Genomic DNA, 45,772 nt, shown 5'->3' with positions numbered 1-45,772 from the left:
TATCTCTGCAAGTGCTCACACAGATTGCTTGAATAAATTGTTAAAGAGCATACTGAGCGGCTGTTGCCGTGTCAGTGAGGTCGCATTATAGAGATATGGATCACATTGGCAAGCGCTAATTTAAAAAAAGATAAAAAACAAATGAAAAGATTAAAAAGCGAACAATGACGTCATATACCAAACAAATACTCAAAAACAGATTCGTGGATCTACTTTTTCATTACCAAAATTCATATGAAGTTAAAACATAATACTAATTTATTGAAATGATCTTAGGCGGACATGCAGATATTTAGTTTATCGGTATATTAAGGATATTAATTGAGTATAACAAAGAGAAAAATAATTTAGATAAGCGAGCTGAATATAGAAGAGATAGTTTATACAAGAAAAAATTATGAGTTAGAAACGAAAAAAGCCAGAGCGTGAGCCCTGGCTTCTAATACTATTTAAACTATTCTTCGTCAGCAGCTTCAACAACTGGACGATCTACTAGTTCGATGTAAGCCATAGGAGCTTTATCGCCAGTACGTAGACCACATTTTAAGATTCGAGTATAACCGCCTGAGCGGTTAGCGAAACGTGGGCCTAATTCTTTAAATAGTTTACCTACAACTTCATCGCTGCGGGTACGTGCAAATGCTAGACGACGGTTAGCTACGCTATCCGTTTTAGCAAGTGTAATTAGAGGCTCAACTACACGACGTAATTCTTTAGCTTTAGGCAGAGTCGTTTTAATGATCTCGTGGCTAACTAAAGAACATGCCATATTACGGAACATAGCCTGACGGTGGCTGCTGTTACGATTTAGTTGACGACCACTCTTACGATGGCGCATGAACTTATCCTTCTTACAAAAATCTTTTGACTAGTGTTTACTATTCGTCAGCAATACTTGCTGGCGGCCAGTTTTCTAAGCGCATGCCTAGAGAAAGACCACGTGAAGCTAGAACATCTTTAATTTCAGTTAAAGATTTCTTACCAAGGTTAGGCGTTTTAAGTAACTCAACCTCAGTACGCTGAACAAGATCACCAATATAGTGAATTGCTTCTGCTTTTAGGCAGTTAGCTGAACGAACAGTAAGTTCTAAATCATCAACAGGACGTAGCAGTATCGGATCGAACTCTGGTTTCTCTTCTTTCTGCTCTGGTTCCGTTACATCACGAAGATCAACGAAAGCATCAAGCTGTTCAGCCAGAATTGTAGCAGCACGACGAATAGCTTCTTCAGGATCTAATGTTCCATCAGTTTCCATATCGATTACTAACTTATCAAGGTTAGTACGTTGCTCTACACGAGCAGATTCAACATTGTAAGCTATACGGCTTACAGGGCTGAATGCTGCATCAACAAGCAAACGACCGATAGGACGCTCTTCATCATCAGCGTGTACACGTGTAGAAGCAGGTACGTAACCACGCCCTTTTGCAACACGAATACGCATGCTGATATCTGCTTGACCGGTTAAATTACAAATCACGTGTTCTGGATTAATAATCTCAACATCACCATCATGGGTGATGTCACCTGCCAATACAGGACCTGTACCTGACTTAGTTAAAGTTAGTAACGCTTCGTCTTTGCCTTCAAGTTTGATTGCAAGACCTTTCAAGTTAAGAAGAATTTCAAGAACATCTTCTTGAACGCCTTCTTTACTGCTGTACTCATGGAGTACGCCGTCGATCTCAACTTCTGTTACAGCACAACCTGGCATAGAAGAAAGTAGAATTCGACGTAAAGCATTACCTAGAGTGTGGCCAAAGCCACGCTCTAACGGTTCAAGTGTTACCTTGGCACGTGTTGAGCTAATTTGCTCAATATCAACAAGTCTTGGTCTTAGAAATTCTGTTACAGAACCCTGCATGTATGTCCTCTCTTATGAAGTTAACCTTACTTAGAGTAAAGTTCAACAATAAGCTGTTCGTTGATGTCTGCAGACAGATCAGAACGCTCAGGAACACGTTTGTAAACGCCTTCAAGTGTCTTACTGTCAACTTCAACCCAAGATGCTTTCTCACGCTGCTCTGAAATTTCAAGAGCTGAAGCGATACGAGCTTGCTTCTTAGCCTTCTCGCGAATGCTAACTGTATCGTTAGCTTTCACTTTGTAAGAAGGGATATTTACAACTTTACCGTTTACAACGATTGCTTTGTGGCTTACTAACTGGCGCGATTCCGCACGAGTAGAACCAAAGCCCATACGATAAACAACGTTATCTAGACGGCCTTCTAATAAAGCAAGTAGGTTTTCACCAGTATTACCTTTTAGACGAGCAGCTTCTTTATATAAGTTACGGAATTGCTTTTCAAGTACACCGTACATACGACGAACTTTTTGCTTTTCACGTAGTTGTAAACCGTAGTCAGATAGACGAGGTTTACGAGCACCATGTACACCAGGTGCGTTATCAATTTTACACTTAGATTCGATCGCACGTACGCCACTTTTCAAGAAAAGATCTGTACCTTCACGACGACTAAGCTTGAGCTTTGGGCCCAAATATCTAGCCATGTTCTTTCTCCAATATTCCTAAAAGCGTTATACGCGACGCTTTTTAGGTGGACGACAACCATTGTGAGGGATTGGTGTAACATCAGTGATGTTAGTAATTTTAAAACCAATCGCATTCAATGCACGAATAGAAGATTCACGACCAGGACCAGGGCCCTTAACCATAACTTCTAAGTTTTTCACACCGTACTCTTTAGCCATTTCACCAGCACGCTCAGCAGCAACCTGCGCAGCGAATGGAGTTGACTTACGAGAACCACGGAAGCCTGAGCCGCCTGCAGTTGCCCAAGATAAAGCATTACCTTGGCGATCTGTGATTGTCACAATAGTATTATTGAAAGAAGCATGAACGTGTGCAATACCGTCAGCAACTTGCTTTTTAACGCGCTTACGAGCGCGAGTTGGGGTTTTAGCCATTACTCGTCAGCTCCTATTTCTTGATAGCTTTACGCGGACCTTTACGGGTGCGCGCATTTGTTTTAGTGCGTTGACCACGTAGAGGTAAGCTGCGACGATGACGAATACCACGGTAACAACCGAGGTCCATCAGACGCTTGATATTCATACTTACTTCACGACGTAGGTCACCTTCTACAGTGTATTTACCTACTTCTTCGCGAAGAAGTTCTAGTTGAGCTTCTTCTAGCTCTCTGATCTTAGCTGTTTCAGCGATACCAGTTGCAGCACAGATTGCTTTCGCACGTGTTGCACCAATACCGAAAACACCAGTCAGGGCAATGACTGTATGCTTTTGATCAGGAATGTTAATGCCGGCTATACGGGCCACTATACCACTCCACTTAAGGGTTGAAAAAAAATGTTTTGCTCTCTTCGAAAAGCCCGTAAGGATACTCAGAAGAGAGATATATTGCAATAGAAACTTGGGAATAGATTAATAAATCTAGCCCAAGTATCTACTACTGTCTAACCTTGGCGTTGTTTATGCTTTGGTTCAACACAGATTATACGAATTACACCGTGACGTTTGATCACTTTGCAATTACGACAAATCTTTTTAACAGATGCACGAACTTTCATTTCTTACTCCGTAACTGTTATAGGACATGCTCAAACTAATTTAGCGACCGTAGCCTTTTAAATTAGCTTTCTTAAGAACATCACCATATTGATGAGACATCATATGAGTCTGAACTTGAGCCATAAAGTCCATGATTACCACAACCATAATAAGTAATGACGTACCACCGAAGTAGAACTGCACACCCATAGCTTGTGTCATGAACAATGGTACTAGACAAATGAATGTAATGTACAAAGAACCCGCTAGAGTTAATCGTGACATTACTTTGTCTATATACCTTGAAGTTTGTTCGCCTGGTCTAATACCTGGGATGAACGCCCCGCTCTTCTTCAAGTTATCTGCCGTTTCACGTGGGTTAAATACCAACGCTGTATAGAAGAAACAGAAGAAGATAATTGCTGCTGCATAAAGCATTACATACAAAGGTTGTCCTGGCTGTAGAGCCAAGGAAATGTCAGTAAGGAAAGATAAACTTTCATTCTGACCGAACCATTGTGCAAGCGTTCCAGGAAACAAAATTATACTCGAAGCAAAAATAGCTGGAATAACACCGGCCATATTAAGCTTTAACGGTAAATGCGTGCTTTGAGCTGCAAAAACACGTCGTCCTTGTTGGCGTTTTGCGTAGTTTACCACAATTCTACGCTGACCGCGCTCTACAAATACAACAAAGTATGTAACAGCAAAAACAACACCAGCTAACACTAACAATAACAGGCCGTGAAGGTTACCATCGATAACCTGTTCAACCGTTTGTCCGATAGCTGGCGGCATACCAGCAACAATACCTGCAAAAATTAATATTGAGATACCATTACCAATACCGCGTTCGGTAATTTGTTCACCTAACCACATTAAGAACATAGTACCAGTTACTAAACTCACTACCGCAGTAAAGTAAAAACTTAACCCTGGATTATGGACGAGTCCATCAACCATGTTAGGTAAGCCTTTAGCAATACCAATAGCTTGGAAAGTACCTAAGAACAATGTTCCGTAACGGGTATACTGGCTAATTTTGCGTCGTCCTGCATCACCGTCTTTTTTCAATTCGGCAAGTGTAGGATTAACAACAGTTAATAACTGTATGATAATAGAGGCCGAAATATACGGCATAATACCCAACGCAAAAATAGACGCACGCTCAAGCGCACCACCAGAGAACATGTTAAACATTTCTAAGATGGTACCCTTTTGCGAGTCAAAAAGCGTAGCAAGTACAGAGGCATCAATACCAGGGATCGGAACAAAAGATCCTGCGCGAAATACAATAATTGCACCTAACACGAACCATAAACGACTTTTCAGTTCTGATAAGCCACCTTGAGATTTATTCGTTTCCAATCCTGGTTTTTTAGCCATTTGTACTATCCTTCGATTTGACCGCCTGCAGCAACAATCGCTTCAACAGCACCTTTCGTAGCTTTAATGCCACGAATAGTAACTGGTCGAGTGATTTCACCAGATAAAACAACTTTAACAAACAGGATGTTTTTTGTAACAAGACCTGCTGCTTTAAGTGTGTTTAAATCAACAACATCACCTTCAACTTTAGCGATTTCATTTAAACGTACTTCAGCTGTTACTAGCTGCTTACGTGAAGTGAAACCGAATTTAGGTAGACGTTGTTTCAAAGGCATTTGACCGCCTTCAAAACCAGGTCGAATACCGCCGCCTGAGCGCGATTTTTGACCTTTGTGACCACGGCCACAAGTTTTACCAGTACCAGAACCGATACCGCGACCTACACGTTTAGCGTTTGGCTTAGAACCAGCAGCTGGAGATAGAGTATTTAAAAACATTACGCTTCCTCCACTTTAATCATGTAAGCTACTTTGTTAATCATACCACGTACGCAAGCTGTATCTTCTAGCTCAACAGTGTGGTTGATTTTACGAAGGCCTAAACCAACAAGTGTTGCACGATGTTTAGGTAAACGACCGATTGCACTTTTAGTTTGAGTTACTTTAATTTTAGCCATGGTTTAATTACCCCAGAATTTCTTTAACAGGTAGACCACGTTTAGCTGCGATTTGTTCTGGTGATGACATACCAGTAAGCGCGCCAATTGTAGCTCGTACAACGTTAATTGGGTTAGTAGAACCGTAACATTTAGAAAGTACGTCATGGATACCTACAACTTCTAGTACTGCACGCATTGCACCGCCGGCAATGATACCTGTACCAGCTGATGCTGGACGCATGAATACTTTAGAACCAGAATGACGACCCTTAATTGGATGTTGAAGAGTCACACCATTTAGTTCAATGCTTACGATATTGCGTTTCGCTTTTTCCATTGCTTTTTGAATAGCAGCTGGAACTTCACGTGCTTTACCATAACCAAAACCAACGCGACCGTTACCGTCACCCACTACTGTAAGCGCAGTGAAACTGAAGATACGACCACCTTTAACAACTTTTGAAACACGGTTAACTGCAATTAATTTCTCTTGCAGATCACCTGTTTGGTTTTCAACTTTAGACATTTCCTACTCCTGACTAGAACTGAAGGCCAGCTTCACGAGCGGCATCAGCTAATGCTGCAACACGACCGTGATATTGGAAACCTGAACGATCGAAAGCAATTTTAGTAACGCCTTTTTCGATAGCTCGCTCAGCAACCAATTTACCGATTACTTTAGCTGCTTCAACGTTACCGCCATAGCTGATCATTTCACGAACTGCTTTTTCTGTCGTTGCAGCAGAAACCAATACTTCCGCATTCGGTGTAATAACCTGTGCATAAGTATGGCTTGGAGTGCGGTTAATCACTAAACGTGTAGCACCCAATTCTTGCATTTTCTTACGTGCGCGAGTTGCGCGACGAAGACGTGCAGATTTCTTATCCATAGTATTACCCTACTTTTTCTTGGCTTCTTTACGACGCACAACTTCATCAGAATAACGAACACCTTTACCTTTATAAGGTTCAGGCGGACGGAAAGCTCTGATATCAGCTGCAACTTGACCAACATTTTGTTTGTCAGCGCCAGTAATAACAATTTCAGTTTGGCTTGGGCAAACTGCAGTTATACCTTCTGGAAGGTTATAAGCTACAGGATGTGAGAAACCTAATGTTAGATTCACAACAGAACCTTTAACATTTGCACGGTAACCAACACCATTTAGTTGAAGAGTTTTAGTAAAACCTTCAGCTACACCTTTAACCATGTTATTAACGTTTGCACGAGCTGTACCAGCTTGAGCCCAAGCATCTTTTACGCCTTCAACAGGACCAAAAGATACTTTTTCATCAGCTATTGCAAGAACAACAGATGAGTTAATAACAGAAATTAAAGTGCCTTTAGCGCCTTTAACAGTGATTTCCTGACCATTTAGAGAGATCTCTACGCCTGCAGGGATGGCAACGGGTGCTTTAGCAACACGAGACATATATAAACCCCTTAAGAAACGTAGCAGATGATCTCGCCACCGATGCCAGCTTTGCGAGCTGCACGGTCAGACATCATGCCTTTAGAAGTAGAAACGATAGCAACACCTAAGCCACCCATCACTTTAGGAAGATCATTACTTCCTTTGTAGATGCGTAGACCTGGGCGACTAACGCGCTCAATTTTTTCAATTACGTTTTTGCCTTCGAAATACTTCAAAGTCACTTCAAGTTCAGCTTTCACTTCACCTGAAACAGCGTAACTATTAATGTAACCTTCTTCTTTAAGCACAGCTGCTAGTGCAACTTTTTGCTTAGAACAAGGCATTTTAACTGCAACCTTAGAGGCTGACTGACCGTTACGGATGCGTGTTAGCATATCCGCAATAGGATCTTGCATGCTCATTTTCGTATACTCCCGAAATTAGTGATTTACCAACTAGCCTTTTTAAGACCTGGAACTTCACCACGCATCATGTGCTCACGTAGTTTAATACGGCTTAAGCCGAATTTACGTAGGTAGCCATGAGGGCGGCCAGTGATGTTACAGCGATTACGCTGACGACATGCACTAGAATCACGAGGTAACGATTGCAATTTAAGAACTGCATCCCAACGATCTTCGTCTGAAGTATTTACACCAGAGATGATTGCTTTAATTTCAGCACGTTTCTCAGCGTATTTTTTTACTAGCTTCGCGCGTTTTACGTCGCGCGCTTTCATTGATTGCTTAGCCATGACCCTACCTTACTTACGGAATGGGAAATTAAAGGCAGCCAGCAGAGCGTGACCTTCTTCATCAGATTTCGCAGTAGTAGTGATAGTTATATCCATACCACGAATTTTATCGATTTTATCGTAATCGATTTCTGGGAAGATGATTTGCTCGCGAACACCCATACTATAGTTACCACGACCATCGAACGATTTAGGGTTCAGGCCACGGAAATCGCGGATACGTGGAATTGAGATACCGATTAGGCGCTCCAAGAATTCCCACATACGCTCACCACGTAGGGTAACTTTACAACCAATAGGATATCCTTCACGGATTTTAAAGCCAGCAACGGATTTACGAGCTTTAGTAATCAATGGTTTTTGACCAGAAATTGCAGCCATATCAGCAGCAGCATGTTCTAATACTTTTTTATCATTGATTGCTTCGCCCACACCCATATTAAGGGTGATCTTTTCAATCCGAGGGACTTGCATGATAGATTTATAGCCGAACTTAGTTTTAAGTTCAGGCGCTATCGTTTCTTTAAAGTGTTCATGCAGTTTCGCCACAGTTAACTCCAATTAAACAAGTTCATTATTAGATTTGAAGAAACGAACTTTTTTGCCGTCTTCAAATCGGAAACCGACACGGTCAGCCTTGCTAGTTGCAGGGTTGAATAGTGCCACGTTTGATGCGTCTAAAGCTGCTTCTTTCTCAATAATACCGCCAGCTACACCCAGTTGTGGGTTTGGCTTTTGGTGTTTTTTGATAAGATTAACGCCTTCAACGAATATTTTACCGTCTGCTCTTACTTCAGTAACTTTGCCTTGTTTACCAGCATCTTTACCTGCAACAACGATAACTTCATCATTTTTTAAAATTTTAGCTGCCATTTTTCGTTCCTTTATAGTACTTCTGGTGCCAGAGATACGATTTTCATGAACTGTTCAGTTCGTAGTTCACGTGTAACTGGGCCAAAGATACGAGTACCGATCGGCGCGCCGTTAGCATTAAGCATAACAGCTGCATTACGGTCGAAACGGATAGTTGCACCGTCTGAACGACGGATTGCTGACCTAGTACGCACAACCACTGCGTTTAGAACATCACCTTTTTTTACTTTACCACGAGGAATTGCTTCCTTCACAGTAACTTTGATGATGTCACCAACACGCGCATAGCGGCGGTGCGAACCACCTAGGACCTTGATACACTGAACGCGACGTGCGCCTGAGTTATCGGCTACGTCCAACGTAGACTGCATTTGGATCATTATTAGTGCTCCGCAATAATTTCATCTAACCCAACATGGATTAAATGAGTCCGCTCTCTTTCAAGAGGTGGCGCATTATAACACCACGGCTTTGAAAAAAGCAACGGGAATCGACTAAAAAACAAACGACCCCTATATAGGGGCCGTTATCATAAGAAGAACAGTATAAACTTAAAATTAAGCTTTTACTAATACTTCTACTAATGCCCAAGTTTTAAGCTTAGACACTGGACGAGTTTCACGAATAGTTACAACATCATTTAGTTGACATTCGTTATTCTCATCATGTGCGTGTAGTTTAGTAGTACGCTTGATGAACTTACCGTATAACGGGTGTTTCACTTTACGTTCTACTGCAACAACGATAGTTTTATCGCCTTTGTTGCTAACAACACGACCCTGTACAGTACGAATAGTGCTCATATTATACACCCGCCTTTTCGTTCAGGATGGTCTTAACACGCGCGATATCGCGACGTACATTTTTGATTAAATGCGTTTGTGCTAGTTGGCCAGTACTTAACTGCATACGTAAGTTAAATTGCTCACGTAGTAGGTTAAGTAACTCAGCGTTTAGCTCTTCAACATTTTTTTGTTTAAGTTCGCTAGCGTTCATTACATTACCGTCTTAGTTACGAAAGTTGTAGAAATTGGAAGTTTCGCATCAGCAAGTTTGAATGCTTCACGAGCCAATTCTTCAGGAACTCCAGCCATTTCATAAAGGATTTTGCCAGGTTGTACTTGGCAAACCCAATACTCAACGCTACCTTTACCTTTACCTTGACGTACTTCAAGCGGCTTTTGTGTAATAGGCTTGTCTGGGAACACGCGGATCCAGATTTGACCTTGACGCTTAACGTGACGAGTCATAGCACGACGAGCTGCTTCGATTTGACGAGCAGTAAGTCGACCACGACCAGTAGCTTTAAGACCGAATTCGCCGAAAGTTACGTTTCCGCCTTTTGCAAGACCGCGGTTACGGCCTTTGTGCATTTTGCGGAACTTCATGCGTTTTGGTTGCAACATATCAGAGTCTCCTATTTAGCAGCTTTAGGGCCACGACTGCGACGTTTAGGCTTCGAAGGTGCTTCAACTTCTTGAGTAAGTGGTAACTTACCTAGAACTTCACCTTTAAAGATCCAAACTTTCACACCAATGATGCCGTAAGTTGTAAGAGCTTCTGCAGTCGAGTAATCGATATCAGCACGGAAAGTATGTAGAGGCACACGACCTTCACGATACCATTCAGCACGAGCGATTTCAGCGCCGCCTAAACGACCGCTTACTTGAACTTTAATACCCTTAGCACCTAAACGCATTGCATTTTGTACTGCACGCTTCATAGCGCGACGGAACATAACACGACGTTCAAGTTGAGAAGCGATACCTTCAGCTACTAATTTAGCATCTAGTTCAGGCTTACGGATTTCTGCGATATTGATTTGTGCAGAAGTACCAGTCATCTTAGCGATAGCATTACGTAGTTTTTCTACGTCTTCGCCTTTCTTACCGATAACAACACCAGGACGAGCTGTGTGAATAGTCACACGGATGCTTTTCGCTGGACGTTCGATAACGATACGTGAAACAGATGCATTTTTCAGTTTTTTAGTTAAAAACTGACGTACTTCGAAATCACCGTACAAATTGTCGGCGAAGTCTTTAGTATTCGCAAACCAAGTAGAGTTAAACTGCTTGGTGATACCTAGGCGAATACCATTTGGATGAACTTTCTGACCCATTGTTTTCTCCTAGTCTCTTAGCGTGTTGCTACAACAATTGTGATGTGGCTAGTACGCTTCAAGATGCGATCTGCACGACCTTTAGCACGTGGCATGATACGCTTCATAGTAGGACCGGCGTCAACAAACGCTGTCGTTACTACTAACTCATCAATATCCGCACCTTCGTTGTGTTCAGCGTTTGCGATAGCTGACTCAAGAACTTTTTTAACTTGTACAGCAGCTTTTTTAGTGCTGAAAGTTAAAACTTCAAGAGCCTTGTCCACTGGTAAACCACGAATAAGGTCAATGACCAAACGTGCTTTCTGTGGCGAGCCTGAGGCGAAACGGTGTTTAGCTAATGCTTCCATCTAATTTCTCCTAACGCTTTTTAGCTTTCTTATCTGCAGCATGGCCGCGATAAGTACGAGTCGGTGCGAATTCGCCTAACTTATGACCAATCATTTCGTCTGTAACGAAAACTGGTACATGTTGACGACCATTATGGACAGCGATGGTCAGACCAATCATACTTGGAATGATCATAGAACGACGGGACCAAGTCTTAACTGGTTTTTTTTCCCCGCTTTCCACCGCTTTCTCTACCTTCTTCAGCAAGTGTAGGTCTATGAAAGGACCCTTCTTGAGAGAACGTGGCATGGTGATACCTCTATAAAATTACTTGTTGCGACGACGTACGATAAGTTTATCAGTACGCTTGTTCTTACGAGTTTTGTAACCCTTAGTTGGCACACCCCAAGGTGAAACCGGATGACGGCCACCAGAAGTACGACCTTCACCACCACCGTGCGGGTGATCAACTGGGTTCATTACAACACCACGTACTGTTGGGCGAACACCGCGCCAGCGGCTAGCACCTGCTTTACCAAGTTGGCGAAGCATGTGTTCAGCGTTACCAACTTCACCAATCGTTGCACGACAATCTACTAATACTTTACGCATTTCGCCAGAGCGAAGACGTAGAGTAACGTATGAGTTGTCACGTGCAATGATTTGTACGTATGTACCAGCAGAACGTGCAATTTGAGCACCTTTACCTGGCTTCATTTCCACAGCGTGTACAGTTGTACCTACTGGGATGTTACGCATTGGTAATGTGTTACCAGCTTTAATAGCCGCATCAACACCAGAAACTATAATATCACCAGCTTGCATACCTTTAGCAGCTAGAACGTAACGACGTTCACCATCTGCGTAAAGTGCAAGTGCAATGTTAGCTGAACGGTTTGGATCATATTCCAGACGCTCAACTTTTGCAGGGATACCATCTTTATCATTACGTTTTAAGTCAATGATACGGTAATGTTGCTTATGACCGCCGCCGTGATGACGAACAGTAATACGACCGTTATTATTACGGCCACCCGTTTTAGATTTTTTCTCTAAAAGTGGAGCATGTGGTTTGCCTTTATGCAAATCCGGGTTCACTACCTTAACAAGGTGGCGACGACCTGGAGAAGTAGGCTTACACTTAACAATAGCCATTATTCAGAATCCCCTTGATTATTCAGCACTGCCGAAATCGATGTCAGCGCCGTCAGCTAGAGTAACGTAAGCTTTTTTGATGTCTGAACGACGGCCAACACGAGCGCCAGTGCGCTTAGTTTTGCCTTTCAGTACCAATGTGCTTACATTTTTAACTTCAACTTCAAAAAGTTTTGCAACAGCTGCTTTAATTTCAGCTTTAGTTGCATCTAATGCAACTTTGAAAACGATTGTGTTGTTGTTTTCAGCAGACATAGTGCTCTTTTCAGAGATATGTGGCGCCAGGATAACTTTCAATAAACGTTCTTCACTGATCATTTTAAGTTCTCCTCAATCTGCTTAACTGCTGCAGCAGTCATAACAACTTTGTTGAACGCGATTAAGCTAACTGGATCAATACCAGCAACATCACGAACATCAACTTTGTAAAGGTTACGAGCAGCTAAGAATAAGTTCTCATCAACTTCAGTACCTACGATTAGAACGTCGTTCAGATCGAAGTCTTTTAGTTTAGCAACTAATTCTTTAGTCTTAGGTGTTTCAACAGCGAACTGCTCAACAACAATAAGACGCTCTTGACGTACCAATTCAGAAAGGATGCTTTTGATCGCACCACGGTACATCTTAGTGTTAACTTTTTGGCTGTGGTCCTGTGGACGCGCAGCAAAAGTTACACCACCTTTACGCCAGATCGGGCTGCTTGCAGTACCTGCACGAGCACGACCAGTACCTTTTTGACGCCATGGTTTCTTACCACCACCTGCAACGTCAGAACGGTTTTTCTGTGCACGAGTACCTTGACGCGCGCCAGCAGCATACGCTGTAACTACCTGGTGAACCAGAGCTTCATTAAACTCACGTCCGAAGGTAGTTTCTGAAACTTCAAGAGCACCTTGTGCGTCTTTCAATATCAATTCCATTACTAATATCCTTGGATTAAGCTTTAACAGCTGGTTTGATAATTACGTTGCCGTTGATCGCACCTGGAATAGCACCTTTAACAAGTACTAGGTTACGTTCACTATCAACACGTACCACATCAAGAGACAAGATCGTTACACGTTCTGCTCCCATGTGACCTGCCATTTTCTTGCCTTTAAATACGCGACCTGGAGTTTGGCATTGGCCAATTGAACCCGGTGCACGGTGAGCAAGAGAGTTACCGTGAGTAGCATCTTGCATAGCAAAGTTCCAACGTTTAATAACGCCTGCGAAACCTTTACCTTTAGATGTACCAGTAACGTCTACTTTAGCCGTTTCAGCAAATATGTCTACAGTTAGCTCAGCGCCAACTTCAACAGATTCGCCTTCGCCTGTTCCCAGACGGAATTCCCAAAGGCCACGACCAGCTTCAACTTTAGCTTTAGCGAAATGACCCGCTTCTGGCTTGTTTACTCTGCTAGCTTTTTTCGTGCCAGTGGTCACTTGAAGTGCGCGGTAACCGTCAATTTCAAGTGTTTTAACTTGAGTAACACGGTTAGGCTCACATTCAATAACGGATACTGGGATAGAAACGCCATCTTCAGTGAAGATACGTGTCATACCAACTTTACGTCCGATTAGACCAATCATTATAATAACCTCAATATAAATCGTTGTTTTAGAACTTACTAGCCAAGGCTGATTTGAACATCAACACCAGCAGCTAGATCTAAACGCATAAGAGCGTCAACGGTTTTTTCTGTTGGCTCAACGATGTCAACCAGGCGCTTGTGCGTACGAATTTCGTACTGGTCACGCGCATCTTTGTTAACGTGCGGAGAAGTAAGCACTGTGAAACGCTCTTTACGCGTAGGTAGTGGAATAGGTCCACGTACTTGTGCGCCAGTGCGTTTCGCAGTTTCAACGATTTCCGCTGTAGACTGATCGATAAGACGATGATCGAACGCTTTTAAGCGGATACGGATTCTTTGGTTCTGCATTAGACCAGAGCTCCAATAAAGTTAAACACACACAAAAATTCGACATCCCACATCTAAATAAATAGATTGCGAGAGCGATATCTTTAACTCGGTGACTCCCCTATCGGGAATCTTATGACTGACCACTAATACTTTAACTCAAGGTTAAAATAATAACATAATGGTTCAGCTTCTTGCCTAAGCAAGTGGGACGTATTATACATGACCTCTTGCCTTTAGCAAGAAAAAGATCGACATAAAGAATTTAATCCGCACATCGATATTATTAAGTCATAAAGCACTAAATCATTTTAAAAACGTTCAGTGCAATTAATCGTCACCTTAATTTGTGACGCTACTATATAGCTAGTCATGATTAAGTTCAAGTTTCTTAAGCGACATTATTCAAGCCAAAAAAAAGCACCCATGCTTGGGTGCTTTATATCAGTCATCTAAAATAACATTAACACGCGCGTTTTTCTGCTGTTAAGTTTATTGTTTGGTTACCACATTGAGTTTAAATTCTAATGCGACTTCATCACACGCATGCTGGCGTGGGCACATATCACAATCTTTCAATACTTTTTCTGGCAGCATTGATTTACTGGTTGACCGAAAGCCCAGCTTCATAAAGAACTCAGGCACACGGGTTAATACAAACACTTTTTGGATCGCCATCTGTTCGGCTTTACGTAACATGTATTCGACAACCGCTTTACCCTGCCCACCACCTTGATAACCAGGTTCAATACCCAGTGAACGGATCTCAGCAAGTCCGGTATCGTAAACATAGATAGACGCACAGCCGGTCACTTGATTATGTTTCTCTGTCACCGCAAAGGTACCGACTGCTTTAACCAGATCAGAACGACTACGTGGTAAGTTCTCACCAATATTGGCCCAGTAATTTACCATACGTTCAATATCATCAAGATCAGTCAAACGTGCAGATCGAATACTAATACCAGACGTATCACGCTCTTCTAAACGTTTTTCAGCATTCGTTAAAGCGAACTCAACCTGCACGGGAGACACCCCACCCAGCGCTTTACGTTTTGCTAATGTTTCATCAAGTGATAAATGATGATAAACATCGTCTTCAATCAGTACATCAAACTCTTTAAATTCAGCTAAGGTTAATGCTTCTAGCGGCACCCCTTTGGCAATTGCAGCAACAACGGCTTCACCAACAATATGGTGTGAATCACGGAAGGGTACGCCTTTCGCAACAAGATAATCAGCCAGTTCTGTCGCATTCGAATAACCACCTAATGCTGCTTCTTTGGTTCTAGCTTCATTGATCTTCATTCCAACCAATGACATCGCGGCCATCTCTAGGCAGTCACTCCAAGTATCAAGCGCATCAAATAAGCCTTCTTTATCTTCTTGCATATCTTTGTTGTATGCCAGCGGCAGCGCTTTCAGCGTCATTAACATGGCACTTAGTGAGCCAAATACCCGGCCGGTTTTACCTCGGATAAGTTCTAATGCATCCGGATTTTTCTTTTGCGGCATCAGAGATGAACCGGAGGTCACTGCATCAGCCAACTCAATGAAGTTAGATTCACCCGAGTTATAGAAAATTAAATCTTCTGCTAAACGGGATAAATGGATCATTGACATACTTGCCGTACACATCAACTCCATCACATGGTCACGATCCGATACTGAATCTAAGCTATTTAGTGTCGCACTGCCAAAACCCAATGAATGGGCTAATTCCGTTCTATCCATCGGATAGGCAGTCCCGGCAAGCGCACCAGAACCAAGTGGACAAGTATCAAGGCGTTTTAAACAATCAGTTAAACGACTATAGTCACGCTCCAGCATTTCAACATAGGCTAAACACCAATGGGAGAATGTCACTGGTTGTGCACGCTGTAAATGGGTGTAACCCGGTAATACTGTATGTTGATGTTCACGTGCAAGTGATACCAGTTGCTGCTGCGTTTTATCCAGTTGCATCAACAATTGATCACCTTGCTGTTTACACCACAGCTTTAGATCAGTGGCAACTTGATCATTACGACTACGGCCAGTATGTAGCTTTTTACCCAGATCGCCCACTTTAGCAATTAACTGCGTTTCCACCCAGCTGTGAATGTCTTCAGCATCACTTTGCAAAATTTGCTCTGGGTTTTCTAATACCGCCAATTTAAGATCGTTTAACGCGGCTTCAATAGTGAGTTGCTCATCTTGGGTTAAGATACCGACACCAACCAAAGCTTTTGACCATGCCACTGAACCTGTAATGTCTTGCTCAGCTAAACGGTAGTCAAACCGCAGTGAATCATTGAAACTTTTAAATCTTGCATCAGCTGCTTGACTGAATCTACCGCCCCATAGTGCCATGGTTACATCCTTATTCTTTCTTATATCTGTATATTAGAAGTTGTATATTCGAAGAGGAGGATGCGTTAACATCCTCAAATAGTGTTACTTAGTTGCTAAAGCTTTAATACGGCTAGACAACGAATATAAGCGGATGAAACCTTCCGCATGGCTTTGGTCATACACATTATCATCACCAAATGTGGCAAACTCTTCACTGTAAAGGCTGTTTGGTGATTGCTTCTGTACTGCTTGTACTGAGCCTTTATACATTTTAACAATCACTTCACCGTTCATGTCTTCTGCGAGAGTCCCTGCCGCAGCAAGTAATGACGCACAAAGTGGGGTGAACCAACGACCGTCATAAACGAGGTGCGAGAACTCAGCCGCAACCGTTTGTTTCCACTTACGGGTGGTTTTATCTAATACTAACTCTTCGATGCCACGCAACGCTTCAACCATGACTGTACCACCCGGAGTTTCATAACAACCACGTGATTTCATGCCCACTAAACGGTTTTCGACGATATCAACACGACCGATACCATGAGCAGCGGCTTTTCCATTGAGATACATCAGTGCTTGGTACGGTGACATTACTTCACCATTAACCGCCGTGATCTCACCTTTAACAACCGTTATTGTCACGAATTCAGGTTCGTTCGGTGCATCAATCGGATCAACAGTCATGGTCCAAACTTGTTTTGTTGGTTGGTTCCACGGGTCTTCTAACTCGCCACCTTCATGCGAAATGTGCCAAGCATTGGCATCACGGCTATAAATTTTAGTCGCAGATGCTGCTGTTGGAATATCACGTTCAGCTAAGTATTCAAGTAGCGATTCACGGCTAGTTAAGTCCCAGATACGCCAAGGTGCAATCACAGTTAGTTCTGGTGCCAGTGCAGCAAAGCATGATTCAAAACGAATTTGATCATTACCTTTACCTGTACAACCATGACAAAGCGCATCAGCACCGACTTTACGGGCAATTTCAACTTGTGCTTTAGCAATAATTGGACGTGCCATTGACGTACCTAACAGATAAGTACCTTCGTAAACAGCACCGGTTTTAAGCGTCGGGTAGATATAGTTAGCGACTAATTCGTCCTTTAGATCAACTACGTAGCACTCAGATGCACCCGAAGCCAATGCTTTCGCTTCAATACCATCAAGTTCTTCAGCGCCCTGACCGACATCAGCAACAAACGCGATAATCTCACAATTGTCATAGTTCTCTTGTAACCAAGGTAAGATCACTGAAGTATCTAAACCACCAGAATATGCTACTACTACTTTCTTAACTGTTTGTGTCATTTTCATTTTCCTTAATATGTTACTTCAGCAATGTCAGTAAAACTGCATTTTGGGCATGCATTCTATTTTCGGCTTGATCAAAGATCAGCGATTGTTCGCCATCCATCACTTCCGATGTTATCTCTAACTCACGATGAGCTGGCTGACAATGCAATACATGTTTAATTCCTGTGCGCATCAGTAATGCTTTGTTTATCTGATACGGCATGTACTTTTCTTTTACTTGTTGCAGTGGAGTACCATCCCCCATTGAGACCCAAGTATCACCATAAATAACATCATAATCAACTATGTCATCTAGGTTATCTGTTACATTTATCTTACCACCACTAATTTCAGCTAACGCCATGGCCTGTTTGACAATTTGTGCATCAGGACTACTGCCGCGTGGACATACCGCCGTCACTTCAGCACCTAAAATAGCACCGGTTAGCATTAATGAATGGGTGACGTTATTACCTTCACCGACATACGCTAACTTTACCTTAGAGACATCTTCATAGTGCTCTGAAATAGTTAAAAAGTCCGCTAATGCCTGACAAGGATGATATAAATCGCAAAGAGAGTTCACCACAGGCACACTGCCATGTTCCACTAAGCCTTCCAGCGTTTTATGACTCACCACTCTTGCGACGATGGCATCAGCCCAACGTGAAATATTAGCAGCAAAATCTTTTACCGTTTCACGCTCACCAATCGCACCATTTTGTGCGTCAAGGTAAACCGCATGACCACCTAACTTATGAATACCGATATCAAATGTGACGCGTGTTCGTAGTGACGGCTTTTCATAAATGGTGACAATACTTTTACCCGCTAATGCTTGTGAGTATTCTGCCGGATTGGCTTTCATTGCTTTAGCCAGTGCTAATAAGTCAAGGATCTGTTGTTTACTTAAATCTTTAACTGATAATAAATTTTCCATGATCGAACTCCGTTAACTGATCAATATTAGCGAGAAACTTTCGTTCCCTCTGCTTCACCATTTAATAATGCCACTAACCGCTCAGGCACTTTCCAACTTGCTAATTTTATGTCACGATTTAAAGATGTGGCCGCTTTTAAAGCCGCTTTCACTTTTACTTCCATACCGCCATGGATCACGCCAGCAGTAATGAGTTCATCTGCATAGCTGCTGTTCATCTCAGGAATTAACTGCATGTCCGCGTCTAAAATTCCGGCCACGTCAGATAACATCACTAAGTCAGCATCAAGCGTTTCACAAATAGCGGTGGCCGCTTGGTCAGCATTGACATTTAATAACTGTCCCTGTGCATCAATACCAATAGAGCTAATAATCGGTAAGAAACCACCACTGAGTAACGCGGTTAATAATGTTGGATCACCTGCTTCACATTCGCCGACAGCACCAAGTCCTGCGGTTGAATGTGTAACGGTTGAAATACCGCCATCAGCAAGACTTAAACCAACGACCTTCGCACCCGATTTCAAACCCTGTGCCATTAATACTTTATTTGCCGTACCCGCTAACGCGCCGGTGATATAACCGATATCGCTAAATGGGGTAACGCGTAAACCGTTCTTTTTCTCGCTAACGATATTCATCTTTGCTAATAGTTCATCAACAAAGCAGCCACCGCCATGCACCAAAATAAGGGGACGTGAGGATGTTAATTTATATTCACTCAATGCAGTGAACAGCTGTTCAAGCGCCGTTTCATTTTCAAGTAATGCGCCGCCAAGTTTCAATACTAAAGGAGTAGTCACTGCAATCTTCCTTATACTAACGACGTTGTCATGGCGAAACCAAAACGAATATTGATGCACTGCATTGCTTGCGCTGCGGCACCTTTTAATAAGTTATCAATAGCAGAAACCACAATCAGGTCTTGTCCCTGTTGCTGCCACGCTAAATCACAGTAAGCGGTTTTCTCTACGGCTTTAATACTTGGCCAGCCACTTGGTAATAACCGCACCATAGGTTGATCTTGATACGCGTCTTGATAAGCTGCCGTGACTTGTTCTGGTGTCACACCCGCGGCAAGCTTGACGTTAATCGTGGCTAAGATGCCACGTTTAAAACAACCTAAGTGCGGTGTAAAAATAACCTCATGGCCTAAATGTGTACTTATTTCAGGTTGATGACGATGATTAAACACAGCATAAGGTGCATGGCTCACTTCGCAAAAAGCGGAGCCTAACGCCGCTTTACGCCCAGCACCACTCACACCACTCACTGCATTAATGATCGGTTTTTGATCCGCAGCAATCAAGCCATGTTTTGCTAACGGTTTTAATGCTGATAACGAGGCCGTTGGATAACACCCTGGTACGGCAATCAAATTTGCTTTAGCAATATCGGCACTCGCCCATTCAGCTAAACCATAAACAGCACTCTTCAATTCTTTATCGAAGTTATGTTTAAAGCCGTAATAGTTTTCGTAGAAAGCAGGATCATTCACTCTAAATGCACCGGATAAATCAAATACCACGGTATCCTGCGCTAGAAATTCAGCGGCAATATCATGACTGACTTCATGCGCGGTCGCTAACACCACAATATCAACGTCAGCACAAATATGCTTAATGTTGCTCACCGCTAAAGGCTGAATCGTTTGGTCAACAACCCCTAATAAATGACCATATAATGAAGAAAACGATTTTCCTGCATCTAAACTGTGTTCTGAAACATACAGGCCAGCTAATTCAAGCTCTGGATGTTTGGTAATGTAATGGGCTAGCTCAGCACCGGTATACCCGGTCGCACCGACTAAAATTGTTTTTAACATGTTTGACTTCCGTGTTTGCTAAATTGTAAAACGACAGGCAACAGCGCCCTTTCCAATTGCACTTGCTTGCGTAATTTAAGCCGTGCTAATGCATTTTAAATACTGTCTCGTCGAAACCATGAAAAACGATTCATTATCTAACCCATACGTTGTAAGGTAAGGATGATTAGAGAATAAAACAGATTACATTTTTATGCAACTTTTATGCATAAAAAAACAATCATTCATTACAGGAACGTAATATGCAACTACCTAAATTTAGCGAACTTTATAAATCACTGATCCTAACACCGTCGATCAGCTCATTAGAAAAAGAGTTAGATATCAGTAATAAACCTGTCATTGACTTACTTTCAGGTTGGTTCAGCGAACTTGGTTTTAGCATTACTATCACCAGCGTCCCTGAAACCAATGGTAAATTTAATCTAGTCGCTACTTACGGCCAAGGCGATGGTGGTTTATTACTGGCAGGGCACACCGATACGGTGCCGTTTGATGACGGTTTATGGACCAAAGACCCATTCAAGTTAACCGAAAAAGACGGTAAATGGTATGGTCTAGGCACGATTGATATGAAGGGGTTTTTCGCCTTTGTATTAGAAGCATGTAAGAACATTGATTTAACAAAATTAGATAAACCATTGCGTATTCTCGCGACGGCAGATGAAGAAACCACCATGGCAGGCGCCAAAGCAATTGCCGCGGCACAAAGTTTCCGACCTGATTATGCCGTCATTGGCGAACCAACAGGTATGGTGCCGGTATTTATGCACAAGGGGCATATGTCAGAAGCAATCCGTATTACCGGACGCAGCGGTCACTCTTCCGATCCCGCTAATGGCATCAATGCCATTGAGATCATGCATCAAGTAACCGGACAGTTATTGCTGCTGCAACGCAAATTAAAAGAACAATACGCCTGCGATCATTTTGCTATCCCCCAACCCACGCTTAATTTTGGTCATGTGCACGGTGGTGATAGCCCCAACCGAATCTGTGGCAGCTGTGAATTACACATCGACATGCGCCCTATCCCTGGGGTAAGTCCCGATGAATTGTTTATGTTACTTAACCAAGCATTACTGCCGATCATGAAGCAATGGCCTGGCGCTGTTGATGTTTATCATCTACATGAGCCTATCCCTGCTTATGCGTGCGATACTGATTCAGCGTTAATTAAGTTAGCTGAAAAGCTCACAGGTGAAGCCGTCATACCCGTGAATTACTGTACCGAAGCACCGTTTATTCAACAACTTGGCTGCGATACGATAGTCATGGGTCCGGGCAGCATTAATCAAGCACATCAACCTGATGAATATTTAGATCTATCTACAATTAAACCAACACAGGCTATTATCCAAAAACTGATTGAAGAAACATGTAAAAACTAACTAGAGAATTATCAATTTGTAGTAAAATTACACCCTATATCACAATTAATCGTATTAATTACACGATTTCATTGACGAATGTCACTAAATATAGTTATTTTACATACATAACGATAATAGTTGTTGCCGTATTACATCACTGAATTGAAGGATTATGTATGTCAGATAAATATGCAGCGTTACGAAGTAATGTCGGCTTATTGGGCCAAGTACTAGGGAATACAATCAAGGATCATCTTGGAGAAGAGTTCTTAGATAAGATTGAAACCATTCGTCAACTAGCAAAATCATCCCGTGCCGGTAATGATAAAGACCGAGCACAATTACTCACCGTACTGCGTAATCTCTCTGATGATGAGCTATTACCAGTAGCGCGTGCGTTTAGTCAATTCTTAAACCTGGCTAACATTGCCGAACAATTCCACACCACATCACGTAATTGTGCAGATAACGTGTGTGTGCCTGACTCTATCGATGAGCTGTTTGCGAAACTAAATAACTCTGAAATCAGTGAAGAAGAGGTACTTGCTGCGGTTAAAAATCTTAAGATCGATTTAGTGCTAACCGCACATCCAACTGAAATCACCCGCCGTACCCTGATCCACAAGCATGGCGCCATCAATAAATGCCTTAGCCAGTTAGAACTGACTGAGTTAAGTAGCCAAGAACGCGATGTCTTCATGACGCGTATTGAACAATTGGTATCACAAGCGTGGCATACCAACGAGATCAGAACCGTACGTCCGACGCCTGTTGATGAAGCTAAATGGGGATTTGCAGTAGTCGAAAACTCATTATGGGATGCGGTACCAAACTTCTTACGCAGTCTTGATAAACGGCTGCAAGACCGCTTAGATTACCAATTACCGATTGATGCTGCGCCAGTTAAGTTTACCTCTTGGATGGGTGGTGACCGTGACGGTAATCCGTTTGTGACCTCAGCAGTCACCGAAGAAGTACTACTAACCAGTCGTTGGATGGCTATTCACTTGTTCCTTAAAGATATAAAACATCTCACAAGTGAATTCTCAATGAATGACTGTGATGACACATTACGTGCATTGGTCGGTGAAAGTCATGAACCTTACCGTGTGTTATTGAAAAAATTACGTAGCGAATTAACAGAAACACTAGCGAGCTTAACTGCGCAGCTAAAAGGCGAATACACAGAACGCCGTGACATAATCACCACTACAGCACAGTTACGTGAGCCATTGTTAGCTTGCTATCACTCACTGAATGCTTGTGGTATGGGCGTTATTGCCCAAGGTGCATTACTCGATACTATTCGTCGCGTTGAATGTTTCGGTGTAAGTTTAGTGAAACTTGATATCCGCCAGGACAGTGATCGTCATACCGATGTGATAGCCGAAGTAACCCGTTACTTGGGTCTTGGAGACTATGCACAATGGAGCGAGCAAGATAAACAAGCGTTCTTATTACAAGAGCTGAATAACAAGCGACCACTGATCCCACAATGCTGGCAACCGTCTGCAGATGTGAAAGAAGTACTTGATACTTGTCGCACTGTGGCAAAGCAAGATCCAGAAGCACTGGGTATTTACATCATTTCAATGGCACGTAAAGCCTCTGATGTATTAGCTGTGCAATTGCTATTAAAAGAAACCGGTTGTCCATTCCGTCTCCCTGTGGCGCCATTATTCGAGACCTTAGACGATTTGAATAATGCGGGTACAGTAACGGCTAGCCTATTAGCCATCGACTGGTATAAAAATTACATCAATGGTCATCAATATATCATGATCGGTTATTCTGATTCTGCCAAAGATGCCGGTGTAATTGCCGCATCTTGGGCGCAGTATCGTTCACAAGAAGCCTTGGTTGATATCTGTGAGAAAGAAGAAATTGAGCTGACTTTATTCCATGGCCGTGGTGGTAGCATCGGTCGCGGTGGTGCGCCTGCTCATGCCGCCTTATTGTCACAACCTCCAGGTTCATTAAAAGGTGGTTTACGGGTAACAGAACAAGGCGAAATGATCCGTTTCAAGTTTGGCCTGGCTAATGTTGCAGAACAAAGCTTAAACCTCTACACCAGTGCGATCTTAGAAGCGAACTTACTGCCGCCGCCAGCACCAGAACAGTCTTGGCGTGATGCAATGGATCAGATGTCTGCGGATTCATGTGAAGAATATCGTTCATATATCCAAGGTCATGAAAAATTCGTACCTTATTTCCGCTCAGCAACACCTGAATTAGAATTAGGTAAACTGCCACTCGGTAGCCGCCCAGCAAAACGTAAACCCAACGGTGGCGTAGAAAGCTTACGTGCTATTCCTTGGATCTTTGCATGGACCCAAAATCGCTTGATGTTACCCGCGTGGTTGGGTTGTACTGCCGCATTCAAAAATATGCTCGATTCAGGTCAACGTGAAACGCTGCAAGAGATGCAACAGCAATGGCCGTTCTTTAATACCCGTATAGAAATGTTCGAAATGGTATTTTTGAAAGCCGATGCCTGGTTAGCGGAATATTATGACCAATGTCTGGTGACTGAAGATCTTTGGCCTCTGGGTAAAGAGTTACGCGCCAGTTTAGCCCTAGCAACAGAGCTTATAGTTGGTTTAAACCCAAACAAGCAATTACTTGATGCTCAACCTTGGATCAAGAAGTCAATTGAGTTACGTAACCCGTATACCGATCCGCTAAATATCCTCCAAGCAGAGCTACTCAGCCGCGCACGTAGCAGTAAAGAAGTGAATCCTGATGTCGAGCAAGCCTTAATGGTGAGTATCGCAGGTGTTGCTGCAGGTATGCGCAATACTGGTTAATCTGGATAACAAATAGCTGATAATAAAATGCCGACATCATCGTCGGCATTTTTGATTCTAATATAACCTCACTGTAGGTAAGTACGATGACTATCTTGGGCGCACACCTAAAGTATGACAAATAGCATACGTTAAATCAGCCCGGTTTAACGTATAGAAATGAAAGTCCTTCACCCCTTCACGCGACAATATTTTCACTTGGTCAATGGCAATACTTGCGCCAACCAGATTACGTGTCGCTTGATCATTGTCTAAACCTTCAAACTGACTGTGCATCCAATTCGGCACTTTTACATTGGTCAATTTTGAAAACTTACATAAGGTTTTATAATTAGATACCGGTAAAATACCCGGCACAATTTCTTTATCAATGCCCACCGCAGCACAACGATCACGGAAACGTAAAAAGCTCTCGGTATCAAAAAAGAACTGAGAAATAGCACGATCGGCACCGGCATCAATTTTATCTTTTAGCGCTAATAGATCGGCTTGAGCATTTTTTGCCTCAGGATGGACTTCTGGGTAAGCAGCTACCGAGATATCAAAATCATTCACTTCTTTCAGTAGTGCAACCAGATCGGCGGCGTACATATCAGGTTGATTCAATCCTGGTGGTAAATCACCACGTAAAGCAACGATATTACGGATCCCGTTATCCCAGTAATCCGTTGCAATCTGTTTCAACTCTTGGCGGTTAGCGTCAATACAAGTGAGGTGTGGCGCTGCAATCAAGCCCGTTTCATGCTTTATCTGTTTGATAATGTCATGAGTACGATCACGGGTACCGGAATTGGCACCGTATGTCACTGACACAAATTTAGGGTTTAACGCTTTTAGGCGATTAATCGATTCCCACAGGGTAGACGTCATTGCAGGTGAGTTAGGCGGGAAGAATTCAAAAGAAACGTTAATATCACGTCCCAATTCAGAAACGCTTTGATTTAATACTTCAATATTTTGTGCATTGTGAAAACTCATACTTATATCCCTTAAGATGTTTAGACGTCCATACCTCTTTACGTCTTAATCATCACAAGTTTGGTGGATAAAGTCAACGCACATAATTCATCTTAAACATGAATTATATGCGGTTTGGTTTTAGGCAGGCTAAAAGATAAAATTAACGCGCGAACAGCTTACATAATTGGAAAAGATCAGATTGAATAGCGCCCGCAGTCACATCTCTACCAGCACCCGGACCTTGGATCACTAATGGGTTATGACGATACCAATGGCTGTTAATCGAAAAGATGTTATCGCACGGCAATAAGTTAGCAAATGGATGGGTTGGCTCTAAAAACTCCAAGCCAACCTGCGCCCCTTCTTTGCGGCTAAAACGGGCGACATAACGTAATACTAAGCCCTGCTTTTTGGCTTTATTAAACATATGTAATATTTTGTCATCGAGTGCTTCGCAATGTTCTAAAAACTCATCCACTTTAAATGCCATGAGATCTTCTGATACCAATGACTCTAGTTTGATATCGCTAAGCTCCATGTCATAACCCGCTTCACGGCTTAAGATAAGTAGTTTGCGCTGCACGTCCTTACCCGATAAATCTTCCCGAGGATCGGGTTCTGTTAGCCCTTGTTGCCAAGCTTGCTCGACTAATTGCGAGAAGGCAATTTGCCCATCATATTGTTGGAACAACCAAGATAAGGTACCAGAGAAAATACCGCTCACCGCAGTGACTTGATCGCCACTGTGTTGCAGCATCGCCATAGATGATTGGATCGGTAATCCTGCGCCGACCGTAGCGTTATATAACCAATGGCTTTCATTATCACTAAAGCTTTGCTTAACCCGATGATAAAACTCACTGCTCGCCGCTCCGGCAAATTTATTCGCCGAAATAAGGTGGAAACCGTGTTGGGCAAATTCAGGGTAATAATAACTGATTGCTTCACTGGCGGTAATATCGATGATCACCAATTCATCAAACGGGTGCAATGCAAGATTAGATAATAACTGTTCCCAAACAAACGCTTCAGGTTGGAAGTCATCAAGTACCGTCGCAGCATCCAAACCATTAAAGTCTAATATCCCACCCTGCGATCCATATACACCGCATAAACACAGGTCTACGTTTTGTTGTTCAGGTAGCTTATGCATTTGTTTCGCGAACAAAGATAACCAACCAGCGCCAATATTACCTTTACCAAATAACACCACACCAATGCGTTTTGGCTGTTTAAATAACGCGGTGTGTAATTCTTTCAATAATGGTTCGAGTACTACTTTTTGCAATACTGCACAAATACTTAAACGATTATCACCCGTTTGTACAAACGTCAGATTGTGTTCTGAGATCAGTTGATAAAACTGATGTGACTGTAACGCATTTTCAGTGACTCCAGAACCGACCAGCGCTACCATACAAAAACCACTCAGCAGATTAATAGCGCGAACCTGCGGTTGCTGCAGTTGGTATGTCTGTAATGTCGTGAGTGCAAATTCGACAATTTCAGCGGTATAACCTAATCGCACCACATGCTCGGTGGGGCGACGTTTTATACAAATAGGGGATAATTGTTGCTGTGTAAGCAAGGTAATCAACTGATTATATTGTTGTTGATAGTCCGCATGCTGATCGAATTCAATATCAACTAAGTGCAGATCATCAACCGAGGTAACGATCTTAGCGCCCTTACCTTTGGGTAAACGACGGTGGATCTGGGTTGAGCCTTCGCTAGGAGTATAACTACAGCGCAGTTGGACATGTTGTTTACTCTCAACCACGGGTTGTAATGTACGCGCATGTAATACGGGTGAACCTAAACGCGCCAGTTCTGCCGCTTCGTCGAGTGACAGTTTAGTTTGTAACTCGGCATCTTTTACCCGACGTGGATCAGCACTAAATATCCCGGCGACATCACTCCAGATCGTCGTTTGATCGGCATCTACTAATGCACCTAACAAGGTTGCAGAATAATCCGAACCATTACGCCCTAATGTGACGGTTCGCTGCTGTCCATCAGCAGCAATAAAGCCGGTCACCACAACACGGTTATGTAGGTTCGCTAAACACGCCGTTAATTTTTGGCGAGACACCATTTCATCAACCACAGGTTGCGCGGCTAATTCTGTGGTTAAAAACAAGCGAGAATCTAAATCATTGGCAGGTAGTTCACTTTGACTCAGTAACGCCGCTAATAATCGGGCTGACCATACTTCCCCATGTGCCAGGATTTGGTTTTTAGCATAAACATCAAGATGAGCTTCTAATAAATGGCCTATAGTATGAATATCATCTTGCAGCGCAGCAGTGAGTTGTATACATAAGTCATCTACTAATAATTCAGCAATTAACTTGGCTTGATATTCACACGTGGCAATAAGACGCTCAGACGCAGCTTGATCACCATCTTCAGCCAATTGTAATAACTCTAATAATTGGTTGGTGGTTTTACCTGCCGCAGAAACAACAATCAGATCGCGGGCTTGCGTATGCTCGCTAATAATAGCCGACACCCGACGATAACAAGTGGCATCCGCTAAACTACTGCCACCAAATTTATGAATACTGCGCTTAACTGCGTCCATGCGTTCTCCCGAACTTAATATCAATTAATGTAATACCAGTAACTCAAAACATACACTATTAAGTTGCCACAGGTCAATAGACGTCTAGAGCTCTTTACATACTGATTGCCAACAATCAAATTCAAAGGTAAACTTGTCACTTATTCATTAAATAATAATTTACACAAAGGTCAAAAATGACAAAGTGGAACGGCGAGTATATTAGCCCCTATGCAGAACATGGGAAAAAGAGTGTACAGGTTAAAAAGATCACTGTGTCAATTCCTCTGAAAGTACTCAAAGTACTGACAGATGAAAGAACTCGCCGTCAGATTAATAATCAACGTCACGCGACTAACAGTGAACTGTTATGCGAAGCATTTTTACATGCTTACACGGGTCAGCCATTACCGGCTGATGACGATTTAGGCAAAGACAAACCAGACAGCATACCCGCAGAAGCCAAAGCACAGATGTTAGCACTGGGTATCAATATTGATGATTATTTAGAGCAAGATGATTAGTCATTAAATAACGAGTGCCAAATAAACAACGACTGAAAATAAAACAGGCTCCAATAATAGGAGCCTGTTTTGATCTAATCTGTAACCAATGCGCTATCTAGACGCGCATTATTACTAATACCTTAAAGTAAAATCTAAAAACTAAACGGTGCCGCGCGGCCTTTTTTCTTTTTCTCAACTGGTTTCGGTGCCGCTACTGTTACAGGTTTAGCTTCAGCTTTTTTCTTTTTCTTCTTTTCAGGCTGTTCCCAGATATCTGCAGGGATGCTATCGACAGCAGACTTAGCAACTGGCGTTGGTGCAATAAATACAGCTTCAACAACCGCTTCTTCTACAGCGTGAACGTCAGTAACACCTTGCTCAACAGTATTGTTTCCGGTGAAATCGTCTTCAGTCACATCGTGTTCTGCAATATAGCTTGCTACCGAATCAGACTCTAAAGCCGCAGGATCAACAAATTCTTCTTCATCAGCAATATCGTATGCTGCAAGCTCTTCCGCAGACATCACTTGATACGCTTCACCATTAAAGCCGATGATATCGCCAAACATGATTTTTTTACGTTTACGCGTTTCAACTTCACCATTCACATACACATAACCGTCTGCAATATAGTTCTTCGCTTCACTGCCCGAGGTCACTAAATTTTCGATTTTTAAGATCTTATATAATTCAATTGGTTCTTCAGCGACAACAACAGGGATAACTTCAATTTCATATTCTTCAGACATGGGAACCTTAAATGTGAGCAAATAGCAGAACTTTATACAAGTATATACCCAAACTACTTCAACATGCTATATCAGAGACGAGCAGGTGTAGCTTGAAATAGCTTGGGTATAAGCTTAGAAATGCGAACGCCAAGGATAAACCTTGGCGTTTGTGAAAACTATGCCGTAAGTTTACAGCATATAATTTTCAGGTAGTTCGACACGGGCAACGCCAGTTTCTACCGCAGCTAATGCAACAGCGCGTGCAACGCGTGGCAATAAACGTGGATCCATTGGTTTTGGAATGATGTACTCAGTACCAAACTCTAATGATTCCACACCCGATGCAGTCAATACAGACTGTGGTACTTCTTCTTTAGCAATCTCACGGATCGCATGAACAGCGGCTACTTTCATCGCTTCATTAATCACACTGGCACGTGCGTCTAATGCACCACGGAAGATGAATGGGAAGCACAGCACGTTATTCACTTGATTTGGATAATCAGAACGACCGGTTGCCATAATCAGATCTTGACGTGCCGCGTGAGCCAATTCTGGCTTAATTTCTGGGTCCGGATTCGAACAGGCAAAAATAATTGGATTATCGGCCATTAATTTAACATCATCAGCAGCCAATACATTGGGGCCAGATACACCAACAAATACGTCAGCACCGTTAATGGCATCTTGTAATGTACGTTTATCGGTATTATTAGCAAAACGTTGCTTATATTCGTTAATGTCATCACGGCGAGTGTGGATCACACCTTTACGGTCTAACATGTATATTTTTTCACGTTGTGCGCCACATGAAATCAACAACTCCATGCAGGCAATAGCCGCCGCGCCAGCGCCCATACAAACAATAATCACTTCCGCGATGTCTTTACCCTGAATGTCTAGCGCATTAATCATGCCTGCTGCGGTTACGATTGCAGTACCGTGTTGATCATCATGAAATACCGGGATCTGACAACGGGCAATGAGCGCTTTTTCAATTTCAAAACATTCTGGTGCTTTAATGTCTTCTAAGTTAATGCCACCAAATGTATCAGCGATATTCGCTACGGTATCAATAAATTCTTCAGTTGTACGGTGTTTCACTTCAATATCAATTGAATCAATATCAGCAAAGCGTTTAAACAAGAGTGCTTTACCTTCCATCACTGGTTTTGATGCCAGTGGGCCTAAATTACCAAGGCCTAGAATTGCAGTACCGTTAGTGATCACCGCAACTAAGTTACCTTTAGCCGTATATTTGTAAGCATCGTCAGGATTAGCAGCAATTTCACGCACTGGTTCTGCGACACCTGGGCTATATGCTAGAGAAAGATCATCGGCGGTTTCTGCTGATGTAGTAAGTTGAATAGCAATTTTACCTGGTTTAGGGTTCGCGTGATAATCTAATGCTTGCTGTCTAAAGTCTGACATACTCAATATCCTGAATTAAATGAATGCACATAACTCACAGCCTTAACTCGAGAATAACTAAGGTGTAAGAAACAACGTTGGGGGAATGAAAATAACAACCGAATGTAACACTAATATTTAACTTTAACTTAACACAAGACACTTTTGTTTTATACTGAGCTAAACGAGCTAATAATATTGTTAGCATGATTCTACATTAATTTAAGTTGTTTATTCTACCTTTGCACTGGTATGAAGTGTTTATTTTTATATGATTTAGTAATTTTAGACGATAATTTTTAGGCAAATGAAAAATAGAAGGTTAAATTTAAGTTTTATAATTGTTTCAAACTGTTTTTCAGGTATAAAAAAAGGCACCCGAAGGTACCTTTTTGAGTTACTACAAAAAATTGTATAAATACAATTCTTATTTTGCAGCAAGAGCGCCAAAACGCTTGTTGAATTTATCAACACGACCACCAGTATCAACATTACGTTGCTTACCAGTGTAGAATGGGTGACAGTTTGAACATACGTCTAGCGTGATGTTTTTACCGCGAGTTGAACCAACAGCGAAAATGTTACCGCATGAACATTTTGCTTCCATAGCCGCGTATTCTGGGTGGATACCTTGTTTCATAGAAACCTCAATTTTAGTTATGTCGCCATCTGAAACACTGCCAGACACCACATAAAGTTATAGAATTTTTAGGCTGCGAATAATATAGGATCTTACCCCCCAATATCAATAGCTGATGCATAAATAAACTGCAATTAGAACATTAAATAGAAAATATCAAGACATTACCTAGTTAACAGCCGTAAACTGGTTACCTAAGTACAGATTTAGTCCGTAAAAGAGAGTTGAGTAAATGCCAGTTGTCGCCGTCGCCGTTCCCGTTCATTTAAATAGAACCTTTGATTATATTTACCCTGATGATGCGCACATACAACCCGGCATGCGGATCTGCGTGCCCTTTATGAATAAGCAATTAATTGGTATTGCGCTGGTAACTAAAAACGACAGTGAATTTCCGCTGGCAAAACTCAAACCGATTATCAATGTACTCGATGATAATGCGATTTTATCGGCTGACATGTTAGCTTTTTTCAATTGGTGCGCTGATTATTACCATTACCCGATTGGTGAGGTGATCGCCCAAGCCTTACCGGTATTGTTACGAAAATTAGAATCCGCCAAATTAAACAGTTACACATTCTGGCAGTTAACCGATAGCGCACATGAATTAACGGTTCAGGAATTAAACCGTTTAACCCCTGCACAATTACAAACCATCAAGTTACTGGCTGAAACGGGGTTAACCCAATCACACTTAAAGTTAGCCAATATAAAATCAACCACCATCAAAGCGTTACAAGACAAGGGGTTGATTAACCAAGAATACATTAAAATCCAAGATAACGATGCGCAACACTGGCGTCAAAATCTGGTGATTAGTGATAATCGCCCCACCCTCAATACCGAACAAGCAATTACGATAGCCGCGATAGATATCAATCACTTTGCCACTTATTTACTTGATGGGGTAACAGGCAGTGGTAAAACTGAAGTTTATCTCAATGTCATCGAAAAAGTATTAAAAACCGGTAAACAAGCACTGGTATTAGTCCCTGAAATCGGTCTCACACCACAGACTATTTCACGCTTCAAGCGTCGTTTCAATGTGCCTATCGTCGCCTTGCACTCAGGTTTAAATGACGCGGAACGTCGTGAGGCTTGGCTTGAAGCGCAAGCTGGGGTCGCCGGTATCGTGATTGGTACACGGTCGGCAATATTTACGCCCATGCATGATTTAGGCGTGATCATTATTGATGAAGAGCATGATGGGTCGTTAAAACAGCAAGAAACATTTCGTTATCATGCCCGCGATCTAGCCATCGTCAGAGCCCAGCGGAATAACATTGCCGTGGTATTAGGTTCTGCCACCCCGGCGTTAGAAACGCTACACAATGCTTTGACAGGTAAATATCGTCATTTGCGGCTAACCCAACGTGCGGGTAATGCCCAGATGCCGACCCACCACCTGATCGACATTAAAAATCAATCCTTGGACTCTGGTCTCTCTGCTGAGTTCATGGCATTAATGGCAATCCATTTAGCCGCTGGTAATCAAGTCCTGTTATTTCTCAACCGGCGCGGTTATGCACCCGCCGTCATGTGTCATACCTGTGGTTCGATGGCAGAATGTCAGCGTTGTAATACCTATTACACCTATCATCAATCGCGCAATATATTGCATTGTCATCATTGCGACGAACAGTTCCCTAAACCACGTCGTTGTCCGAGCTGTAATTCCAATGAGATAATGACCGCCGGTTTTGGTACTGAACAGTTAGAGACCATGCTCAATAATCACTTCCCACAATACCCGATTATTCGTATTGACCGAGATAGTACCAGCCGTAAGGGCAGTTTAGAAAAATCATTAGAAGCCGTGCGTAAGCGAGAATTCCGGATCCTAATTGGCACGCAAATGCTCGCCAAAGGTCATCATTTCCCTGATGTCACGCTGGTCGGACTCATTGATGTGGACAGCGCCCTGTTTAGCAGTGATTTCCGCGCCCCTGAAAAACTCGCGCAACTGTTTGTGCAAGTCTCTGGTCGTGCTGGTCGCGCAGCCAAACAAGGGGAAGTGGCGATTCAAACTCATCACCCTGAACACGAGTTAATTCAAGACCTGATTAACAATGGTTATTCTCACTTTGCCCAAACTGCATTACACGCCCGGTCTATGGCCAATTTACCGCCTTATAGCTTTCAAGCCTTGTTCCGTGCAGAAGCCCATCAGTTCAGCGATGCCAACGCCTTTTTAGTCGAAATAAAACAACTCATTCAAGCGCATAATCACAATCCGCAACTGCTTTGTTTAGGACCGATGCCAGCCCCCATGGAAAAACGTGCGGGTAAGTACCGTTTACAGCTATTATTACAAAGTCCGCAACGTCAGCACATCACTCACCTATTACGTCAAATAATGCCAAAAATAGAAGCATTAAAGTCTGCACGTAAAGCCCGTTGGTCATTAGACGTAGATCCAACCGAAATGTTGTAAGGATATCGGCATTTATCCGCTGATTAGCTAGTCAAATGCCCCTAATCACGCTAAAATGATCGGTCTATTTCATTCATCATTGCTAGTTAAGAGAACCCATGAAAGAGCATATTATACAGCTGCTAGAGCAGACAGTTACGATCTTAAAACAACAACAAATCATTCCTGCAGATGCACAACCACGCATTGCAGTAGATCGAACCCGCGATAAAGCTCATGGTGATTTAGCAACAAATTTAGCAATGATGATGGCAAAACCGGCGAAGAAGAATCCGCGTGAGTTAGCGCAATTAATCATTGATAATCTACCAGAATCAGACTTAGTAGACCGTACAGAGATCGCCGGCCCTGGTTTCATCAACATCTTCTTAAACCAAAATTGGTTAGCGCAACAGATTGATATAGCCCTTGCAGACGACAACCTTTCGGTACAAAAAACTACAGCACCAGATACCGTGGTTGTGGATCTATCATCACCAAATCTCGCCAAAGAAATGCACGTAGGTCACTTACGCTCATCAATCATTGGTGATTCTGTCGCGCGTACACTAGAGCTACTTGGTCATAACGTTATTCGTCAAAACCATGTAGGCGATTGGGGCACTCAGTTCGGTATGCTACTTGCGTACATGGAAGAAAAACGCGCTGAAAATGCAGAGATCAGCATGCAACTTTCTGATCTAGAAGTATTCTACCGCGCAGCAAAAGGTCGTTTCGATGAATCCGAAGACTTTGCAATACGCGCCCGTGAAATGGTGGTAATGCTGCAATCTGGTGATGAAGAATGTAACAAACTATGGAAAGAATTTAATGATGTGTCACTGGCCCACTGTCATGACATCTACAAACGCCTAAACGTAAAACTAACCCGGGATGACGTACGTGGCGAAAGCTTCTATAACAGCGACCTTCACAATGTTGTTAGCGAACTAGAAGCACAAGGTCTACTCACCGAGTCGAATGGCGCGAAATGTGTATTCCTAGATGAATTCAAAAATAAAGACGGCGACCCACTGCCAGTCATTATCCAGAAAAACGGGGGTGGTTTCCTATATGCTACAACGGATCTTGCCGCAATGCGCTTCCGCCAACAGACACTCAATGCCAATCGCATCATGTACTTTGTTGATCAACGTCAGGCACTGCATTTCCAACAAGTATTCTCTGTAGTACAAAAAGCCGGTTTCGTGAAACCAGAAACATCACTGGAACACCTTGGTTTCGGTACGATGAACGGTGCAGATGGACGTCCATTCAAAACCCGTTCAGGTGGTACTGTTAAGCTAGTTGATCTGTTAACAGAAGCAGAAGAACGCGCTTATGTATTGGTAAAATCAAAGAATCCCAACCTTGCTGAAGATGAACTAAAACACATCGCACGTGTTGTGGGTATTTCATCCGTTAAGTATGCAGATTTATCTAAGAACCGCAGCAGTGATTACATCTTCAACTTCGATTCAATGCTAAGTTTTGAAGGTAATACGGCCCCTTACCTACTTTACGCTTGTACGCGTGTGGGCAGTATCTTCAACAAAGTTGATGCCGCAACAGAAGCAAAACTAGCCACAGCGAAAGTACAGCTAAACGAAGACAAAGAACAAGAGCTAGCCGGTAAACTGATCCAGTTTAACGAGATTGTTCATCAAGTAGCAAAGCGTGCAACACCAAACACATTATGTACTTACCTGTTTGAGTTAGCTGGCATATTCTCAAGTTTCTATGAAGCCTGCCCAATCTTAAGCACTGAAGATGAAGCGATTAAATTAAGCCGTCTAAAACTGGCTCAGTTAACCGCTAAGACGCTTAAACAAGGTCTCGACCTGCTCGGCATTGAAACATTGGAACGTATGTAAATTATGGCTCGTAAGGATTACGCGGGGCACGCCCCCAAGCCGAGAAAAAAACGGGGTGCTAAAAAGGCACCACCTGCTAAAAAGAAACGCCCAGTGTTGGCTATCTTGTTGTTTTTGATGCTGGCAATTGGCTTGGGCTATTTTTTAGCACAAGTCAGTGGCACTGCAGAAGAAGCAGAGCCCGTTAAAAAAACACCACCGAAAAAGCTAACGGTAAAACCATTACCGGAAAAGCCCAAGGAACAGTGGCAGTACCCGCAAGATTTGCAAGAAAAGGAAGTCATTGTCGAAATACCGCCACAACAAGACACTGGTATTCGTTATCAAATGCAATGTGGTTCGTTCCGTCAACGCTCACAAGCCGAATCGATGAAAGCAACGATAGCCTTTCAAGGCTACACGGCCAACATTCGCCACACAGGTAACTGGTATCGCGTGGTTTTAGGTCCTTACGAACGTAAGCGGATCGCAGAAAAACAACGCCACCAAATTAAACGCGCAGGTGTCACAACTTGTGAAATTTGGCAGTGGAAGCCTTGAAAAACTAACTAGATATACCCACCTTAGTTGGTATATTGTAATGAAATCGCTTCATATCATATGAGGCGTTTTTTTTACTTCGCATTTTTTACCTAACATAATACAGCGCAGCTAACTGCAACCAGCCGCGCTCAAATTAATTTAGAGTGGAGTTTATCGTGACTACTATTGTATCTGTACGCCGTGAAGGCAAAGTCGTAATGGCCGGAGACGGACAAGTTTCTCTTGGCAACACGGTAATGAAAGGCAATGCAAGAAAAGTGCGCCGTTTATACAACGGCCAAGTTCTCGCTGGTTTCGCCGGTGCTACAGCAGACGCATTTACCCTTATCGAACGTTTTGAAGCGAAATTACAAGCTCACCAAGGTAACCTAGAGCGTGCCGCTGTAGAGCTTGCTAAAGATTGGCGCACTGACAAAATGCTACGTAATTTAGAAGCGTTACTGGCTGTAGCGGATAAAAAAAGTTCTTTCATCATCACCGGTAATGGCGACGTAGTGCAACCAGAGAATGATCTTATGGCTATCGGTTCCGGTGGTAATTTTGCCCAAGCATCGGCAATGGCATTATTAGAAAATACCGAATTAGACGCTGAAGAGATCGCTAAAAAATCCCTGACTATTGCAGGTAATATCTGTGTATTCACCAACGGTTTCCACACCATTGAAACTATCGATTACTAAATTTCACCGAATTAAAGGAAGCTTATTATGTCGTCAATGACTCCCAGAGAAATCGTTTCAGAATTAGACCACCATATTATCGGTCAACAAAATGCCAAACGAGCTGTCGCTATTGCCCTGCGTAACCGCTGGCGCCGCATGCAGTTAGACCAAGAATTGCGCCAAGAAGTCTCTCCAAAAAACATTCTAATGATCGGTCCAACAGGTGTGGGTAAAACCGAGATCGCACGTCGTTTAGCCAAACTAGCAAACGCGCCATTTATTAAAGTTGAAGCCACCAAATTTACTGAAATTGGTTATGTCGGTAAAGAAGTTGAACAAATCATCAAAGATCTAACCGATGTTGCGGTAAAGCTAACACGTGAACAAGAAATGAAGAAATACCATGTTCGCGCAGAAGAAAATGCCGAAGATCGTGTACTTGATGCGTTACTGCCAAACCCACGTAATAACTGGGGCGAAGAAGAAAAAGCCAGCAATGACAATACTCGTCAAATCTTCCGTAAAAAATTACGCGAAGGTAAATTAGACGATAAAGAAATTAATATTGAAATTGCTGCGCCACAAGTCGGTGTTGAGATCATGGCTCCCCCAGGCATGGAAGAAATGACCAATCAGTTACAAGGCATGTTCCAAAATTTATCTGGCGGTTCGACGACAAAATCACGTAAGATGAAAGTAAAAGAAGCATTGAAACAACTTGTTGAAGATGAAGCAGCCAAGCTGGTTAATCCAGAAGAATTGAAAGAAAAAGCCATTTTCGCCGTCGAAAACAACGGTATTGTCTTCCTTGATGAAATCGATAAAATCTGCAAACGCAGCGATTCAAATGATGGGGGAGTATCACGCGAAGGGGTACAACGCGATCTATTACCACTTATCGAAGGTTGTACGGTCACCACCAAACACGGAATGGTGAAAACAGACCACATCTTATTCATTGCATCAGGTGCTTTCCAAGTCTCCAAACCGTCTGACCTGATCCCTGAATTACAAGGGCGCCTACCAATCCGCGTTGAATTAGATGCGCTTAAAGCAGCAGATTTTGTGCGTATCCTCACAGAGCCAAACGCATCATTAACAGAGCAATACACGGCGATGCTGAAAACAGAAGGCGTGAACGTTGAATTCACTCCAGAAGGTATTGATGGTATTGCCAACGCCGCGTGGAACGTGAATGAGAAAACTGAAAACATCGGTGCTCGCCGCTTACACACAGTAATGGAACGTTTAATGGAAGAAATTTCATTTGACGCATCAGAAAAGAATGGCCAAAGCCTCGTGGTTGACGCTGATTACGTCGGTAAGTATCTTAACGAATTAGTCGAAGACGAAGATTTAAGTCGCTATATACTTTAATTTACACCTAACAATATTTTGTAGTTAAATTAAATACCACAAAAAGGCGCTTGCATAAGCGCCTTTATTTTAACTCAAGATCGTGATTAACGCCGATGTAGTAATGCGCTCTGACTTACATCTATCGGTTTTAATTTATCCGTGGACTGACACCAATGACAACGAGTCCTTCGGAGTGAATTGAGTTTTTTCTTGAGTCTAGAGCGTTTCATTGACGGTCCTCTCGGTTGTCAAAAATATGATCAGTATTCTCAGTCCAAACAAGATTAGTTCAGCTTTGCTAAAATACCAACCGCAGCCAACGGCAATTCACTGTATTAAACGCGCCACAATCACGATGGCGATTAATGTTAATAATTAATTACCTCTCTAATTCAAAAATTTAGCGACATTATCTCTTCGCCGAAAATGTAGTTCTTACTACAAATTAATTAATTTTTAAGCGGTAACTTAGAGAATAAAATGTATTTACCGGTAGTTAAGTCGCCATTTTCAGCCGTAAATTATGGTAGGCTAGGAATAGACTCTCACCGATAAAATTACTAAGAAGCTTCTGCAACCTATGTCCAGTAAACACCCATGTGTCGAATTTGATAATCCTTATAATTTAACCACTGAATCACAACTTGCAGATAAATATCATCATGAAATTTCGCAATTTTGGGATCTGACGATCAGAGAGCATACATTACAAGGTGTTGATAATATTACCCTGCGCTACGCATCTGCAGTGATAAGTAATACCAGCCCTGCAATTGTGTTATTAGGCGGACGCTCAGAATCGTATCAGAAATTTCGCGAGCTAATTTACGATCTGTACCGACAAGGTTACTCGGTATATTGCTTAGATCATCGTGGACAAGGCATGTCAGATCGTTTACTTAAAAACCTGCACAAAGGCCATGTTGAACATTTTCGTGATTACGTCACTGATTTAAAACTATTTATTGATAAAATAATGCGTCCGACCCAGCACAGTAAACAGTACTTACTCTGCCATTCGATGGGCGGCGCAATCGGCAGTTTATATTTGCAAAGTTATCATCACGATTTTGATGCCGCTGTATTAGCATCCCCGATGTTCGGTATTAACTTTGGTCAGATACCGCGTCCGATTGCCAGTATTTATAGCCGAGCCATGCACATCGTTAATAAGATTATTAATACCGAATCATTTTATGCGCCAGGTAAAGGTGACTTTGCTCACTCCCCATTTGAAAATAATCAGCTAACCCACAGTCCATTACGATTTGATCTTTTCCGGCGTAGTTACGGGTTTTATCCACAAACGCAGTTAGGCGGACCAACAATTAACTGGTTACAACAAAGTATTAAAGCCTGTCGTCGTGCGATCCAATACGCGGGTAACATCAAAACGCCAACCTTGATCCTACAAGCTGGCGATGATGAAGTCGTTCTTGCAGAAGCACAACTGCAATTCTGCCAAGCATTAAGCCATGAGCACAATCAGCACCAACCAACGCAACCTGTTTTAATCCCAGGGGCGGCTCATGAATTATTCTTAGAAACGGATATTTTTAGGATCCCAGCGCTGACCGTGGCATTAAATTATTTTGCCAAACATTAAGCCAATTACTACGGACAGTCATCACGATAAACACTATTTTAGACACATAAAATAAAGTAAATTTTGAGGTTAAGATGTATAAAGTTATCGTTTCTGATTTAGATGGTACGTTACTGACGCCTGCACATATAGTCTCAGAACAAACCAAAATAACGATCCACAAGTTACTTAAACAGGGTAAAAAATTCATCATCGCCACCGGTCGTCATCATGTCGATGTAGAGGCTATCAGGAAAACAATTGATGCTGAAATTTACCTCATCACCTCAAACGGTGCCAGAGTTCACAACCATAAAGGTGAACTGATTTACAGCAAAAATATCGCCACAGATATTGCCCAGATGATTACTGAAATTGGCTTACCGGAAACTATTCAAGCTAATATTTTCCGTGATGACGAATGGTTTGTGAATACACCGAACCCAGAGGTTCTTAACTTTAGCCAAGATTCGACATTTAGCTATCAAGTTGTTGATCTCGTGACATTAGACAAAGCCAGTATTGCTAAATTCTTTTTCTGTGGTCCACATGAAGATCTTGTTGCCCTGGCTGCACAAATTAACGCCCAATACAGTGCCCAATTAAACGTCTCATTTTCGTTACCGGAATGCTTAGAAGTCATGGATATTAATGTCAATAAAGCCCAAGCACTTGCCGAAGTACTGAGAATTAAAGGCTTAACCATGGCAGAAACAGTGGCCTTTGGTGATGGTATGAATGACGTGGAAATGCTACAAGCTGTTGATAAAGGTTTAGTCATGGGTAATGCTTCGACCATGCTTAAAGCAGCGTTACCAGATTTTGAAATGATCGGTGACTCCGCTGATGACGGGGTTGCCCAGTATATAGAAAAATATATATTGTAGTTACTCACAGGCAATCGCATAATAATGTATGAATTAGTTACTCCGAAAGGACTTCGCGGTAACTAATTTAAAATACACGATTAACGTTTAAATAAGCTCTCGATATCAAGGATGAATTATGCTTCGAGTTATAACCTATTTCTGTCTATTTATCATCACAGGCTGTGTGCGACAGCACCAACCTATCGTCAGCAACAGTCTTTACTCTCTCAATAACACTCAACAAGTCACAGAGCTTGCGCTTAATACTAAATCATCAATATCAAATATTAGCAGTGCACCGAATGCCTCGGTAGTCCCAGCTAAATATTATAATTTTAGTGGTATCGTCACCATAACATCACAGCAGCGTACAATACGTTTATGCCATAATAAACAAGTATTTAACCTTCAACCTAATAGCCGCTTACTCGCGCAAATTGAACGTTTAAATCAACCCAATGCCTATATCGAATTTGAAGGCCAAATAAACCAATCACTAAATCCGCGTCACCAGCGTGCAATTATCAGTATTGCGCAGTTACATTTTTTATCTAATCAAAATAACAGTGCCTGTCGGTCTGTCACTTCGCGACTAAACTTTGAGATCAGCGGCTCACAACCAGACTGGCTTGGTTATGCTCAAGACAACCAGTTCACATTCATAATCAAAGAATTAAATAGTCAGTGGGCGATTAAAAAAAGTGTCATCACCAAAGGCTTACGGGCATTTGTCGAAACCGAAAACAGCGATGGTGAACAATTAAACTTATCCTTTACCGGTAACGGCTGTATCGATAGTAATAATAATTATTGGCAGTATGAAACCAAGTTATATTTAAAAGGCAAACAAATAGCAGGCTGTGCGAAATACCCCAACCAGCAAGAAGATAGCCAAGATTGGCTTGGCCATTATCGCTATAAAAACAATAATGTTACCATTGAACTAGAGCTAACCAAGCATCACCAAGCTAATGTGAAATACCGCTATAGCAAGGGTAAAACTCAGACCGCGCGTGGTTTTTGGCATCCCTATGGTTCATCAGGCCTGAAGCTATTACTCACTCAGCATCAGGGTAATAAAACTAACGTTATCTATCACTTCAGACGTGATGGCGTCAGATTACAGGCAAGTCACCAATGGCGAGATAACCAGAAATATAGTTTTAATGGTGCACTATTAACCCTAGATAGGATGACAGATGAAGTTGAGAGTGGATCATTTTCGACATTAACTCTCAATACTCAAACTCGTGAATTCCAAGCCCAGGATATAGCGTCACCAACAAAGAGTACGCCAGCAATCAATAATGCCGTAAAACGCTATTTTACCATGCATAAAACCAAAACTGACAACTCCAAATATTGGTTTAGCGAATATGACTTAAACGGTAACGGCCGCAAAGATTTGTTAGTGATGCTCGACTGGTGTAAAGGTGATGGTTGTATTTTATTAGTGTTTGAGAACACCTTAAATCGTTATAAATTTATGAGCCGTATAACACAAGTACAAGCGCCACTACAGATAAGTAAAACACAACGCTATCTGTGGCAAAGTTTATTAATAAAAGATAAGCAGCAATGGCTACAGCTCGACTTTGATGGTATTAGCTACCCAGCCACAACGCAGAATAACAGCGTAGCTTCTGATACTAACTTCACACAAGTTAAATTATTCAGCACACCATTAACCACAGATAATGCCATCAGCATAGAATAAATGCTAAATTACATCTGATCAACTCGGGATCATTAAGCCCGAGTTGATGTTTTAATTAACCGCATTAATTATACAAATTGGCCACAACTCCAGCCTGAAGACCATGCCCATTGAAAATTATAACCGCCTAACCAACCACTTACATCCATAACTTCACCAATAAAATATAAACCAGGGGCTTTTTTAGCTTCCATCGTTTTCGATGATAACTCGTCTGTATCCACACCACCGAGTGTCACTTCTGCGGTACGATAACCTTCTGTGCCATTCGGCTTAACTTGCCAGTTATGTAAGAGCGTTGAGATATCATTAAGATCTTTATGCTGTAATTGCTTAAGCGTGCATTCAGGTAATAACCCATCAGCATAAAATATCTCTACAAGACGTTTAGGTAACACACGCGCTAAGGCAGTTTTAAGCGCTTGGTTGGGACTTGATTCCGTCATTCCAGCTAAGATTTCAGTTATTTCGGTATCAGGTAACAAGTTAATAGTAATTGCTTCACCGGCATTCCAATAAGATGATACCTGTAATACTGAAGGGCCAGAGAGTCCACGATGAGTAAACAACAGGGCTTCTTTAAAGCTAACACCTGATACTGTCGTTATACGCGCAGGTAAACTAACACCAGACAGCTCCGCATATTTATCTTTATCATGCTGTTGTAAGGTAAACGGAACCAAACCAGCTTTCGTCGCATTTACTTTTAGACCAAACTGTTCTGCGATCTTATAACCATAAGGTGTCGCGCCAAGTTTTGGCATAGAGAGCCCACCAGTCGCCACAACCAGGGACTCACAATTTAGAGAACCTTGACTGGTTTGCAGATGGAAACGACCGTCATCTGTTTTTTCAATGGATAGTATTTCAGTGCGTAATTGGATCTTCACGCCAGCCCAATCACATTCGGTATGCAACATATCAACAATATCTTTTGCTGAGTCGTCACAGAATAACTGCCCATGTTCACGTTCATGATAAGCAACACCATGGCGCTCGACCATATCAATAAAGTTCCACGCAGTATAACGACTTAATGCGGATTTGACGAAATGCGGATTTTCGCAAATAAATGCATCAGTAGAAAGATCATTATTGGTGAAATTACAACGACCACCACCACTAATTAGAATTTTACGACCCGCTTTCTTGGCATTATCGAGAACCAATACAGAGCGACCTCGGTAACCAGCACTTGCTGCACACATCAATCCTGCAGCACCGCCACCAATTACTATCACATCACAACTTTGGCTCATCGAAGACCTCTAATTTAACTACAATACAAAAATGGAGCCGCAGAATAGCATTAATTATCCAGATACCCAAACGACTTCACCGACTATACCAAGAGATTTGTTATAGCTTGTTGATACGTTCTTCCACTTCAGGCTCTAAATATGCCATTTCATTAAGATCTGCGGCCCACTCATGCTTTTCTTCTAGCAGACGTAACATCCGGATCGCAACCACTTGGACAATCGCGACTTCTGACCACATTGATTTATTTAGACAACGCCAATGGTCAGCATCAATACGTTTCGGGTTGTTAAGCTGTTCACTGCACGTATCACAAATTAAAATACAATCATCATAGTCGGGGGTTGTCGGTATAGGCGCGACTTCGAAAATATTTAGTTTCACACCTGATGCATCACATGTTTCGCAATGCGAACGTGCACGTCGCGCTAAATTTTTACCGAATGAATTTAATTCATCTTTTCTATGTTGATGTTTGTCTAAGCCTTTAGCCATAATGTTCAATTCCTATATATTTAAACTGTGTTGAAAATACGTTTATTTGTCAGGAATAGCAAACCTTAACACTATAAAAAATGCTATAAAATATCACTGGTTTAAATACTTCATAGATGACAAGTGGATTGCTATAATCGATTCACATGGATAGCATTTTAGTAAAGGAATAACGAATGATCCCAAGTAACAAACCCCTTAACCCAAACTTTTCATCTGGCCCTTGCCGTAAGCGTCCTGGCTATGAATTAGCACAACTGGATATAAGCACTCTCGGTCGCTCACACCGTTCTAATATCGGCAAAGCAGCGCTAAAGCAAGCTATTGAACAAACCAAAGAACTCTTAAAAATTCCAGAGGACTATCGTATTGCTATTGTTCCAGCTTCTGATACTGGTGCGATGGAAATGATGTTGTGGTCATTACTCGGGGCAAGACCGGTTGATGTTTGCTACTGGGAATCGTTTGGTAAAGGCTGGTTCAGTGATATTAAAAAAGAATTAAAGCTCACCAATGTTCATGCAATAACTGCTGATTATGGTCAGTTACCTGATTTAAACGCGACAAACCCAGATCATGATATTGTATTTACTTGGAATGGTACAACCTCAGGCGTTAAAATTGCAAATGCAAACTGGATCAGTGAAAAACGTACAGGTCTCACTATTTGTGATGCAACTTCAGCTGTGTTTGCTATGCCGATGGCATGGGATAAACTCGATGTCACCACATTCAGTTGGCAAAAAGTATTGGGTGGTGAGGGCGCTCATGGCATGATCATACTTAGCCCTGCAGCAGTTGAACGTTTAGAGTCTTACACCCCTAATTGGCCATTACCTAAGATCTTCCGTTTAACTAAAAATGGTAAATTGATTGAAGGGATCTTTACAGGTGCAACAATTAACACGCCATCAATGCTATGTGTAGCTGATTATTTAGATGCATTAAATTGGATAGAAAAAATTGGTGGTGTTGACGCTGCAATTAGCCGTTCTGAAAGTAACTTGGCCATCTTAGCTAATTTTGTTGACCAACATGAATGGATAGATTTTCTTGCCGAGCAAGCTGAATATAGATCGAATACCAGTGTCTGTTTACGTTTAGCGCTGAGTGACGCCGAATTAAAAGAGTTCAGCAAGTTATTAGCAGAGCAGCAAGTAGCCTACGATATTAATGCCTATAAAGATGCACCGTCAGGCTTACGGATTTGGTGTGGTGCAACGATTGAAAGTCATGATATTGAACTACTACTGCCTTGGCTCACTTGGGCATATGATAAAGTAAAAACATAGACTTAATATTACTAAGCTCTAAATACACAGAAACCAGCCGTAGGCTGGTTTTTTATTGTCTGTCGCTAAATTTAATCGCAACATACCCTGTATCTTTAATTAGTGCAGATAATAACGCGAACAATATTAATTCTGCGGCCTTAAATTACAGATACAAAAAAGCCGATATCATCACTGATATCGGCTCTCTCTAATTTGGCGCTTGGCGATGCCCTACTCTCACATGGGGAAACCCCACACTACCATCGGCG

Annotated in this window: 52 protein-coding genes; 12 read left to right on the top strand and 40 right to left on the bottom strand. The window is 42.2% G+C overall.

Going from position 1 to position 45,772, the window contains the following annotated elements:
• Window positions 1-454: 454 nt before the first annotated feature.
• The 33 genes from rplQ to argC form a co-directional block, all read right to left on the bottom strand.
• Entirely contained in the window at window positions 455-838 is a 384-nt protein-coding gene (gene rplQ / locus HRT96_RS20080; protein WP_006034546.1) for a 50S ribosomal protein L17, read from the bottom strand.
• Window positions 839-878: 40 nt separating this feature from the next.
• Window positions 879-1,865, bottom strand: a complete 987-nt coding sequence (gene rpoA, locus HRT96_RS20075; protein WP_293160143.1) for a DNA-directed RNA polymerase subunit alpha — start codon at window positions 1,863-1,865, stop codon at window positions 879-881.
• 26 nt (window positions 1,866-1,891) lie between these two features.
• Complete coding sequence (rpsD, locus tag HRT96_RS20070; protein ID WP_293160141.1) at window positions 1,892-2,512, bottom strand: 30S ribosomal protein S4; 621 nt, start codon at window positions 2,510-2,512, stop codon at window positions 1,892-1,894.
• A gap of 27 nt (window positions 2,513-2,539) precedes the next feature.
• Entirely contained in the window at window positions 2,540-2,929 is a 390-nt protein-coding gene (gene rpsK / locus HRT96_RS20065; RefSeq protein WP_067046261.1) for a 30S ribosomal protein S11, read from the bottom strand.
• 13 nt (window positions 2,930-2,942) lie between these two features.
• Window positions 2,943-3,299 (bottom strand): 30S ribosomal protein S13, encoded by a 357-nt coding sequence (rpsM, locus tag HRT96_RS20060; RefSeq protein WP_045112204.1) that lies wholly within the window; start codon window positions 3,297-3,299, stop codon window positions 2,943-2,945.
• 137 nt (window positions 3,300-3,436) lie between these two features.
• Window positions 3,437-3,550: a 50S ribosomal protein L36 gene (rpmJ, locus tag HRT96_RS20055; RefSeq protein ID WP_045112205.1), complete on the bottom strand. Its 114-nt coding sequence runs from the start codon at window positions 3,548-3,550 to the stop codon at window positions 3,437-3,439.
• A 40-nt stretch (window positions 3,551-3,590) separates the two neighbouring features.
• On the bottom strand, window positions 3,591-4,916 hold the full coding sequence (gene secY, locus HRT96_RS20050; RefSeq protein WP_211673648.1) for a preprotein translocase subunit SecY: 1,326 nt from the start codon (window positions 4,914-4,916) through the stop codon (window positions 3,591-3,593).
• A 5-nt stretch (window positions 4,917-4,921) separates the two neighbouring features.
• Complete coding sequence (gene rplO / locus HRT96_RS20045) at window positions 4,922-5,356, bottom strand: 50S ribosomal protein L15 (protein ID WP_293129021.1); 435 nt, start codon at window positions 5,354-5,356, stop codon at window positions 4,922-4,924.
• Window positions 5,356-5,535 carry a 50S ribosomal protein L30 gene (gene rpmD / locus HRT96_RS20040; RefSeq protein ID WP_045112208.1) on the bottom strand — a complete coding sequence of 60 codons (180 nt, stop codon included), beginning with the start codon at window positions 5,533-5,535 and terminating at the stop codon, window positions 5,356-5,358. Before rpmD ends, rplO begins: the two co-directional genes overlap by 1 nt.
• Before the next feature lie 7 nt (window positions 5,536-5,542).
• A complete protein-coding gene (gene rpsE / locus HRT96_RS20035; RefSeq protein ID WP_067046255.1) occupies window positions 5,543-6,043 on the bottom strand; it encodes a 30S ribosomal protein S5 in 501 nt (166 codons plus the stop codon).
• 13 nt (window positions 6,044-6,056) lie between these two features.
• Window positions 6,057-6,407 (bottom strand): 50S ribosomal protein L18, encoded by a 351-nt coding sequence (gene rplR, locus HRT96_RS20030; RefSeq protein WP_293160136.1) that lies wholly within the window; start codon window positions 6,405-6,407, stop codon window positions 6,057-6,059.
• Between the two features lie 9 nt (window positions 6,408-6,416).
• On the bottom strand, window positions 6,417-6,950 hold the full coding sequence (rplF, locus tag HRT96_RS20025) for a 50S ribosomal protein L6 (protein WP_006034610.1): 534 nt from the start codon (window positions 6,948-6,950) through the stop codon (window positions 6,417-6,419).
• 11 nt (window positions 6,951-6,961) lie between these two features.
• Window positions 6,962-7,354 (bottom strand): 30S ribosomal protein S8, encoded by a 393-nt coding sequence (rpsH, locus tag HRT96_RS20020; protein ID WP_006034609.1) that lies wholly within the window; start codon window positions 7,352-7,354, stop codon window positions 6,962-6,964.
• A gap of 26 nt (window positions 7,355-7,380) precedes the next feature.
• A complete protein-coding gene (rpsN, locus tag HRT96_RS20015; protein ID WP_006034608.1) occupies window positions 7,381-7,686 on the bottom strand; it encodes a 30S ribosomal protein S14 in 306 nt (101 codons plus the stop codon).
• Between the two features lie 9 nt (window positions 7,687-7,695).
• On the bottom strand, window positions 7,696-8,235 hold the full coding sequence (rplE, locus tag HRT96_RS20010; protein ID WP_293160134.1) for a 50S ribosomal protein L5: 540 nt from the start codon (window positions 8,233-8,235) through the stop codon (window positions 7,696-7,698).
• 12 nt (window positions 8,236-8,247) lie between these two features.
• The gene (gene rplX, locus HRT96_RS20005) at window positions 8,248-8,559 is read right to left on the bottom strand and encodes a 50S ribosomal protein L24 (protein ID WP_017223595.1); all 312 of its coding nucleotides are present in this window, start codon (window positions 8,557-8,559) and stop codon (window positions 8,248-8,250) included.
• A gap of 11 nt (window positions 8,560-8,570) precedes the next feature.
• Complete coding sequence (rplN, locus tag HRT96_RS20000; RefSeq protein ID WP_293129009.1) at window positions 8,571-8,939, bottom strand: 50S ribosomal protein L14; 369 nt, start codon at window positions 8,937-8,939, stop codon at window positions 8,571-8,573.
• Between the two features lie 177 nt (window positions 8,940-9,116).
• On the bottom strand, window positions 9,117-9,362 hold the full coding sequence (rpsQ, locus tag HRT96_RS19995) for a 30S ribosomal protein S17 (protein WP_017223593.1): 246 nt from the start codon (window positions 9,360-9,362) through the stop codon (window positions 9,117-9,119).
• Between the two features lies 1 nt (window position 9,363).
• On the bottom strand, window positions 9,364-9,555 hold the full coding sequence (gene rpmC / locus HRT96_RS19990) for a 50S ribosomal protein L29 (protein WP_006034643.1): 192 nt from the start codon (window positions 9,553-9,555) through the stop codon (window positions 9,364-9,366).
• The gene (gene rplP / locus HRT96_RS19985) at window positions 9,555-9,965 is read right to left on the bottom strand and encodes a 50S ribosomal protein L16 (RefSeq protein WP_006034642.1); all 411 of its coding nucleotides are present in this window, start codon (window positions 9,963-9,965) and stop codon (window positions 9,555-9,557) included. The genes rpmC and rplP overlap by 1 nt, the downstream gene beginning before the upstream one ends.
• A gap of 11 nt (window positions 9,966-9,976) precedes the next feature.
• Complete coding sequence (rpsC, locus tag HRT96_RS19980; RefSeq protein WP_067046243.1) at window positions 9,977-10,681, bottom strand: 30S ribosomal protein S3; 705 nt, start codon at window positions 10,679-10,681, stop codon at window positions 9,977-9,979.
• A gap of 17 nt (window positions 10,682-10,698) precedes the next feature.
• Window positions 10,699-11,031: a 50S ribosomal protein L22 gene (gene rplV, locus HRT96_RS19975; RefSeq protein ID WP_017223589.1), complete on the bottom strand. Its 333-nt coding sequence runs from the start codon at window positions 11,029-11,031 to the stop codon at window positions 10,699-10,701.
• Between the two features lie 10 nt (window positions 11,032-11,041).
• Entirely contained in the window at window positions 11,042-11,320 is a 279-nt protein-coding gene (gene rpsS, locus HRT96_RS19970; protein ID WP_017223588.1) for a 30S ribosomal protein S19, read from the bottom strand.
• Between the two features lie 18 nt (window positions 11,321-11,338).
• On the bottom strand, window positions 11,339-12,166 hold the full coding sequence (gene rplB / locus HRT96_RS19965; RefSeq protein WP_293128998.1) for a 50S ribosomal protein L2: 828 nt from the start codon (window positions 12,164-12,166) through the stop codon (window positions 11,339-11,341).
• Between the two features lie 18 nt (window positions 12,167-12,184).
• Window positions 12,185-12,484, bottom strand: coding sequence for a 50S ribosomal protein L23 (gene rplW, locus HRT96_RS19960; RefSeq protein WP_293128996.1), 300 nt, complete (start codon window positions 12,482-12,484; stop codon window positions 12,185-12,187).
• Window positions 12,481-13,086, bottom strand: coding sequence for a 50S ribosomal protein L4 (gene rplD / locus HRT96_RS19955; protein ID WP_101060765.1), 606 nt, complete (start codon window positions 13,084-13,086; stop codon window positions 12,481-12,483). The genes rplW and rplD overlap by 4 nt, the downstream gene beginning before the upstream one ends.
• A 16-nt stretch (window positions 13,087-13,102) precedes the next feature.
• Window positions 13,103-13,741: a 50S ribosomal protein L3 gene (gene rplC / locus HRT96_RS19950; RefSeq protein WP_293129023.1), complete on the bottom strand. Its 639-nt coding sequence runs from the start codon at window positions 13,739-13,741 to the stop codon at window positions 13,103-13,105.
• 35 nt (window positions 13,742-13,776) lie between these two features.
• The gene (gene rpsJ, locus HRT96_RS19945) at window positions 13,777-14,088 is read right to left on the bottom strand and encodes a 30S ribosomal protein S10 (protein ID WP_017223583.1); all 312 of its coding nucleotides are present in this window, start codon (window positions 14,086-14,088) and stop codon (window positions 13,777-13,779) included.
• A 471-nt stretch (window positions 14,089-14,559) separates the two neighbouring features.
• The gene (gene argH, locus HRT96_RS19940; RefSeq protein ID WP_293160133.1) at window positions 14,560-16,419 is read right to left on the bottom strand and encodes an argininosuccinate lyase; all 1,860 of its coding nucleotides are present in this window, start codon (window positions 16,417-16,419) and stop codon (window positions 14,560-14,562) included.
• Window positions 16,420-16,503: 84 nt separating this feature from the next.
• On the bottom strand, window positions 16,504-17,712 hold the full coding sequence (locus HRT96_RS19935; protein WP_293160131.1) for an argininosuccinate synthase: 1,209 nt from the start codon (window positions 17,710-17,712) through the stop codon (window positions 16,504-16,506).
• A gap of 19 nt (window positions 17,713-17,731) precedes the next feature.
• On the bottom strand, window positions 17,732-18,637 hold the full coding sequence (locus tag HRT96_RS19930) for an ornithine carbamoyltransferase (RefSeq protein ID WP_293128979.1): 906 nt from the start codon (window positions 18,635-18,637) through the stop codon (window positions 17,732-17,734).
• A gap of 26 nt (window positions 18,638-18,663) precedes the next feature.
• A complete protein-coding gene (gene argB, locus HRT96_RS19925) occupies window positions 18,664-19,440 on the bottom strand; it encodes an acetylglutamate kinase (protein WP_293128978.1) in 777 nt (258 codons plus the stop codon).
• 11 nt (window positions 19,441-19,451) lie between these two features.
• The gene (argC, locus tag HRT96_RS19920; protein ID WP_006034058.1) at window positions 19,452-20,462 is read right to left on the bottom strand and encodes an N-acetyl-gamma-glutamyl-phosphate reductase; all 1,011 of its coding nucleotides are present in this window, start codon (window positions 20,460-20,462) and stop codon (window positions 19,452-19,454) included.
• A 242-nt stretch (window positions 20,463-20,704) separates the two neighbouring features.
• Here argC and argE point away from each other — a divergent pair, with 242 nt between their 5' ends.
• Together argE and ppc are read left to right on the top strand one after the other, a co-directional pair.
• Window positions 20,705-21,853: an acetylornithine deacetylase gene (gene argE / locus HRT96_RS19915; protein WP_293160129.1), complete on the top strand. Its 1,149-nt coding sequence runs from the start codon at window positions 20,705-20,707 to the stop codon at window positions 21,851-21,853.
• 158 nt (window positions 21,854-22,011) lie between these two features.
• Window positions 22,012-24,642: a phosphoenolpyruvate carboxylase gene (gene ppc, locus HRT96_RS19910; protein ID WP_293160098.1), complete on the top strand. Its 2,631-nt coding sequence runs from the start codon at window positions 22,012-22,014 to the stop codon at window positions 24,640-24,642.
• Window positions 24,643-24,732: 90 nt separating this feature from the next.
• On the opposite strand, the gene metF is transcribed toward ppc, so the two are convergent.
• The gene (gene metF / locus HRT96_RS19905; RefSeq protein WP_293148890.1) at window positions 24,733-25,620 is read right to left on the bottom strand and encodes a methylenetetrahydrofolate reductase; all 888 of its coding nucleotides are present in this window, start codon (window positions 25,618-25,620) and stop codon (window positions 24,733-24,735) included.
• Between the two features lie 142 nt (window positions 25,621-25,762).
• A complete protein-coding gene (locus HRT96_RS19900; protein ID WP_293160096.1) occupies window positions 25,763-28,186 on the bottom strand; it encodes a bifunctional aspartate kinase/homoserine dehydrogenase II in 2,424 nt (807 codons plus the stop codon).
• Between the two features lie 176 nt (window positions 28,187-28,362).
• Here HRT96_RS19900 and metJ point away from each other — a divergent pair, with 176 nt between their 5' ends.
• The gene (gene metJ / locus HRT96_RS19895) at window positions 28,363-28,689 is read left to right on the top strand and encodes a met regulon transcriptional regulator MetJ (RefSeq protein WP_293160094.1); all 327 of its coding nucleotides are present in this window, start codon (window positions 28,363-28,365) and stop codon (window positions 28,687-28,689) included.
• 134 nt (window positions 28,690-28,823) lie between these two features.
• Here the strand turns inward: metJ and HRT96_RS19890 are convergent, their stop codons facing one another.
• From HRT96_RS19890 to rpmE, 3 genes are all read right to left on the bottom strand, one after another.
• Entirely contained in the window at window positions 28,824-29,420 is a 597-nt protein-coding gene (locus HRT96_RS19890) for an RNA-binding S4 domain-containing protein (RefSeq protein WP_293160092.1), read from the bottom strand.
• Between the two features lie 171 nt (window positions 29,421-29,591).
• The gene (locus tag HRT96_RS19885) at window positions 29,592-30,833 is read right to left on the bottom strand and encodes a malic enzyme-like NAD(P)-binding protein (protein WP_293160089.1); all 1,242 of its coding nucleotides are present in this window, start codon (window positions 30,831-30,833) and stop codon (window positions 29,592-29,594) included.
• 406 nt (window positions 30,834-31,239) lie between these two features.
• Window positions 31,240-31,452: a 50S ribosomal protein L31 gene (rpmE, locus tag HRT96_RS19880; RefSeq protein WP_006034066.1), complete on the bottom strand. Its 213-nt coding sequence runs from the start codon at window positions 31,450-31,452 to the stop codon at window positions 31,240-31,242.
• 232 nt (window positions 31,453-31,684) lie between these two features.
• Between rpmE and priA the strand changes: the two genes are divergently transcribed.
• The 8 genes from priA (at window position 31,685) to HRT96_RS19840 (ending at window position 42,474) form a co-directional block, all read left to right on the top strand.
• Entirely contained in the window at window positions 31,685-33,886 is a 2,202-nt protein-coding gene (gene priA / locus HRT96_RS19875; protein ID WP_293160087.1) for a primosomal protein N', read from the top strand.
• 98 nt (window positions 33,887-33,984) lie between these two features.
• On the top strand, window positions 33,985-35,739 hold the full coding sequence (gene argS / locus HRT96_RS19870; RefSeq protein ID WP_293160085.1) for an arginine--tRNA ligase: 1,755 nt from the start codon (window positions 33,985-33,987) through the stop codon (window positions 35,737-35,739).
• 3 nt (window positions 35,740-35,742) lie between these two features.
• The gene (locus tag HRT96_RS19865; RefSeq protein WP_293160083.1) at window positions 35,743-36,279 is read left to right on the top strand and encodes an SPOR domain-containing protein; all 537 of its coding nucleotides are present in this window, start codon (window positions 35,743-35,745) and stop codon (window positions 36,277-36,279) included.
• 158 nt (window positions 36,280-36,437) lie between these two features.
• On the top strand, window positions 36,438-36,962 hold the full coding sequence (hslV, locus tag HRT96_RS19860; RefSeq protein WP_293160081.1) for an ATP-dependent protease subunit HslV: 525 nt from the start codon (window positions 36,438-36,440) through the stop codon (window positions 36,960-36,962).
• A 27-nt stretch (window positions 36,963-36,989) separates the two neighbouring features.
• Window positions 36,990-38,321, top strand: coding sequence for an ATP-dependent protease ATPase subunit HslU (gene hslU / locus HRT96_RS19855; protein WP_293160079.1), 1,332 nt, complete (start codon window positions 36,990-36,992; stop codon window positions 38,319-38,321).
• 562 nt (window positions 38,322-38,883) lie between these two features.
• Window positions 38,884-39,909: an alpha/beta fold hydrolase gene (locus tag HRT96_RS19850; protein ID WP_293160077.1), complete on the top strand. Its 1,026-nt coding sequence runs from the start codon at window positions 38,884-38,886 to the stop codon at window positions 39,907-39,909.
• A 74-nt stretch (window positions 39,910-39,983) separates the two neighbouring features.
• On the top strand, window positions 39,984-40,775 hold the full coding sequence (locus HRT96_RS19845) for a Cof-type HAD-IIB family hydrolase (protein WP_293160075.1): 792 nt from the start codon (window positions 39,984-39,986) through the stop codon (window positions 40,773-40,775).
• Between the two features lie 118 nt (window positions 40,776-40,893).
• A complete protein-coding gene (locus tag HRT96_RS19840; RefSeq protein ID WP_293160073.1) occupies window positions 40,894-42,474 on the top strand; it encodes a hypothetical protein in 1,581 nt (526 codons plus the stop codon).
• Window positions 42,475-42,542: 68 nt separating this feature from the next.
• Here HRT96_RS19840 and HRT96_RS19835 read toward each other — a convergent pair whose 3' ends face one another.
• Together HRT96_RS19835 and HRT96_RS19830 are read right to left on the bottom strand one after the other, a co-directional pair.
• On the bottom strand, window positions 42,543-43,733 hold the full coding sequence (locus HRT96_RS19835) for an NAD(P)/FAD-dependent oxidoreductase (RefSeq protein WP_293160071.1): 1,191 nt from the start codon (window positions 43,731-43,733) through the stop codon (window positions 42,543-42,545).
• Window positions 43,734-43,833: 100 nt separating this feature from the next.
• Window positions 43,834-44,229 (bottom strand): phnA protein, encoded by a 396-nt coding sequence (locus HRT96_RS19830; protein WP_293160069.1) that lies wholly within the window; start codon window positions 44,227-44,229, stop codon window positions 43,834-43,836.
• Window positions 44,230-44,405: 176 nt separating this feature from the next.
• Between HRT96_RS19830 and HRT96_RS19825 the strand changes: the two genes are divergently transcribed.
• Complete coding sequence (locus HRT96_RS19825) at window positions 44,406-45,521, top strand: phosphoserine transaminase (protein WP_293160067.1); 1,116 nt, start codon at window positions 44,406-44,408, stop codon at window positions 45,519-45,521.
• Window positions 45,522-45,772 lie beyond the last annotated feature (251 nt).

The organism is Moritella sp. (genome assembly GCF_013215705.1).
Classification (GTDB): Bacteria; Pseudomonadota; Gammaproteobacteria; order Enterobacterales; family Moritellaceae; genus Moritella.
Note: the sequence above shows the minus strand (reverse complement) of the source record. Positions and strands in the feature narration are given on the sequence as shown.

Excerpts from the sequence above, each read along its gene's own strand:
- HRT96_RS19885 (WP_293160089.1), bottom strand. The coding sequence starts at position 30,833 with ATGTCAGACTTTAGACAGCAAGCATTAGATTATCACGCGAACCCTAAA.
- rpsE (WP_067046255.1), bottom strand. The coding sequence starts at position 6,043 with ATGTCTAAAGTTGAAAACCAAACAGGTGATCTGCAAGAGAAATTAATT.
- HRT96_RS19830 (WP_293160069.1), bottom strand. The coding sequence starts at position 44,229 with ATGGCTAAAGGCTTAGACAAACATCAACATAGAAAAGATGAATTAAAT.
- HRT96_RS19825 (WP_293160067.1), top strand. The coding sequence starts at position 44,406 with ATGATCCCAAGTAACAAACCCCTTAACCCAAACTTTTCATCTGGCCCT.
- metF (WP_293148890.1), bottom strand. The coding sequence starts at position 25,620 with ATGAGTTTTCACAATGCACAAAATATTGAAGTATTAAATCAAAGCGTT.
- rplP (WP_006034642.1), bottom strand. The coding sequence starts at position 9,965 with ATGTTGCAACCAAAACGCATGAAGTTCCGCAAAATGCACAAAGGCCGT.
- hslU (WP_293160079.1), top strand. The coding sequence starts at position 36,990 with ATGTCGTCAATGACTCCCAGAGAAATCGTTTCAGAATTAGACCACCAT.
- rpsH (WP_006034609.1), bottom strand. The coding sequence starts at position 7,354 with ATGAGCATGCAAGATCCTATTGCGGATATGCTAACACGCATCCGTAAC.
- argE (WP_293160129.1), top strand. The coding sequence starts at position 20,705 with ATGCAACTACCTAAATTTAGCGAACTTTATAAATCACTGATCCTAACA.
- rplB (WP_293128998.1), bottom strand. The coding sequence starts at position 12,166 with ATGGCTATTGTTAAGTGTAAGCCTACTTCTCCAGGTCGTCGCCACCTT.
- HRT96_RS19930 (WP_293128979.1), bottom strand. The coding sequence starts at position 18,637 with ATGGAAAATTTATTATCAGTTAAAGATTTAAGTAAACAACAGATCCTT.
- rplN (WP_293129009.1), bottom strand. The coding sequence starts at position 8,939 with ATGATCCAAATGCAGTCTACGTTGGACGTAGCCGATAACTCAGGCGCA.
- rpsQ (WP_017223593.1), bottom strand. The coding sequence starts at position 9,362 with ATGAGCACTATTCGTACTGTACAGGGTCGTGTTGTTAGCAACAAAGGC.
- rpsD (WP_293160141.1), bottom strand. The coding sequence starts at position 2,512 with ATGGCTAGATATTTGGGCCCAAAGCTCAAGCTTAGTCGTCGTGAAGGT.
- rpsJ (WP_017223583.1), bottom strand. The coding sequence starts at position 14,088 with ATGCAGAACCAAAGAATCCGTATCCGCTTAAAAGCGTTCGATCATCGT.
- rplQ (WP_006034546.1), bottom strand. The coding sequence starts at position 838 with ATGCGCCATCGTAAGAGTGGTCGTCAACTAAATCGTAACAGCAGCCAC.
- rpsK (WP_067046261.1), bottom strand. The coding sequence starts at position 2,929 with ATGGCTAAAACCCCAACTCGCGCTCGTAAGCGCGTTAAAAAGCAAGTT.
- rplX (WP_017223595.1), bottom strand. The coding sequence starts at position 8,559 with ATGGCAGCTAAAATTTTAAAAAATGATGAAGTTATCGTTGTTGCAGGT.
- rplR (WP_293160136.1), bottom strand. The coding sequence starts at position 6,407 with ATGGATAAGAAATCTGCACGTCTTCGTCGCGCAACTCGCGCACGTAAG.
- secY (WP_211673648.1), bottom strand. The coding sequence starts at position 4,916 with ATGGCTAAAAAACCAGGATTGGAAACGAATAAATCTCAAGGTGGCTTA.
- rpsN (WP_006034608.1), bottom strand. The coding sequence starts at position 7,686 with ATGGCTAAGCAATCAATGAAAGCGCGCGACGTAAAACGCGCGAAGCTA.
- rpmE (WP_006034066.1), bottom strand. The coding sequence starts at position 31,452 with ATGAAACAAGGTATCCACCCAGAATACGCGGCTATGGAAGCAAAATGT.
- metJ (WP_293160094.1), top strand. The coding sequence starts at position 28,363 with ATGACAAAGTGGAACGGCGAGTATATTAGCCCCTATGCAGAACATGGG.
- rpmC (WP_006034643.1), bottom strand. The coding sequence starts at position 9,555 with ATGAACGCTAGCGAACTTAAACAAAAAAATGTTGAAGAGCTAAACGCT.
- HRT96_RS19865 (WP_293160083.1), top strand. The coding sequence starts at position 35,743 with ATGGCTCGTAAGGATTACGCGGGGCACGCCCCCAAGCCGAGAAAAAAA.
- argC (WP_006034058.1), bottom strand. The coding sequence starts at position 20,462 with ATGTTAAAAACAATTTTAGTCGGTGCGACCGGGTATACCGGTGCTGAG.
- argS (WP_293160085.1), top strand. The coding sequence starts at position 33,985 with ATGAAAGAGCATATTATACAGCTGCTAGAGCAGACAGTTACGATCTTA.
- rplW (WP_293128996.1), bottom strand. The coding sequence starts at position 12,484 with ATGATCAGTGAAGAACGTTTATTGAAAGTTATCCTGGCGCCACATATC.
- rpoA (WP_293160143.1), bottom strand. The coding sequence starts at position 1,865 with ATGCAGGGTTCTGTAACAGAATTTCTAAGACCAAGACTTGTTGATATT.
- HRT96_RS19935 (WP_293160131.1), bottom strand. The coding sequence starts at position 17,712 with ATGACACAAACAGTTAAGAAAGTAGTAGTAGCATATTCTGGTGGTTTA.
- rplF (WP_006034610.1), bottom strand. The coding sequence starts at position 6,950 with ATGTCTCGTGTTGCTAAAGCACCCGTTGCCATCCCTGCAGGCGTAGAG.
- rpsS (WP_017223588.1), bottom strand. The coding sequence starts at position 11,320 with ATGCCACGTTCTCTCAAGAAGGGTCCTTTCATAGACCTACACTTGCTG.
- rplD (WP_101060765.1), bottom strand. The coding sequence starts at position 13,086 with ATGGAATTGATATTGAAAGACGCACAAGGTGCTCTTGAAGTTTCAGAA.
- rpsC (WP_067046243.1), bottom strand. The coding sequence starts at position 10,681 with ATGGGTCAGAAAGTTCATCCAAATGGTATTCGCCTAGGTATCACCAAG.
- HRT96_RS19890 (WP_293160092.1), bottom strand. The coding sequence starts at position 29,420 with ATGTCTGAAGAATATGAAATTGAAGTTATCCCTGTTGTTGTCGCTGAA.
- rplO (WP_293129021.1), bottom strand. The coding sequence starts at position 5,356 with ATGTTTTTAAATACTCTATCTCCAGCTGCTGGTTCTAAGCCAAACGCT.
- HRT96_RS19900 (WP_293160096.1), bottom strand. The coding sequence starts at position 28,186 with ATGGACGCAGTTAAGCGCAGTATTCATAAATTTGGTGGCAGTAGTTTA.
- ppc (WP_293160098.1), top strand. The coding sequence starts at position 22,012 with ATGTCAGATAAATATGCAGCGTTACGAAGTAATGTCGGCTTATTGGGC.
- HRT96_RS19840 (WP_293160073.1), top strand. The coding sequence starts at position 40,894 with ATGCTTCGAGTTATAACCTATTTCTGTCTATTTATCATCACAGGCTGT.
- HRT96_RS19845 (WP_293160075.1), top strand. The coding sequence starts at position 39,984 with ATGTATAAAGTTATCGTTTCTGATTTAGATGGTACGTTACTGACGCCT.
- rpmD (WP_045112208.1), bottom strand. The coding sequence starts at position 5,535 with ATGGCTAAAATTAAAGTAACTCAAACTAAAAGTGCAATCGGTCGTTTA.
- priA (WP_293160087.1), top strand. The coding sequence starts at position 31,685 with ATGCCAGTTGTCGCCGTCGCCGTTCCCGTTCATTTAAATAGAACCTTT.
- rpmJ (WP_045112205.1), bottom strand. The coding sequence starts at position 3,550 with ATGAAAGTTCGTGCATCTGTTAAAAAGATTTGTCGTAATTGCAAAGTG.
- HRT96_RS19850 (WP_293160077.1), top strand. The coding sequence starts at position 38,884 with ATGTCCAGTAAACACCCATGTGTCGAATTTGATAATCCTTATAATTTA.
- HRT96_RS19835 (WP_293160071.1), bottom strand. The coding sequence starts at position 43,733 with ATGAGCCAAAGTTGTGATGTGATAGTAATTGGTGGCGGTGCTGCAGGA.
- rplV (WP_017223589.1), bottom strand. The coding sequence starts at position 11,031 with ATGGAAGCATTAGCTAAACACCGTTTCGCCTCAGGCTCGCCACAGAAA.
- argH (WP_293160133.1), bottom strand. The coding sequence starts at position 16,419 with ATGGCACTATGGGGCGGTAGATTCAGTCAAGCAGCTGATGCAAGATTT.